This window comes from Austwickia sp. (assembly GCA_016699675.1).
In the GTDB taxonomy this organism is placed as follows: domain Bacteria; phylum Actinomycetota; class Actinomycetes; order Actinomycetales; family Dermatophilaceae; genus Austwickia.
The window spans coordinates 2704203-2761873 of sequence record CP064985.1 but is presented as its reverse complement, the minus strand read 5'-3'; the positions used below and the strand labels follow the sequence as shown (position 1 = coordinate 2761873).

Below are 57671 nucleotides of genomic sequence, written 5' to 3'. Positions count from 1 at the left end.
GGGCCGGGTGCTGCGCGACCTGCCCGCCGATCCGACCGCCTCGCTCGGCGAGCAGGTGGAGCCGGAGACGACGCCCGTGGCCTACGCGACGATCCGCGGGGATGCCAGCGACGCCGCGACGGCCGCCGACTCCAGCGGCGCTCGGGACTGGACCACCTCGATGCCGGGTGGGCGTCGCGCGAGCGCGGGCTATGCCCCCGCCTGAGCGGGTTCCTCGGCAGCCTTAAGCCGGGCCCCGCCGCACGCCGGATACGCCCCGGCCTCGGCTCCCGCCCCGGACCTTTCGCCGTACGCCTTAGGCCGGGGTGTCGAACAGGCTCGTGACCGAGCCGTCCTCGAAGACCTCGTGGATCGCCTGGCTGATCAGCGGGGCGATGGAGAGCACCTGCAGCTTGGCGAAGTGCTTCTCGGGGTCGATGGGCAGGGTGTTCGTGACGATGACCTCGCGGATGCAGGAGTCCCGCAGCCGCTCCGTGGCCGGGTCGGAGAAGATCGCGTGGGTCGCGGCCACCACCACCTCACGCGCGCCGGAGGCCATCAAAGCGTCGGCGGCCTGCGTGATCGTGCCGCCGGAGTCGATCATGTCGTCGACCAGGATGCAGGTGCGCCCACTGACGTCGCCGACGACCCGGTTGGCGACGGACTGGTTGGGCCGGGTGATGTCGCGGGTCTTGTGGATGAACGCCAGCGGCGCACCGCCGAGCCGCTTGCTCCACTGCTCGGCCACCTTGATGCGGCCCGCGTCCGGGGAGACGACCGCGAGCTGCTCGTCGCCGTACCGGTCCGCCACGTAGTCCGACAGGATCGGCAGCGCCTGGAGGTGGTCCACGGGGCCGTCAAAGAATCCCTGGATCTGGGCCGTGTGCAGATCGACGCAGATCAGCCGGTCGGCGCCCGCCGCCTTGAACAGGTCCGCCATCAGCCGGGCCGAAATCGGCTCGCGGCCGCGGTGCTTCTTGTCCTGCCGTGCGTAGCCGTAGAACGGCAGGACCACCGTGATCCGCTTGGCCGACGCGCGCTTGGCGGCGTCGACCATGATGAGGTGCTCCATGATCCACTCGTTGATCGGCGCCGTGTGGCTCTGGATGAGGAACGCGTCGCTGCCGCGGATGGACTCCTCGAAGCGGACGTAGATCTCGGAGTTGGCGAATTCGTACGCCGTGGTCGGCACCGGGTGGATGCCCAGGCACGTGGCCACCTCGTCGGCGAGCGCCGGATGCGCACGCCCCGAGAGGATCATCAGGCTCTTCTCGGTGGTGCGCTTGAGGCTGGTCACTTCGCGTTCTCCTCCCCGGCCCCGGCTGTCCCGGCCCCGGTCTCGGCATCCCCGGTTTGGGCGGCCGCCGCGGTCGGCGTACCGGCTCTGCGGCGTGCCACCCACCCGTCGACGTTGCGTTGTCGCTGGCGCGCGACCGCGATCTGACCCGGCTCGACGGGATCGGTGACGACGGAGCCGGCGGCGACGTAGGCGCCGTCGGCCACGCTGACCGGCGCCACCAGCACGCTCTGGCTGCCCACGAAGGAGTGCCGCCCGATCTGCGTCAGGTGCTTGGCGACCCCGTCGTAGTTGGCGAAGATCGTGCCAGCGCCGATGTTGGCGCCCGCGCCGATCTCGGCGTCTCCGCAGTAGGTCAGGTGCGGCAGCTTCGCGCCCTCGCCGATGTGGGCGTTCTTCGTCTCCACGAAGCCGCCGATCTTGCCCTTGGCGTCGAGCACAGTGCCGGGGCGCAGGTAGCTGTACGGGCCAACGGTGGCGCCCGTCCCGATCACCGCGTGGTGGGCCTCCGCCCGGCGGACCTCCGCGCCGTCGCCGACCTCGCACGACTCCAGCGTGCAGTCCGGGCCGATCCGGGCCTCGGCGCCGATGGTCGTGGCGCCCAGCAGTTGGCAGTTGGGCTGGATGAGGGTGTCGCGCCCGATCGTGACGTCGGTGTCGATCCAGGTGGTGTTCGGGTCGACGACGGTGACCCCGGCGCGCATGTGCCCCTCGACGACGCGGCGGTTGAGTTCGGCGCCCAGCCGGGCCAGTTGGACCCGGTCGTTGACGCCCTCGGTCTGCCACAAGTCGTCGATCAGATGCGCGCGCAGCCCGAGGCCGCGGGCGCGGGCGATGCCGAGGACGTCGGTGAGGTACTTCTCGCCCTGCGCGTTGTCGGTGCCCACCTGAGCGAGCGCGTCGCGCAGCAGGGCGCCGTCGAACGCGTAGATCCCCGAGTTGATCTCGGTGATCTCGCGCTGCTGCGGCGTCGCGTCCTTCTGCTCGACGATCCCGGCCACGGCGCCGTCGGCGTCGCGCAGGATCCGGCCGTAACCCGTGGGGTCGGGGACGTGCGCGGTGATGACGGTGGCCGCGCAGGCGTGGGCCTCGTGCTCGGCGACCATCGCGGCGAGGGTCGCCGAGGCGAGGAGGGGCACGTCGCCGTACGTCACCAGCACCGTCCCTGACAGCGCGGTCGGCAGGGCGTCGAGCCCGCACTCGGCGGCCCGGCCGGTGCCCTTGACCTCGTCCTGATCGGCGATGACCGCGTCCGGGGCGACCTGCGCGACGTGCGCCGCGACCCGGTCCCGCTCGTGGCGAACGACGACCGCCAGGTGCTCGGGGTTCAGCCCGCGGGCGGCCTCGATGGCGTGGCCGAGCAACGACCGACCGCCGATCGCGTGCAGGACTTTGGGGATCGCCGACTTCATCCGGGTACCCTCGCCCGCGGCGAGGATGATGACGGCTGCGGGACGGGTCACGAGGCGCTCCGGAGGTCGGCGACGGGGGCGGCGGATGGCTTCGGACGAATGCGCTGGGCGCTGTCGAGGAAGCGGGCCGGGCGACGCTGCCGCGACCGGCCGGGCTTGCCGGCACCGGAGGATATGTTACCGCCGCCGCACGACGGCCAGTCCCCGGCGGCCATGCGGGCGACCTCACCTTGTCGGGCGCTCACGAATCGCCGTGGGCCCGCGGTTGTGGCGGTTCCCCGGGTTGGAATCGAACCAACGTCGCTAATCCTGATTCAAAGTCAGGCGGGCCCTACCAGCAGACCAACCGGGGAAGGGCGCTGCGGCCGTGCGGCCGCCGCGCTCGGCTCTAGGGTAATCGGCCCTGGGCCGCGTTCGGGACGGCCCCGCCGTCAGGCCGGCCGTCCGCCGCCGTCAACCGATGGTCGCCAGCGCGTCAGTGGTCCGCTCGGCGGCGGCGCGAACGACGCAGAACACCCGGCGGAAGGGCAGCGGCACGCCGGCGGGGGTGCGCGGGTAGGTCGCGCGGAGCGCCTGCCGGTACGGCGTGAGGAAGGCCTCGCGCTCCCCTGCCTCGGTGAGGGTGTCGAGGACAGGCCGCAGGCCCGTGCCGGTCACCCAGTCCAGCACCGGGTCCTCTCGCTCGCCGTCGGGGTCGAGGAGGTGCAGGTACGTCGTCTCCCATGCCTCCACCTGGCGTCCGGGCGCCCAGAACGCCTCGACGTACGCCGCGGGATCGCGCACCGACTCGCGGCCGAGGAGCAGCGGGAGCAACGCGCTCGCCCGCCGGTGGGCTGCGGCGGTACGGCGCATGAGGGCGTGACTCGGGGCGTCGTGATTGCCGGGGACCTGCAGGGCGAACCACCCGCCCGGCGCCAAGGCCTCGATCCAGCGCCGGGCCACGGCCACATGGTCGGGCACCCATTGCAGGCTGGCCGCGGCGACGATGACGTCCGGGCCAGAGGGGCTGGATGTTGCGGGGATCGCCCGGTGGCGAGCGGCGTCGCGCACGGCCGCGCGGGCCACGGGGCGGCCAGGTCGGCCTCGACCCGGCTCACGCGGCCGGTCGGATCGCGGTCGGCGGCCCGGGCCAGCATGGCGGCGGAGGAGTCGATGCCGAGGATGCGCGCGTCCGGCCACCGCGCGGCCAGTTCCAACGTACGGGCGCCGTCCCCGCAGCCGAGGTCGACCACCAGGCGCGGCGCCTCGGCGGGGACGCGCGCGAGCAGGTCCGCGAAGGGCCGGGCGCGTTCGCTGGCGAGGCGGGCGTACTCCGCGGCATCCCAACTCGGCATGTGGTGACCCCTCTCGGTCGGCGGACGCGTTTATCTTGATATCGAGATACTCGGCATCGTGGGAGACGGGACGCCTCGATGTCAAGAGATCCGTGGTTACCCTTGAGGACATGGCGGCCCAGGCGACGAGCAGAGACACTCGGGACGAGGTCGACCTGATCGTCGCGGCCTGGCAGCACGAGGTGCCCGGACTCGATGTCGAGCCACTACGGGTCCTCTCCCGGCTGACTCGCCTCGCGCGCCACCTCGATCTTGCCCGCCGTACGGCGTTCGCCGAGCACGGCCTGGAGGTCTGGGAGTTCGACGTCATCTCAGCGCTGCGCCGCGCCGGGGCGCCGTACGAGCTCTCCCCCGGTGACCTCGTCAAGCAGACGCTCTCGACGAGCGGGACGATGACCAACCGCGTCGATCGACTGGCCCGCCGCGGACTGGTGGAGCGGCTCCCCGATCCCGACGACCGCCGCGGCGTGCGGGTGCGGCTGACCGCGACGGGCCGGCGCCTGTCGGAGGACGCCCTGAAGGCGCTGCTGGCGCGCGAACGCGGGCTGCTCGAGAATCTCGACGACTCCGAGCGGAGCCAGCTCGCGGACCTCCTCGCGCGGCTCATGATCCGCTTCGAGAACTGACCAGGGCCGATCCACCGGCTGTCCCGGGCGGCGCGGGGGCGAGTCACGGCTCGGCGATCTCCGCCGCCTCCAGCCAGGCCAGCTCCAGCTCCTCGCGCTCGTCGACGATCGCCCGTAGTTGGTCGTTGAGCGCCAGCACCGCCGCGTGATCGGTCGCCTTCGCCACCATCTGCGCGTGCAGCTTCTCCTCCGCCGCGGCCAGCTTGGTCAGCTGCCGGTCGATCCGGTTCAGCTCCTTGCGCGCCTCCCGGGTCTGGGCCGGGGTGTACGTCGCGACGCCGGCAGCACCCGACGTACCGCCGCCGGGCCCGCCGCCCGACGTACCGGCACCGCCCCCTCCGCCGGCACCACCAGCCGCGCCGGCGCCGCTGCGCGCGGCATCGGCGAGGGTGATCGCGCGCAACTCCAGGTACTGATCGACGCCCCCCGGCAGGTCCCGGACCCGCCCGTCCCCGAGCAGCGCGACCTGGCGGTCGCACATGCGCTCCAGGAGGTACCGGTCGTGGCTCACCACGAGCAGCGTCCCCGCCCACCCGTCGAGCACGTCCTCCATCGAGGTCAGCGTCTCGATGTCGAGGTCGTTGGTGGGCTCGTCGAGCACGAGCACGTTGGGCTCGGTCATCATCAGCCGCACGAACTGCAGCCGGCGCCGCTCGCCGCCCGACAGCTCGCCGACCCGTGCTTGCTGCCGCAAGCCCGTGAACCCGAGCCGCTGGGCCAGCTGGCTCGCGCTGATCTCGCCCTTGCCGAGCGCGACGTGGCTGCGGATCTCGGTGATGGCGTCGATGACCCGCGTGTCGGCCAGGCGGTCCAGTTCGGCGACCTCCTGGGAGAGGTACGCCGTGGCGACGGTCGTGCCCACCTTGCGCTTGCCCGCAGCAAGCGGCACCTCGCCCAGGAAGGCGCGCAGCAGCGTCGACTTCCCCGCCCCGTTGACGCCAACGATGCCGACCCGATCGCCGGGCGCCAGCCGCCAGGTCACCCGGTCCAGGATGGTCCGCGCCCCGAGCCGGACCGTCGCGTCCAGCAGGTCGATGACGTCCTTACCGAGGCGGCGAGTGGCGAAGCTCGTGAGGGCGACCTCGTCGCGCGGCGGCGGCTCGTCCGCGATCAACGCGCTGGCGGCCTCGATGCGGAACTTCGGCTTGCTGGTTCGGGCGGGAGCGCCGCGGCGCAGCCACGCCAGCTCCTTGCGCAGCAGGTTGTCCCGGCGTTCGGCCGTGACCGCCGCGATGCGGGCGCGCTCGGCCTTGGACAGCACATACGCAGCGTAGCCCCCGTCGTAGGACTCGACCCGTCCGTCGAGCACCTCCCATGTCAGCGTCGCCACCGCGTCGAGGAACCACCGGTCGTGCGTGACGACGACCAGCGCGGCGTCGGGTCGGGTGCGGGTGGTGGTGAGGTACGCCGCGAGCCAGGCCACGCCCTCGACGTCGAGGTGGTTGGTCGGCTCGTCCAGCAGCAGCACGTCGGGGTCGGCGACCAGCAGCGCGGCGAGCGCGACCCGGCGCCGCTCGCCGCCCGACATCGGCCCGACCAGCGCATCAAGCCCAGTCGCACCCCCCAGCCCGGACCCGTCGACGCCACCCAGCAGCCCCTCCAGCACGGCGCGGATCCGCTGGTCGGCAGCCCACTCGTGTTCGGCGCGGTTGCCCAGGACGGCCTGGCGCACCGTCGCCTCGGGGTCCAGCTCGTCGACCTGGCCGAGCATGCCCAGCGTCAGCCCGCTCGTACGCGCGATCCGGCCGGTGTCGATGTCCTGCCGCCCGGCGAGTACCCGGAGCAGGGTGGACTTGCCGCCGCCGTTGCGGCCCACGACCCCGATCCGATCCCCGGTGAGCACGCCCAGAGACACCTCGTCGAGCAGATGGGTCGTGCCGAGGGACAAGTCCGCCTTCTCGACGGAGATGAGGTTGGCCATGGGTCCTTCGCTTCGATGGTGGCGGGGCAAGCGGTGGTCCGGGGAACGAACGCCTAGAACACGCCCATGGAGTCGAGCACGCGCGTCGCGATGTCGAGGATGACCCGGACCTTGGGGACGTCATCGCGCACGTCCTGGGGCACGACCTCCGGCGTGTCGATCTCCGGGTACTCGACCTCGTGGCGACGCCGACGCATCCGGTCGAAGGGGCGCAATTGGGCACCAAGCGGTGGGTCCAGCTGCGCCATCACCGCGTGATACACCGCCAGGTGCCCGCCCCTCGTCGTGGGGCGTAGGCCCTGATTCGCCAGCGTCGCCCAGAGCGCTTTGCGACTCGCGTCGTACAGCATGCCGTAGGACCCCTCAGGATCCAGCTCGCAGGTGAGCTCCGCTGCTTCGAGGTGGCGACGGGCTTGGCCCAGCAGCCGCTCCGCGTGTTCGCGACTCGCAGCGACGCGCCCAAGCTCACCATCGGCGAGCATTCGCTCGATGTCGGCGCGCCCCTGGGCCCACCTCATGTCGATTCCTTCGGGTGTGGCGCTGGGGCGTCGCCGAGCGTGAGTTCCACCAGTGGCCGTTCCCGCACGGTGCGGAGAAAGGGGTCCTCGCCGGCCGACCAGACCTCGGGGCGAACACGGCGCACGTTCACCTCGCGACGCAAGACGCGTTCCGCCTGCGCTGCCGCATGATCGAGCTCGTCCACGTCCGCTTCCCCTACGACCAGGACGTCGACGTCGACAGGGACCGGGCCTGGTTCGCCGTGGTAGCGCGCCGCCCAGGACCCGTAGATGAAGGCCCGGCGAATTCCACCCACGCCGACGAGCAGTTTCGTGACGACCGGAAGTGGCCCGTAGGTCACGGCGAGGAGATCCGTGAGCGGTCGGACGATCGGCGTGTCAGGGGCGGCCCGGACTAGCCGCAAGGTCCCGAGCTTGCGGTCGAGGAGGTAGCCGTTCCGGACTAAACGGTCCACCTCCTGCTGGACGGCCTTGGTGGAGGCATCGACGAGGCGGGCGAGATCGGTGATGCTGTACTCGTCGTCGGGATGCAAGTACGTCTGCGCGAGGATTTCCCCCTGCACTCGCGAGCGCAGGATGGGCAGCAGCGGAGGGGGGGAAGATCGCATAACTCTTCCATTATTCAAGAAGTCTTAGGTGAAGACAACACCACGGCGAGACTCACGACACCGGGTAGATCACGACGGCGGCGGGCCGTCGACCCCGTTGCGAGTGCCCGGCCCGCCGGGCGGCACTCGGCGTCACGGGCCGCCGCTGATGACGTACACCCGGTAGGAGTCCTCCCCGATCTGCCGGAAGACCACCATCGCGCAGGGCACATGAAGCTCGCGCCGCCGCTGCTCAGGGGTGACCGCGGCCAGGAGTCGGCCGCCGACCAGGGGCGGTGCCGTGCCGACCTGCTGCAACGGGTAAGGAGCGTCCCTGGGTAGCGCGGTCTGGCTCGACATCGCGCGGACGGCGTCGAACGTGAGCGGATCGCCGGTGCCCCGGTGGTACGTCCGGTCGCAGTCCTCGAAGCGGTCCGGTTCGGACCACCACACGCCGTACGCCGTGCGATAGGCAACCGAAACCCCGGCGACCAGCAGCACCACCAGGATCGCGATGAAGAACGCCACCCGACGCTTGCGCATGTCCCAGCCGATCAGCGGCCGCGGGGGGTCGTCACGAAGTGGGCGCCGTGCACCGGCCCGGTGGCGCGCTTCACGTCCCCGGCCACGCCGGATGCCGTCAGCGCCACGGCCAGGTCCAGTTGGCCCTCGGGGCCGTCCACGAGGAAGGCGACGGTCGGGCCAGAGCCCGAGACGATGCCGCCCTTCGCGCCGTACTCCAGCCCCGCCGCCAGCACGTCCCGCAGCCGCGGCTGAAGCGAAAAGGCGGCCTCCTGCAGGTCGTTGTGCAGCGCCGCCCCCAGCGCGTCGACGTCACCGGACCGCAGCGCCTGCATCATGGCGGGGGTCGGCTGCGGGGCCGCCACGTCGGTGTCACCGCGCTCCGCGCGAAGGCGGTCCAGCTCGGCGAACACCCGCGGCGTCGACAGTCCCTCGTCACTGGGGACGAGCACCCAGTGATACTTCCCGCGGCCCAGCACCGGCGCCACCTGCTCACCCCGCCCCGATCCGATCGCCGTCCCGCCGACCAGCGCGAAGTTCACGTCGCTGCCCAGCTCGCTGGCGAGGAACTCGATCGTGTCGCGGTCCCCGTTCATCCCGAAGAAGGTGTCCATGGCCAGCAGCGCGGCCGCGGCGTCCGCGGAGCCACCGGCCATCCCCCCTGCCACCGGGATCTCCTTGTCGATGTGGAAGTGGCAGTGCGGCTCGTCCTCATCCACCCCCACCTGCTCGGCGTAGATCCGCGCCGCGCGCAGCACGAGATTGCCCTGATCGACCGGCACGAGATCCGCGTAGGGCCCCTCGACGGTCACCGCCCAGTCGGGGCTGGGCGTCACCGTGAGCTCGTCGTACAGGCTCACCGCGTGGAAGATCGTGGCGAGGTCGTGATAGCCGTCGGCGCGCAGCGGGCCCACCACCAGCTCGAGGTTGATCTTGGCCGGGACCCGCACGGTCAGCGAGGCGGGGGGTGCACCGGTCATGTCCCACACCCTACGACGCCGTACGCCGGGCCTCCGCGATGCGGGCGAACTCCCGGACCCCGAGCTGTTCGCCGCGCGCCTTCGGGTCGATCCCCGCCGCCACCAGCGCTTGCTCGGCGTTCGCGGCGCCGCCCGCCCACCCGGCCAGCGCCGCGCGCAGGGTCTTGCGGCGTTGCGCGAAGGCGGCGTCGACACACGCGAACACATCGGCGCGCCCGACCCCCGGGCCGAGGACCGGAGGTTCTTTGCGCAGGAGCTCGACCAGCCCCGAATCCACGTTGGGGACCGGCCAGAACACGGAGCGCGGCACGGTGCCCGCGAGCCGGACGTCGGCGTACCAGGCCGCCTTCACGCTCGGCACCCCGTACGCCTTGCTGCCCGGCGCCGCCGCCAGCCGCTCGGCGACCTCCAGCTGGACCATCACCAGCGCGCGCTCGATCGTCGGGAAGCGTTCCAGGAACGTGAGCAGCACGGGCACCGAGACGTTGTACGGGAGGTTGGCCACCAGCGCGGTGGGTCGCGTCGGTCCCGCCGGCCGCGGCACCGCGGACCCCGGCCCCGCGGGCCGCGGCGGGAGCTCGGCGACCCGCAGGGCGTCCGCGGCCAGCACCGTCAGCCGGTCCGCCCGCGCCGGCATCAGCTCGGCGACCGTCTGCGGGAGCCGGGCCGCGAGCAGCGGGTCGATCTCGATCGCGGTGACGTGCCCGGCGATCTCCAGCAGGGCCAGCGTCAGCGAGCCCAGCCCGGGGCCGATCTCGACGACATCGTCGTCGGGGCCGACCCCGGCCAGCCGCACGATCCGGCGGACGGTGTTGGCGTCGACGACGAAGTTCTGCCCCCAGGTCTTCGTCGGCCGTACGCCGAGGTCGGCGGCGACCTGACGCACCCGCGCGGCGCCCAGCAACTCGCCGGCGGGCGTCGGACCGCGGTCGCCACCGTTGTCCGGCGGCATCCCGGGGTCGGCGTACGACATGGGCCTCAGCCTAGGCCGCTCGACGCCGGCCCCGCGCAGGCCCGCGCTATCCCGCCGGCGATGGCCGGGTCGCTCAGCCGGTCAGGAGGTGCGGATCTCGTCGACGGGGACCGGGCGGCCCTCGTGGTACGACGTGGTGGCGGCCATCGCGACGTACAGCGCCTCCAGGGCGTCCGCCGCGGTGCACGGGCTCGGCGTGCCGTCGCAGACGGCATCGACGAAGGCCCCCAGCTCGGCGGCGTAGCAGGGCTGGAAGCGTTCCAGGAAGTTCACCCAGACCGGGCCGGGCAGGTCGCGGTGCCCCGGCTCCGCCGAGCGCAGCGCCGCGCGGTCCTCCAGGCCGACGACGGCGCCGCCCTGCGTGCCGGCGATCTCCATGCGTACGTCGTGACCGGCGCCGTTGTAGCGCGAGGTCTGCGCCGTGCCTAGGACGCCGTCCTCCATCTGCAGCACGAGAACCGCGTCCGAGGCGTCGCGGCTGGCCGCGAAGACGGGGTCGCCCTTGGCCGTGCCGAGCGCGTACACGGTCTCGATCCGCTTGCCGGTCAGCCAGCGCAGGCTGTCGAAGTCGTGGATGAGGCAGTCGCGGAAGATCCCGCCGGACGTGGGGATGAAGCTCGGGTCGGGGGTGTCCATGTCGCAGGTGACCATGTGGACGCGGCGGAGCTCGCCGAGGTCGCCGGCGGTCAGGCGGCGCTTGGCCTCTCGGTAGCCGGCGTCGAACCGGCGGTGGAAACCGATGTGGTTGAGATTGCCGGCGGCCGCCAGCGCGTCGATGGCCCGGCGGGCGCTCGCGATGTCCATGGCCACGGGCTTCTCGCAGAAGACGGGCATCTTGGCCTCGGCGGCGCGGACGAGCAGGTCCGCGTGGGTGTCCGTGCCGGTGGCGATGACCAGGGCGTCCACCCGAGCGGTGTCGAAGACGTCGTCGACGCTGCCGTGCGAGACCCCCAGCTCGGCGGCGACCTGTTCGGCCCGGCCGGGCGCGACGTCGGCGAGGACGACTTCGCCGACCCGCGGCAGATTTTTCAGCGCCGTGGCGTGACCCACGCCGATCCGTCCAATCCCGAGAAGCCCCACGCGCGCCGTTGTCGTCATGAGGCTAAGTCGATCGCTTGTGCATATGTCCTGTCAAGAGAAACATCCGCGGTGTCGAGAGGCTCGTCGGCGTTTGCCCGGGTTCCCTCCGGGCGTTATCCACAACGCGACCGTTCACGACCTGCACGTTTGCTGCCATGGCACCCTTTGCGCAGGTCACGAACGGTCGTCTCGCAGCAGCGCACCCTTAATTATCCACAAGCCGACCGTTCACGACCTGCACGTTTGGTGCCATGGCACCCTTTGCGCAGGTCACGAACGGTCATCCAGCTCCTTGCGAGCGGACGGGTAAGCACTCGTCGCGGGGCGTTCGGCGGGGAAGGGTCAGCGCCAGGGGCCGTAGAGGCGCTCGGCGTTGTCGGACAGCGCGCGGCACAGCGTGGGCACGTCCACCGCCAGCACCCCCGCCATCGCCCGCACCGTGAACGGGATCAGCGCCGGCGCGTTGGTGCGGCCTCGGTGCGGGGTCGGCGCGAGATACGGCGCGTCGGTCTCCACCAGCACTCGGTCCAGCGGCACCACGGAGAGCGCGTCTCGCAGGTCGCGGGCGCTCTTGAAGGTGATCGGCCCGGCGAAGCTCAAGTAGTACCCGCGCGCCACACATTCCCGCGCCATCGCGATGTCGCCCGAATAGCAGTGCAGCACGGTCACGTCGGGCGCGCCCTCGGCCGCCAGAATCGCCAGCACGTCGTCGTGGGCCTCGCGGTCGTGGATCTGCAGCGGCTTGCCCAGCCGCTTGGCGATGGCGATGTGCTCGCGGAAGGCGTCGGCCTGCACCCCGCGCCCGGGCGGCTCGGTGCGGTAGTAGTCCAGCCCGGTCTCCCCCACCACCCGCACGCGGGGGTGCGCGGCGATTCGCTCGATCTCGGCCAGCGCGTCGGCCAGCTCCCCGGCCGCCGCGAGCGCGGGAATCTCGTTGGGGTGCAAGGCGACTCCGGCGAGCATTCCCGGGTACGTCGTCGCCAGCTCGGGCGCCTGCCGCGCCGCCGGCAGGTCGCAGCCGATGTGCACCACCCGATCCACCCCGACGGCGGCCGCCGCGCGCAGCACGGCGGTGATGTCCGTCTCGGGCTCACCGTGCCGGGCCATGTCGAGGTGACAGTGGTTGTCGACGACGGGCAGGGGCAGCGGGTCGGGCGGCTGCGCGCCGCCGTCGGCGCGGGTGCCTGGGGCGACGGAGGGGTACGACGGGTGCCGCGGGCCGCCGACGCCGCCGGCGTCGCGCCCACCCGACGTACGGCCGCTGGCTCCCCCTGCCGAACCGGCTCCCGCGCCGCTCACTCGGGCGCACCCTCCCCGCGCAGCCGGTCGACCTCCTCCTCGACCACGCTCGGGTCGAGCTTGGTGAAGATCGGGGACGGCTTGGCGATCGGAGTGCCGGGCACCACCGGGGCACTCCCCCAGGCCGGGAAGCCGGAGTAGTCGCCGGTGATCACCGGGTACCGGTGCAGCTCCCCGTCCGCCAGCCCCTCGACCTCGTCCGGGTAGTCCTCGACTTCTTCGAGGCGCGGCATCGGCGTGAGCGTCCCGTCGCCGCCGAGGACTCGGTGCACGGCGTTGGAGGAGTGCGGCAGGAACGGGCTCAGCATGAGGTTGAGGTCGCTGACGCATTGCGCCAGCACGTGCAGGATCGTGCCCAGCCGCGCCCGCTGGTCCGCGCCCTTGAGTTTGAAGGGCTCGGTCCGGGAGACGTACGCGTTGACCTCGCCGACCAGCCGCATCGCCTCGGCGAGCGCCGCGCGCTGCCGGTGGTGCTCGATGGCGTCGCCGACCGTCGCGAACCCCCCGCGAACTGCAGCAAGCACCTCCTCGTCGCCGGGCTCCAGCGGCCCGCACGCCGGGATCTCGCCGAAGTTCTTGGCGATCATGCTGGCGGTGCGGTTGACCAGGTTGCCCCAGCCGGCGACCAGCTCGGAGTTGGTGCGTTGCACGAACTCGGCCCAGGTGAAGTCGGAGTCGGAGGTCTCCGGACCGGCCGCGGAGATGAAGTAGCGCAGCGCGTCCGGCTGGTAGCGGGACAGCATGTCGCGCACGTAGATCACCACGCCGCGGGAGCTGGAGAACTGCCTGCCCTCCATCGTCATGAACTCGCTGGCGACGACCTCGGTGGGCAGGGTCAGCTCGCCGTACTCCCCCGGTTCCCCGCCGCGATTCCCCCGCCCCATGTAGCCGAGCAGCTCCGCGGGCCAGATCTGGGAGTGGAAGGTGATGTTGTCCTTGCCCTGGAAGTAGTAGCTGACCGCCTCCGGGTTGTTCCACCACTCGCGCCAGCGATCCGCATCCCCCTGGCGGCGGGCCCATTCGATCGCTGCCGACAGGTAGCCGATCACCGCGTCGAACCACACGTAGAGCCGCTTGTGCTGGTTGTCCCGCCAGCCGTCGAGCGGGATCGGGATGCCCCAGTCGATGTCGCGGGTCATCGCGCGCGGCTTCATGTCCTTGAGCAGGCCCTTGCTGAACCGGATCACGTTGGTCCGCCACAGCCCGGTCTCCTCGCGCGCGTCGAGGAACTCGGTGAGCGCCTCGGCGAGCGCCGGCAGGTCGAGGAAGAAGTGCCGGGACTCCACGAACTGCGGCGTCTCCCCGTTGACCTTGGACCGCGGGTCGATGAGGTCGGTCGGGTCGAGCTGGTTGCCGCAGGTGTCGCACTGGTCGCCACGGGCGTCGGTGGCACCGCAGATCGGGCAGGTGCCCTCGATGTAGCGGTCGGGGAGGGTACGCCCCGTCGACGGGCTGATCGCCCCGAACGTCGTCTGCTCGATCATGTAGCCGTTGCGGTAGACCCCGCGGAACAGCTCCTGCACCACCGCGTAGTGGTTGCGGGTCGTGGTGCGCGTGAACAGGTCGTAGGACAGGCCGAGGTTGACCAGGTCCTCCACGATGATTCGGTTGTTGGTGTCCGCCAGCTCGCGGGGGGTGACGCCGGCCTGGTCGGCGGCGACCAGGATCGGGGTGCCGTGCTCGTCGGTGCCGCTCACCATCAGGACGTCGTGCCCGGCCATGCGCATGTAGCGGCTGAACACGTCGGAGGGCACGCCGAAACCGGCGACGTGCCCGATGTGGCGGGGGCCGTTGGCATACGGCCACGCGACAGCGGAGAGCACCTTCGTCATGCGGCCGAGTCTAGTGGCGCGGTGAGCGGCGCCTTTGCGGGGTTTTTCGCCGTACGTCGGGAGGGGCGGGCAACCTTTCGCCCCGCCGTGGCGTGGAATGAGTGTGCGGGCTGGGACCCCCGGCCCCCGCGGGGAAGGACCGCCACCATGCGCGCGGATCAGCGGGAGAGCTTCGAGGAGTTCGTGATCTCCTCGGGTCCGCGGTTGTTGCGCACGGCCTGGTATCTCGCCGGCGACCCCAGCCGCGCCGAGGACCTCGTGCAGGAGACGCTGACCAGGCTGTACGTCGTGTGGCCACGGCTGACGCGCAACGACGAAGACCCGGGCGGCTACGCCCATCGCGTCCTGGTCAACCTGCACACCGACGAGTGGCGGCGTCGCCGCCGCGAACAGGTCTCCGCCGACCCCCCGGACCGGCCGGCCCGGCCCAGCGACCCCGACCACGTGGACATCGTCCGCGCCCTGGCCGGACTCGGGGCCCGCGAGCGCCAGGTCGTCGTCCTGCGCCACCTCGCCGACCTGCCCGAACGCACCGTCGCCGACCTTCTCGGCATCTCCGTCGGGGCCGTGAAGTCCTCCGGTTTCGACGGCCTTCGCAAGCTGCGCCTCGCCCTGGGAGACGACCATGTCACCGCATGAGTACGACGAGCGCCGCTACGGCGCCGACGATCAGGTCATCACCCGCGTCCTGGAGGCCGGGGCCCCGCCCATGCGGTACGACCTGGCGGGGATCGAGGCCGCGGGACGGACGCGGGTGCAGCGCCGCCGCACGGCGTACGGCGTGCTCGGCACGGCCACGGTCGCCGCCCTCGCCGCCGCGACCCTCACGGTGGGGCCGCTGCGCTCCGCCCCGCCGAATCTGACCCCCGCCACGGGCGCCAGCTCAACAGCGTCGGTGACGCCGACACCCCCACACGACCCCGACCCCGACGAGCCGCTCGCGACCCCTGACCCGGGGGTGCCCCGGGCGCTGCAGATCCCGGAGCAAAGCGTGGTGAGCCCAGACGGCCGAGCGTGCGGCCGCCTCCCCGAAAACCTCCGAGCCCCGCTGAGCAAGGCCGGTGACCAGGCCGGCCTGAAACTGACCGGCCGGTGGGCCGACGGCTTCAGTCCTGTTGGGGCGGCGACCTCGACGCAGGGCGTGGTGGAGGTCAGGCTCGATGACCACGGGGAGGAACGCCGCCTCCGCCTGGTGGACCTGACGACCGGCGCTGTTGGCCCCGTCGTGGCCGAAGCTCGCGTGCAACAGTCGGTCTGGGGACGGTGGGACGGGCGTCTCGCCGTCTATGCCCGGGGGGTCATGGTGGGGGTCGAGGTGTTCCTCTGGGACTCGACCACCGGACGCGTGACGCTGATCGGTGCCCACGACGATCAGGGTTGGGGGCCGGCCGCGTTCGCGAGCGCCCCGGCGGTCGGCAGCAACGTCGCCATCTGGCAGGAGGGCCACGACGGTCCACGGGGGCTGGGCACGTTCGACGGTCGATACCGCCTGGTGCGCTACCACCTCGATTCCGGCCGGCTCGACATCCTCGCGGAGAGCAAGCTCATGCCGGTGGGGATCCTTGGGACCGACCTCTGGGCCGTCGATGGTGACCGGCTCCTACGGGTCGCCGACCTCGGCTCCGGGACGCCGACCGTGGTCGCCACGGGGATCCGGGTCCCGACACAGGTCTCCTCAGACGGCCGGTCCGTCGCCTGGGTCGACGGCGACCGCCTGATGGTCGTCGATGCCCCGGGCAGGGCCCCGCGACAGGTGCGGCGGCTGACCGACGCACGAGATGCCTACCCCACCGTGGGCGGCGGACTGATCTCCGTGGCGCAGAGCTACGCATCGGTCGGGCTGGTCAGTGTGGTGATCGATGCCGAGACGGGCGCTGCTACTCGGCTGCGCTATCCCGCCCAGTCCTGGCTGGGCAGGCTCGTCGTCCCCGCATCCGCCGAGAAGTTCCCGTCGGCGATCAACGTCGCCGACGCCGAGGCGGTGCGGGCGGCGCTAGCCGCAGCCTGTCGGTGAACCGGGCCATCGCCCCGCGATGGGGGCGGCCTGCGCTGAAGCTCGCAGCGCTGCTCATGACGCGCGCTGCAGGGTCAGGGCGGTCGCGCGCACGCCGTACGCCGTGGCCAGGTGCGCCATCGGTTCGTCGAACTCGGCGCGCCGCGGGCGGCGGGTTCGCGCGAACCACGTCGCCTCCAGGCCGCGCCGCGCGCCGGTGCCGGTCAGCCGCCAGTACCCGGTGATCCGCCCGTCCACCAGCAGCGGCGCCTGGATGAGCCCGTTCTTCGCGGACCAGAGCACCGCGTGGTGGCCGGGATCGATGAACCGGGTGCGGGCGGGCGGGTCGTACCCGCACAACGGCGCGTCGAACTCCGGCAGCAGCCGCACCCCGGTCAGGGTCCGCGCGGGCGCGGGACTTTCGGCCACGTCGTGGTAGAGCCGTCCGTCCGGGCCCGGCGTCGCGGTCAGCTCGCCCGCCAGCCTGGCCAGCGCCGCGTCGACCGGCCGCAGCCCGACGCCGGACCACCATGCGATGTCCTGGCGGCTCGCGGGTCCGTGCGCGCTCAGGTGGCGCCGGACCGCCGCGTCCAGCACCGCCGCGGGGTCGGCGGCCAGCCGGGATCGCTCGCCCGCATCCCCCAGGAGCACACTCGCGGTCCGGTAGCCCGGCGCCCCCTGCCCCTCCCAGCCGCCGGACAGCGGCCGCCGCACGAGGCCGCCATGGCCGAGCGCGAAGAACCGCCCCGCCGCGTTCGCGAGCGCCGGCTGCGCCCCCGGGTCGTGGGCGGCCAACCACACCGCCAGGTGATCGACCAGTTCGGCCACCGTGCGCCAGCCGGGCGCGGCGTACGCCTCGATGCCCTCCCACACCTCCTCCAGGCTGGTCTCCACCAGGCGCAACGTCCGGGCCCATAGCGGCCGATTGCCGAGGCGGGTCACCGCGTCGAGCAGGGGGTGGTCCGCGGCCACGCAGGCGTGCACGGTCCCGCGGAGGGTGCTGCCGCGCACGAGCGCGGACGCCTCGTACGCCGCGTCGATCGTCGCCTTCGCGACGCCGGGCAGCCGCGCGGCGAGCCCGACACGGCGACCGTGCCGTCTGCGCCTGCACCGGCCCCACCCGCTGCCCCGCCTCGACGACGGCCTCGACATCGCGGCCCGCCACCTCGGGGAACTGCCGACCCAGGGCGAGCGCGGCGAGGTCCTCCCACGAGTACGCCATGCCCCGAACCGTACCGTCGGCCGTCGGGAGCGCGATCCCGCCGAGGCCAGCCCGACGCCGTACTGCGTCAGCGCAGGTGGGCCGGGAGCTCCTCGCCAGGATCGAGCTTCTCGCGCTCGGCGATCGTGCCGTCGCGTCCGATCAGGGTCACCGCGTCGGCCGTGCCCCGCGGGCCGCCGCCGCGAACCTGCGCCTCCGGCACGACCACGCAGTTGCGCAGCCGCACCCCCGAGCCGATCGCCACCCCGTCGAGGATCACGCAGTCCTCCACCTCGGCGCCGGCCTCCACGACCACCCGCGGGCCGAGCAGCGACCGAGTGACCCGACCCGCCACCCGGGCCCCCGCGCTGACCATCGAGGAGTCCACCACCGCGCCGGGTTCGATGCGCGCAGGCAGGAGTTGCGGTTGGGCGGTCCAGATCGGCCACGTCGGATCGTCGAGCCGGACGCCCGCACCGTGCAGCAGCTGCAGGTTGCCCGCCCAATAGGACTGCAGCGTCCCGAGATCCAGCCAGTACCCGTCCATCCGGTGCTCGACCACGCGGTGGTTGGCCACGAAGTAGGGCACCAGGTCCTCGCCGTAATCCCCCAGCTCCCCCTGGCCAGCAAGCGCCCGCAGCCCGGCCACGAGGTCGTCGGCGTCGTAGCAGAACACCTCGCACGCCACGGTCTGCGTCGCCGCCTCGTCCGGCTTGTAGTCGAACGCGGTCACGACCCCTTCGGCATCCGTGTGCACGACGCCGTACCGCGTCACGTCCCGATCGATCCGCGTCGTCACGATCGTCAGGTCGGCGTCGGTGCGGGCGTGCGTGGCGAGCACGTCCCGGAAGTCCAGCGTGTAGACGTGGTCCGCCGACAGCACCAACACGACGTCGGCGCAGCTCATCTCGATCTCGTGGGCGTGCCGATAGATCGAGTCCGTGTTGCCGGACGCGAAGCCCTCCCCCTCGCGGCCCTGGTACGGCGCGAGGATCCGCAGACCCCCGTGCGAGCGGTCCAGGTCCCAGGGCCGCCCGTTGGCCAGGTGCCGGTTGAGCGACCCGGGCAGGTACTGCTGCACGATCCCCACGTCGCTGATGTGGCTGTGCGCCAGGTTGGACAGGGAGATGTCGATCAGCCGGTAGGTCCCGCCGAAGGGCAGCGCCGGCTTCACCGCCCGCTCGGTCAGCGCCCCGAGCCGACTTCCCTTGCCGCCGGCCAGAATCAACGCGAGGACCTTGGGCTCGTACATGCCTCGACCCTAGGGGCGCACGCGCCGTACGGCGGCCGCACGCACGCCGGGTCTTCCGGCTCCCCAGCGGCCTTCGGCGCGGCAACCGGGACTCGCCCCTGCCCGCTCTGCACCATGAGAGAGACCTGGGACGACAGGAGGGACCATGCGCGCGCGACGAACGGCCTGGGCAGCGCTGGTGGCCGCCGCGGCTCTTGCCGGGTGTACGACGACCGGCGTCGACGCCCCGGCACCTCCCGGCACGCCGCGTCTGGGAGCGGTCGCGGACCGACACCGGGTGGGCCCGCAGGGCGAGGACTGCGGCGAGCTGCCGGCAGGGGCCGTCCAGGCCTGGCGCACGCCCCCGCGCCTGTCAGGGACGGCTCCGTACCAGTTCGTGTTCGGTACGCCGAGCCCCTCCGGCCTGCTGGCCGCGTCGCTCGCCGCGCCTCCGGCGGCCACGCCGTACGCCCTCATCGACCCCGCCACCAGCGCCGTCGTACGGCGGATCGCGACCGTCCCCGCGTACGCCTCCGCATCCGCGGCCTGGGACGGGACCGCCCTGCTGTACGCCCACGTGATGTGGCCCGGGGGCAAGGGGACCGGGGAGGTGCACCTGTGGGATGCGGCGACCGGCACGGACCGGTTGATCGCCCACGGCGACGAGAACGGCGGCGTCGGCGGGACCGTCTTCCTGTCGCCGGGGTACGCCGTGTGGAGCCAGGGGGTGGGCGGGGTCGCCCAGCCCACGGGCGTGCTGCTGCGCCGGTGGGTCGCCTACGAGCGGGCGACGGGACGGACGTTCACGGCCGCGGAGGGGCCGTACGACGTCAGCGCCCTGGCCGGATCGCGGCTGTGGCTGGTGGGCAACGGCGGCCGCTCGGCCGCCCTGAGCGTCGTCCGGCTCGACGTCGCCGAGACCCGCACCGGCCAGGCCCCCGCCAAGGTCACCGACGGGCTGGCGCCCGGCGCCCAGGTCGCGGTGGCGGGCGGGGACCTGTGGTTCGTCCGCGACGGCCTGCTGTGGCGCCTGTCGCAGGACGATGGCGCCACCCCCCACCCGGTGGCGGGCGTCGAGCTGCCGGGCTTCTCCCGGGACCTGCATGGGGTCGGGGATCTCCTCGAGCTGCGCAGCGGCGGGGAACGGGCCGACGAGGCACGCAGCTACGTCGGCAGCGCCCGGACCGGCGTGTTCGCCCGCATCGACCCCGAGCCACCAGCTCGCGCGAGCACGCCGCCGAGCGCGGGTTCCGCCACCAAGCCGTCCGCTAGCCAGGCGAGCGACCTGACCATGAACCTGAGCCCCGAGGCGCGGTGGGCCATCCAGTCGCCGCGACCGCTGCTGGACGCCCTCACCTGTCCGAGCTGACGCGCTCCGGGGCCGCCCGACCAGCTCGGGCGTCAGGTGGTCGTGTAGCGGGCGTGCACCTCGGCCTCGATCACCACGTCCTCGGGCGCCAGGTCGATGCCCTGCTCGTCCCCGGCGACCTTCCCCGAAAAGCCCACCGGCCCGCCGCGCATCGCCGCCGCCTGGACGTGCGCACCGACCGGCCCGGACGAGGTGACATTCGACAGCAGTCCCGGGTCGGCGATCTCCAGCGGCGTGACGCCCTGGGCCCCGGCCGCCTTGGCGATGGCCGTCGCCCGCGTCTTCGCGTCCTCGACGGCCTGGGTGAGCACCTGAGCGCGCAGGTAGGTCTGCGAGACCTCGGTCAGCGCCCACTCGACGTACTGCAGGGTGACCCCCGCCGCCCCGCCCACCTGCGCCGCGAACTGGCTGAGCGCCTCGAAGTCGCGGAACTTCACCTTGAGGCGCGACTCGGCCAAGTGCCGCTGCGGGAGCACGGCGCCCTTGTCGGAGTACGGGCGGTAGGCGCGCGTCTGCACCGGCAGCACCGCGTGCCAGGTGATCGGCGAGACGCCCGCCCCCTCCAGGGCGCTGATCTGCGCCTGGAGCTTGCCGACGAGCGTCGTCGTCCGGGTCAGCGCGTCGCTCTTGTCGCCCGATTCGAAGCCCGCGAGCAGGTGCAGCGTGGCCCGCTCCGGCTTGACGCTGGCCCGCGCGTGCCCGACGACGGTGATGTCCATGGCCCCAGTGTTCCCGACGGACGTCGCGGGTCGGGCGTGCGAAACGCCCGGGGCAACGCCGCCGGCCCGCCCCGAACGGATCGGGACGGGCCGGTGGGTGGCTTCGAGACGGTACGTCGGGTGCCGCAGGAACCTTGCGGTCAGACGCGCCGCCCAGCTGTGCGCGCTAGTGCCGCACGCTGGTGCGCAGGTCGTTGTTGAGCATGGAGATGACGTCCATCGGGATCTCCTTGGGGCACGCGTCGGCGCACGCGCCGACGTTGGTGCACCCGCCGAAGCCCTCGGCGTCGTGCCGGCCGACCATGGCCTTGACGCGGGTCCACCGCTCCGGCTGACCCTGCGGCAGGAGGCCGAGGTGGGTGACCTTGGCGCCCATGAACAGCATGGCCGCGGCGTTCGGGCAGGCCGCGACGCACGCACCACACCCGATACAGGCCGCGGACTCGAACGCCTTGTCGGCCTTCTTCTTCTCGACCGGCACCGAGTGCGCCTCGGGGGCGGAACCGGTGTTCGCCGAGATGAAGCCGCCGGCGCCGATGATGCGGTCGAACGCGCTGCGGTTGACGACCAGGTCCTTGATGACCGGGAACGCCGTCGCCCGCCACGGCTCGACCGTGATCTCGTCGCCGTCCTTGAAGTTGCGCATGTGCAGCTGGCAGGTCGTGACCCCGCGCTTGCCGTGCGGGCGGCCGTTGATGACCACGCCACACATGCCGCAGATGCCTTCACGACAGTCGCTGTCGAACGCGACCGGCTCCTCGCCGCGGGCGTTGAGGTCCTCGTTGAGCATGTCGAGCATCTCGAGGAACGACTCGTCCGGCGACACATTGTCGACCTGGTAGGTGTGCAGGGAGCCCTGCGTGTTCGGTCCGGCCTGCCGCCAGATCTTGAGCGTGATTCTCATCGGGGCCCCCACAACGGATTGGACTGACGACGGACGGGAGAGCTTTGTGGGGCGATCACTTGTAGCTCCGCTGCTTCAACTCGATGAACTCGTACACCAGGGGCTCCTTGTGCAGGACCGGCGCCTCGTTCTCGCCGCCCCATTCCCACGCCGCGACGTAGCAGAACTCGTCGTCGTGCCGCAGGGCCTCGCCGTCTTCGGTCTGGCTCTCCGCGCGGAAGTGGCCACCGCAGGACTCGCGGCGGTGCAGCGCGTCGATGCACATGAGCTCGCCGAGCTCGAGGAAGTCGGCCACCCGGCCGGCCTTCTCCAGGGACTGGTTGAGCTCCTCGGCCTTGCCGAGGACCCGCACGTTGGACCAGAAGTCCTTGCGCAGTTCGCGGATCTTGTTGATCGCGATCTTCAGGCCCGGCTCGGTGCGCTCCATGCCGCAGTACTCCCACATGATCTGCCCCAGCTCCTTGTGGTAGCTGTCGGCCGACCGGGTGCCGCCGGTGCCCAGGAAGTGGTTGATCCGCGCCTTGACGTTCTCCTGCGCCTCGACCACCGCAGGGTGGTTGGCGTCGACCCGCGGGTACGGGCCGCTGGCGAGGTAGTCGCGGATCGTGTTGGGCAGGACGAAGTAGCCGTCCGAGAGGCCCTGCATCAGCGCCGAGGCGCCGAGGCGGTTGGCCCCGTGGTCGGAGAAGTTCGCCTCACCGGTCACGAACAGGCCCGGAATCGAGGACTCCAGGTCGTAGTCGACCCACAGGCCGCCCATCGTGTAGTGCACGGCGGGGTAGATGCGCATCGGCGTCTGGTACGGGTCCTCGCCGGTGATCTCGGCGTACATGTCGAAGAGGTTGCCGTACTTCGCCTCGACCGCCGCCTTGCCCATCCGCTGGATGGCCTCGACGAAGTCGAGGTAGACGCCGCGGCGCACGCGCCGCTCGTTGCCGTCCACGTCGCGCTCGAGGATCTCCGGGCCCACGCCGCGGCCCTCGTCGCACATGTTCTTCGCCTGCCGGGACGCGATGTCGCGCGGGACCAGGTTGCCGAAGCTGGGGTAGATCCGCTCCAGGTAGTAGTCCCGGTCCTCCTCGGCGATCTGCCGCGGGTCCTTGTCGCAGTCCTCGGCGCGCTTGGGCACCCAGATGCGCCCGTCGTTGCGCAGCGACTCCGACATCAGCGTCAGCTTCGACTGCTGGTCGCCGTGCACCGGGATGCAGGTCGGGTGGATCTGCGTGTAGCAGGGGTTGCCGAAGTAGGCGCCCTTGCGGTGCGCCCGCCACGTCGCCGTGGTGTTGCAGCCCATCGCGTTGGTCGACAGGAAGAAGACGTTGCCGTAGCCGCCGGATGCGAGCACGACCGCGTCGGCCAGGTGCGTCTGGATCTCACCGGTGCTCATGTCGCGGGCGATGATGCCGCGGGCGCGACCATCGACGAGGATCAGCTCGACCATCTCGTGCCGGGCGAACATCTGCACGGTCCCGGCCGGGTTGTCCGGGCCCTGCACCTGCCGCTCGAGGGCCTGGTAGGCCCCGATCAGCAGCTGCTGGCCCGTCTGGCCGCGGGCGTAGAAGGTGCGGGAGACCTGCACGCCGCCGAAGGAGCGGTTGTCGAGCAGGCCGCCGTACTCGCGGGCGAACGGGACGCCCTGCGCGACGCACTGGTCGATGATGTTGGGGCTGATCTCCGCGAGGCGGTAGACGTTGTTCTCGCGGGCGCGGTAGTCGCCGCCCTTGACGGTGTCGTAGAACAACCGGTAGACGGAGTCGCCGTCCTCCTTGTAGTTCTTCGCCGCGTTGATGCCACCCTGCGCCGCGATCGAGTGGGCCCGCCGCGGGCTGTCCTGGTAGCAGAACGCCTTGACGTTGTACCCCGCCTCGCCGAGCGTGGCGCTGGCGGCGCCGCCGGCGAGGCCGGTGCCCACGACGATGACGGTCAGCTTGCGGCGGTTCGCGGGGTTGACGAGCTTCGCCTCGAACCGACGCTTCGTCCACCGCTGCTCGATGGGCCCGCCCGGGGCCTTGGTGTCCTGGATCGGCGCGCCCTCGCGGTACAGGCCGTTGATGAGTTCAGTCATGAGTCGAATCAGCCCTTACTTGACGACGCCGAGCAGGATCAGGAACGGCGGCAGGAGGAAGCCGAGCGCGACGATGGTCGCGATGGCCAGGCCGCAGGCCTTGGCGGTGGCGCGCGACTTGGCCGTGTTCGTCCAGCCCAGGGTCTGGAAGGCGCTCCACGTGCCGTGGTGCAGGTGCAGCGCCAGCGCGACCATGGCCAGCAGGTAGATCAGGAAGACCCACCAGATCTGGAAGCTCGCGATGAGCAGCGCGCCCGGACTCTCCATGCCCTCGCGCACGAAGTCGCCACCGCGACGCCCGTCCCCGGTGAACTTCACGACGGTGAACTGCGCCAGGTGGAACAGGATGAACATCAGCAGCGCGATGCCGCCCCAGCGCATCGCCTGGCTGGAGAAGGTGCGCTGCACGGTGGACTTCACCGAATACTTCGCCCGCCGCGCCCCGCTGGCGCGGCCCCACAGCGTGAGCGCCGACCAGATGTGCAGCGCGACCGCGGCGATGAGCGAAAGGCGGAACAGCCACAGGAAGCCGGTGTACGGCAGGATCGGCTCCAGCATCGTCCGCAGGTGGTGCGCGTACTCGTCGTACGAATGCACCCCGCCGAAGATCGGCAGAATCTTGAGGTTCCCCCACATGTGGAACAGCACGAAGAAGACGAAATACAGGCCGGAGATCGCCATCACGATCTTGAGCGCGATGGACGAGTGGGTCGGACTCGGCCGGGTGGGTGTCAGAGTCGAAGTAGCCACGTGCGCAGTCTGCCCTGTCCTAGTGGGGGATTGAGGTTTGGATGACCACCGTGATCGAAAAGGCACCGATCTCACATCGGTCTCGGCCCTCGGTCTCGGCAGCCCGCCGATGGCCAGCCTATGGGCCGCACGGCCCTGACCACGGCTTCCGGCCCGCGCGGTCGCGGACTCGTGCCGAAGGTCCCGGGGTCGACGACCCGGACTATCAGCGGGACGCGCTGATCCGGCAGGTCCGGCCGGTCGCTCTCGACCGCGGGCCCGCGCCCGGGGCACCGGTCGACGTCCGCGTCCGCCGGGGCCGGATCGCGGAGATCGGCAGCGGGTTGCCGACACGCGGCGAGCCGGTCTACGACGGCGGCGGCCGCTGGATCATGCCCGGCCTGTGGGACCAGCACGTGCATCTGACCCAGTGGGTGCTGGGGGCCCTGCGCCTCGACACCTCCGGCGCCCGCGACGCCGAGCACGCCTGCGCCCTGGTGGCCCGCGCGGTCGCCGGGCTGCCGCCGGGGACGACCCTGCAGGGCTGGGGGCACCGCAGCGCCGCCTGGCCGCGGCCGGCGACGGTCGCCGCGCTGGACGAGGTGAGCGACGGCCATCCCGTCGTGCTGATCAGCGGCGATGCCCACCACGCGTGGCTCAACTCGGCGGCCCTGGCGCTGCTCGACCTGCCGCCTCGCGGCCGTGCCGGGCAGGGCGGCCCGGAGGTCGTCGCGGAGGCGGAGTGGTTCGCGGTCTTCGGTCGCCTCGCCGAGCTGCCGGGGGTCGCGGAGGCGGTGCAGGAACGGTACGCCGAGGTCGCGGCGGCCGCGAGCGCCCGGGGCGTGGTGGGCGCCGTGGACATGGAGTTCGCGAACGGCCCGGCCCAGTGGCCGGCCCGGTTCCGTGGCGAGGCCGGCCCGGCCGTCGACGTCCTGCGGATCCGCGCCGCGGTCTACCCGGCGGACCTGGACGGCGCGCTGGGCGCGGGGCTGCGGACCGGGGAGCCGCTCGCGGGCTGTGGCGGCCTGGTGACGATGGGGCCGCTGAAGATCATCTCCGACGGCTCGCTCAACACCCGCACGGCGTACTGCTGCGAACCCTTCGCCGACGCCGAGCCGGGCGACCCGCCGTACGGCGTGCAGAACCTCCCGCCGCGCGAGCTGGCCGAACTCATGGGCCGCGCCCGCCGCGGCGGCCTCGACGTCGCGGTGCACGCCATCGGGGACCGGGCGGTCGCGGACGCGCTCGACGCGTTCGCGACGACGGGCGCCGGCGGCACGATCGAGCACGCCCAGCTCATGCGGTGGGCCGACATCGGGCGGATGGCCGGGCTCGGCCTCACCGCGTCGGTCCAGCCCGCGCACCTGTGGGACGACCGGGACGTCACGGGGCGCTGCTGGCCGGACCGCACCGACCGGTGCTTCCCGTTCCGCGCCCTCGCGGACGCCGGAGTGCCGCTGGCCCTGGGGTCGGACGCTCCCGTCGCCCCACTGGACACGTGGCTGGCGATCGCCGCCGCCGTGCACCGGTCGGGCGACGACCGCCCCGCCTGGCACCCCGAGCTGGCGCTGCGCACGCGGGAGGCGCTGGCGGCGAGCACGGACGGCGTACGGCTCGCCCCCGGCCACCCCGGCGACCTGATCCTGCTGGCCGCGGACCCGCTCGCCGTGCCGGAGGATTCCGCCGAGGCGAGCGCGGCCCTGCGGGCCACGGAGGTGGTGGCGACGTTCGTGGCCGGGCGCTGCGTCTACGCCGGCTGACTCCTTAGGCGAGCACCTTCTCCAGCGGCGTGCAGGCCATGTCGAACGCCTCGGCGACGCCCGGGCAGGTGACCTCGCCGGCGTAGGTGTTGAGCCCCAGCGCCAGCGCGTGGTCGTCCTGGCAGGCCTTCTTCCAGCCGAGGTCGGCGAGCCGTACGGCGTAGGGCAGCGTCGCATTGGTCAGGGCCCAGGTTGAGGTGTTCGGCACGGCGCCGGGCATGTTCGCGACGCAGTAGAACGTGGAGCCGTGGACGGTGAATGTGGGGTCGGCGTGCGTGGTCGGCCGGCTGTCCTCAAAGCAGCCGCCCTGGTCGATCGCGATGTCCACCAGCACCGACCCCGGCTTCATCTGCGCCACGAGTTCGTTGGTCACCAGCCGGGGCGCCTTCGCCCCCGGGATCAGGACCGCGCCGATGACCATGTCCGCGGCCATGACCTCGCGGCGGATGGCCAGGGTGGAGGACGCCAGGCCGTGCACGCGGTTGTTGTAGCGCCAGAAGCTCAGCCGCAGCTTGTCCAGGTCCGTGTCGAGGATCGTGACGTCCGCGCCCATGCCCAAGGCGATGTTGGCGGCGTTCTGCCCGGCGACCCCGCCGCCCAGGACGACGACCTTGGCGTTGGCGACGCCGCCGACCCCGCCCATGAGGACGCCGCGGCCACCCTGCGGCTTCATCAGCGCGTGCGCCCCGACCTGCGGCGCGAGGCAACCGGCGACCTCGGACATGGGGTAGAGGAGCGGGAGCAGGCCGCTGGGCAGCTGGACGGTCTCGTACGCGATCGCCGTGGTCCCCCGCTTGCAGAGTTCCTCGGTCTGCGGGCGGTCGGCGGCGAGGTGCAGGTAGGTGAATAGCACGAGGTCGTCGCGAAGCCGGTGGTACTCCTGCTCGATCGGCTCCTTGACCTTCATGACCATCTCGGCCTCGCCCCAGACCTCATCCGCGGTCGGCAGGATCGTGGCGCCCTCGGCGACGAACTCCTCGTCCGTGATGGACGACCCGAGGCCGGCGCCCTTCTCGACCACCACGGAGTGCCCGTGGGCCACCAGCTCGTGCACGCCGACCGGGGTGATGCCGACCCGGAACTCGTTGTTCTTGACTTCCTTCGGGACACCGATCTTCACTGCGACCTCCTGCACGCTGCTGGGTGAGCCGGTCATCCTGGGCCGGTCTGCGGCCGGCGGGCCGCTACGTGTCCAGCCTAGGAATCCGGGCCCCAGGCCGTCCGCCGAATTCCGTTATTGCGGCGCTCTGCACCGGGGGGTGGTCACCTCGCACAGTGCCGGGTTCCGGGCCAGCTTCAGGGCCAGGTTCAGGGCCGGGTTTGCGCGTGGTCCTCGGGCCCGGCCGTGGCTGCGGCGTACAGCTCCTTGCTGGCGATCCCCGTGCGGGCCGCGACGGCCTTGCACGCGTCCTTGAGCCGCTCCCCAGCGGCGACCCGCTCGCGGACCTCGCGCAGGGCGGCCTCGGGGTCGCCCGGCCCGGCCGGCGCACCGGCGACCACGACGGTGATCTCCCCGCGCACCTGCTCCCCGGCCCACGCGACGAGGTCGGCGAGAGGGCCGCGGCGGACCTCCTCGTAAGTCTTCGTCAGCTCGCGGCACACCGCGGCGGCCCGATCGCCGCCGAACGTGTCGGCCATCGCCTGCAGCGTCGCGGCCAGCCGGTGCGGCGCCTCGAAGAACACCATCGTGCGCGGCTCGGCCGCGAGCGCTGCGAAGGTGCGTGCCCGCTCCCCCGGCTTGCGCGGCGGAAATCCCTCGAAGCAGAACCGCGCGACCGGCAGCCCGGACACCGCGAGTGCGGCGAGGACGGCGCTGGGGCCGGGCAGGCAGGTGACCGGTACGTCGTGCGCCAGCGCGGCCGTCACCAACCGGTAGCCGGGGTCCGACACGCTGGGCATCCCCGCATCGGTGACGACCAGCACGGACGCGCCGGCGCACAGGGCGGCCACCAGCTCCGGCGTCCGGGACGCCTCGTTGTGCTCGTGGTAGGACAGGACGCGGCCGGCGGGTCGGACGCCGAGGTCCGCGGCGAGGCGCTGCAGCCGGCGGGTGTCCTCGGCGGCCACGATCGCGGCCTCGGCGAGCGCGCGCGCGAGGCGCGGCGAGGCGTCCAGCGGGTTGCCGATCGGGGTGGCCGCCAGGAGCAACCCCCCGGCGGCGCTGGCGTTGTCGCTCACCCCGCGATCCTGCCAGGTGCGAGGGCTTGTCGGCGGCGCGGCTTACCATGGCGAACATGACGGCGCTCCCGGCCCGGCCCCCCCTGCAGCGCGCCGGCCTCCCGGTGCCCACGGAGCCGGCCACGCCGTCGCACGACCGTCTCGAGCGGTGCCGGGACGCCCTGCTAGGGCTGCGGCCGACCGATCGGCTGTTCGGCTGGCTCGGCCCGCTGTTCGCCGCGGTGGTCGGCGGCTTCCTGCGGTTCTGGCAGCTGGGCGACATCCGCTCGCTGATCTTCGACGAGACCTACTACGTCAAGCAGGGCTATTCGATGCTCCTGTACGGCGTGGAGATGCGCGACAACCAGGTCAACAAGGAGAACGTCCTCTGGAACGCGGGGACCTTCGACCCGGGCAAGATCTTCACCGGCGAGGCGGACTTCGTCGTCCACCCGCCGGTCGGCAAGTGGGTCATCGCGGCCGGTCAGCACCTCTTCGGCATCGACAACCCGACGGGGTGGCGGTTCAGCGTCGCGCTGCTCGGAACGCTGTCGATCCTCATGATCGGCCGGGCCGCGCGCCGCATGTTCGCCTCCAGCTACCTCGGCACCTGTGCGGCCCTGCTGCTGGCGTTCGACGGGCACCACTTCACGCACTCGCGCACCGGGCTGCTCGACCTCATCGTCATGTTCTTCGCGCTCGGCGGGTTCTGCGCGCTGCTGATCGACCGCGACCAGGCGCGAGAACGCCTCGCCCGCAAGGTCGCCACCGGAGCCCCGCTGGACGGGCTGGGGCCGTGGATCGGCCCGCGACCATGGCGCTGGGTCGCGGCGGCCAGCCTGGGGCTGTGCATCGGCACGAAGTGGTCGGGGCTGTGGTTCCTCGCGGTGTTCGGGCTGATGACGGTCGCGTGGGACCTGGGCGCACGACGTACCGTCCGGACCCGCCACTGGGTCTTGGGCACGCTGGTCAAGGACGCCGTACCCGCCGGGCTGTCCATGGTGGGGGTCGCGCTGGTCGTCTACCTGGCGAGCTGGACCGGCTGGTTCCGCAGCACCAACGGCTGGGGGCGCACGTGGGCGGAGACCAACCCGCCGTCCGGGTTCGTCGCCGAACACCTGCCGGGGGCCCTGCGCTCGCTGATCGAGTACGAGCGGCAGGTGTGGCAGTTCAACGTCGGGCTCTCCTCGTGGCACTCCTACCAGGCCAACCCGTGGTCGTGGATCGTGATGGGCCGACCGACGAGCTTCTATTACGAGGGCCCGAAGTTCGGCGAGCAGGGCTGCGCCGTGGAGCAGTGCAGCAAGGCCATCACCAACATCGGCACGATCTCGATCTGGTGGGCGGCCGCGGCCGCGATCCCCGTCCTGATCTTCTGCTGGCTGCTGGGCCGGGACTGGCGGGCCGGGGCCGTCCTGGCCGGCCTCTTCGCCGGCTGGTTCCCCTGGTTCCTGTTCCAGGAGCGCACCATCTACACGTTCTACGCCGTGGCGTTCGTGCCCTGGGTGGTGCTCGCGGTCACGTACGTGCTCGGGCTGATCCTCGGGCCCCGCGGCGCGCCCGCGTCGCGGCGGCGCCGCGGCATCTGGATCACCGGCGGGTACGTCGTGTTCACGATGGCGCTGTTCGTCTTCTGGTGGCCCATCCTGACCGCCCAGGTGATCCCCTACCAGCAGTGGCAGTGGCACATGTGGTTCCCGTCCTGGGTCTAACCCTGGGCGGGTCCTTGGCGGGTTGCCGGTGCGCCGCTCAGGCGCGGTTGCGGTGCCGCCAGGCGCTCACCGCGAGCGTCACCAGCGCCAGGACCACCACGACGACCAGCGCGATCATCTGCCACTGACGGTGGTCGCCGTCGAAGAACACCCACAGCCCCACCGCTGCGAGCAGGATCAGGACCGTGACCGCGGGGAACAGGATGCCCGCGACCCCGCCCGCGCGGCCGTCGTCCCCGTCGTCTTCGGAGGGCAGCACCGCCGTGCGTTGGGACGCGCCGGGCCAGGACTCCGATCGGGCGGCCGCACCGGGCCAGGACTCGCCTGTTTCCCGCCGCGGGGCAGCCCCGGGCCAACTCGGCACTTCCGGTGCCACGGAGCGTTGCCCGCCCGCGCCTGGCCAGGAATCTGGCGGCGGCGGAGTGTCGGGGGAACTCGTCGCCACGCGTGGATTCTGCCACGTGGGCGGCCATTTGCCACGGGACGCGAGTCGAAATCCGCGGCCCAGCGTGTCGCGGGCCCATCAGCAATGTGGAGCTGAGGGGACTCGATCCCCTACTGCTCGCTTCGCTCTCAGCGGGGGCCCACCTAACCCGGAGATTTCATGGTTAGTGTGGCCGGTAAACGCTGAAAGGTGCTCTTGACCTGGGAGAATATCGATTGCTGAGGTCGATATTGCCGGGTCGAAGGGAGCACCTTTCAGGTGAAGCACACTACCCGGATCTACCCCAGAATCAAGGTCGACGCGGCCACCGTTCCGGCGGTTGCCCAGGCCGGTGGGGCGCTGCTGGCCCAGACTGCGACAGTGTCGGGGCTGGCCGCGACGTTGAGCGCTGCGCTGACGCCGTGGCGTAAGCCGTTGGCGCGGCACGATCCGGCCAAGGTGCTACTCGACCTGGCGATCACGCTGGCCCTGGGTGGGGACGCCTGCCGCGACGTGACGTTGTTACGAGTCGAGCCCGCCCTGTACGGGCCGGTCGCTTCCGATGCGACGATTAGCCGGACGATCGCGTCCCTGACCTCGCAGGTCACCGCCGTGGAGAAGGCCGTGGCGCGGCCCGAACCGCGGCCCGCGCCCACGTGTGGCAGCGGGCCGGAACCCATGCCCCGAACCACGCAGCCTCAGCAACCGATCCGCTGGTCATCGACCTTGACGCGACGCTGATCACGGCCCACTCCGAGAAGGAGAACGCCGCCGCCACGTTCAAACATGGCTACGGCTTCCACCCGCTGTGCGCCTTCCTCGACCACGGCAAGACGGGCACCGGCGAACCGCTCGGCATGCTGCTGCGAGCGGGGAACGCTGGGTCGAACACGGCCGCTGACCACATCGCCGTGACCAAGACGGCGCTGGCGGCGGTGCCCGGGATCAACCCCTCCCGGCCCGGCAAGAAAGTCTTGATCCGCACCGACGGCGCCGGTGGCACCCGGGAGTTCCTGACCTTCCTGGACCGGCGCGGCCTGTCGTACTCCATCGGGTACACCCCTGCCCACCAGCACGCCCCAGCTGTACGCGCTGATCCCCGAGACCGCCTGGCAGGTCGCCCTCGACGCCGACGGCGACGTCCGGGACGGCGCGGCCGTCGTCGAGCTCACCGACCTCCTCGCGGCTAAGGGTCTCCTCACGGGGTACCCGGCCGGGATGCGGGCCATCGTCCGACGCGAACGACCCCACCCCGGCGCCCAACTCCGCTTCACCGACGTCGAGGGGTACCGGCTGACCGCTTTCGTCACCAACACGACCCGTGGGCAACTGGCCGACCTGGAACTACGCCACCGGCGCCGGGCCCGCTGCGAAGACCGGATCCGCATCGCCAAAGACACCGGCCTGACCAACCTGCCCCTGCAGGGCTTCGCCCAGAACCGAATCTGGCTCCTGATCGTGCAACTCGCGAACGACCTGATCGCGTGGATGGGCATGCTGGCCTTCACCAGCACCGATGCCCGCCGCTGGGAACCCAAGACGCTACGGCTGCGGCTCTTCACCATCGCAGCCACCCTGGCCCACACCGGTAGGCAACGCCTGCTCCACGTCAAGGTCACGGCGCCCTGGGCGGGACTCTTCACCACCGGATGGGACCGCCTCGCGATCCTGGCCCCGCCCTGAGCAACGCCACCACCCCGCCCCGACAACCCGCAACACAGCCCTCGTCCGTGGAAGACGACGCCCACCGGAAGCGCCGCCCCGGGACATTGTCATACCCACCGGCCAGAATCAGCCCCACCGAGGCGTCAACGACGGCCCGGCCCCCACCAGCAAGCCCCCATGCAACATCCGGGCTAAAGGGTTCGAGCCCGGTCCCCGATATTGCTGAAGCGGCCAGACCCTTCGGGCCCGGCCGCTTCAGCAAAGTGGAAGCAATGGAGCACTACGGGAACAGGCGACCACGGGTTGAGAGGCTGGTTTCCGCGTGGAATCAAGGCATCCGTGAGGATCCCGAGACGGAGGACAGGGCCGACGACCCGTTGATCGGCGCGTCGGCAGAACCAATGAAACGATCTCGAACACGCCTCACGGACGAGGAAGTGGACGCTATGCGAACAGCCCGCGCCGGCGGTGTCAGCGTGAAGACGCTGGCACGCCGGTACGGAGTTCACCGAGGCACGGTGTGGGCGAAGACGCGGATACCTCAAGATGCCTAGCACTCAGCGCGACCGGCGAGGAGGCACGCCGCTGGTCCGAGTTGGCGAGTGCATCGGAGTGACGGCCGACTCGCTGTGGCGCTACCTGCTCCAGCGAGGTGTTACGAAACGGGACTCACACAGGCGGGAGAGGCAGCTGTGGTTGGTTGCTCCCACGCCCTCATGGCAGCACGGCTGGATTGGTGCTCGTGGCCGCGCACATGCGCTCGAAATGCTCACCATCGACCGCTCGCAGGAACTCCATACAACGCCGGATCTGCCCGTAGACAGCTCGGGCGTCGAGCACGTCGACACTCTCGCTGCCCTCGCCGTGGGAGAACCGGTTACAGAAGTCGTAGACGTCCCGGTATGGCTCTCCGTCTTGGGCCTGGACAAGCACCTCCAGCGCCTGGAGGAAGTCAGTCCTATGCGGAGCCTTGTAGCTGGCGAAGACCTCCAGCACTCGGCGGGCAGCGTTTGGCAGTAGGAAGAGGCGCTCGTGGTCTTCGGAGTCGGCGATTCCAGTCATGATCATCGAGAAAAGGTAGGCGTACTCCGAGGTGTTGTTTAGTAGCAGCCTCGGTAGCTTGCCCACCTTCGAACGGCGCTCGCCATCGACAACAGCGGCGTACATCTCCAGGAATGCCACCTTGGGGAACCGGGCTTCGTCCGCGTTGCCATCGTTGATCTGCTTCATCGACTTACCCCAGGCGTTCCTGTGTGACTTGATGAACAGTCGTAGGAGGCTGAAGTCGTGCGTCAGAACGACGTACTGCCCGAAGCCCTTGAGCGTGTCCACAAGCCACTGATGGGTCGCGAACAGCGCCTCTCGGTCGAGCGAGCTGGAGGGATCGTCAATGACCACGATCCGCTGTAGTGGGTCACCGCCGGGGACCTGTTCGTCCTCAAGCTTTCGCAAGAAGTACAACAGCGACAGAGTCGTTCGCTCGCCATCGCTGAGATCGGTTCCAGGCTTGTCACCTCGCCGACACGCATACGACTTTCCGTCCTCAGTGACCGCCACACTCAGGTGGTCCTTGCCGTAGACGCGAGCCAGGTCGCGGGTCAGTGTATCCGCCATGTCCTTGGTCGTGAACTGCGCCTGACGGACCTCGTCCAGCCGATGCTCAGCCAGCTCGGCTCCCTTGTTGCTCGCAGTGCTCTTGGCCCCCAGCTCCTTGGCCTTTTCCTCTAGACCGCGGTATGTCTCACTCTGCGAACCAACCAGGTGATCCAGGACGGTCTGCTTGCGCCAGGTCGTCACCTCGCTATAACGGCGGACCTGATCGTTGTGCTCGGCGACCGCTCGCCCGAGAACTGTGGTGGACGGCGCGCTGACCAGCACCGACCAGTCCGGGGCTTCGGGAGTCGCGCTAGGGTCATCGACCTTTGCGCCGAGAGCCACCTCTACCGTCTCCAGTGTGGCGACCCGCTCATCTACCTCTGCCTTCGCCTTGTCTAGGGCCTGGCTGTAAGCAGGCTGGAGGTCGCTTACCAGCCTGCCGGTGACCGGCAGATTCGAGTGCCAGGCCGAGAGCATCTCCTTCTCGCGTGTGACAGCACCGAGCAGGTCCTTGGCCTTGCCCCGGATCTGGAGCCAGCTCTCATCGAAGTGACGCGCCAGTTGGGTCCGCCGCTCACCCGTTACCGCCCCAGCGCAGAAGAGGCAGTGACCGAGTTCTTCATGCAATTCGAGTCCCTGCTCAACCCAAGTCTGAGCCGTTGGGTTGCCCTCCAACGCCGTAATGGCGACCCGGGTCGGCGTCTCCGTGAGGAGGCTCGCCAGGGCCTCCAGCCGGGCGGCAACCCCTACAGGTGGCGCGAGAACATCGGCAATGGGAGCGGGCGCGCCCTCGCCCAACCGCTTCAGGGCCTCAGCATGTGCGTTGCTGTCGGGGAACTCGCCTTTGTAACCACGAAGGTCGTCCTGGACCTTGGTGACCGAGAAGCGGCTCTTCGTGAAGTAGTTGTAGTCGAACTCCTTGAGCTCGGAGACGATCCGGTCCTGAACTTCGCGGGCGAGCTTGTCGACCTTGCCGGCCGCAATCTTCCGCTGCTTCTCCGCTTCACCAGCCTCGCCACGCAGCGTTTCGATCTCGTTAACGAGCCGAGCCTCTTCCTCCTTGGCATCGATCGCCTCACGCCCCAGCGTCACGATGGCCGAGGCGCTGGCGCCATCCAGGAACGCCGACAGGTTGGCGTCCACCCACTTGCGCGTGAACACGGCCATCGATGGCGATGGGCTCGCCCCGCCCGCGTTGACGGTGGTCCGCTGCTTGTCGTCGCGTTCCCAAACCACAGCGGCCGATGACGTCCCCTCAGCTAGCCCGAGCAGGAGTTCCGACAAGGTCGATTTGCCGCTGCCGTTGTGTCCGTAGATCACCGTCCGGCAGCCGAGAGGACGGTCATCGGGCCAGAAGCCCTGGTCAAGCGACCGCCAGGGAGCCTTGAGATCGAGTCGGCGAAGCACAACTACACCATAGTTGTCACTACCGACATTGACATTTCCACATCTGACTGCGTGAGGCGGGGCACTTCAGCTACTCGGTCGATGCGGCTTCCAGCGCAGCAGCAACCGCTTCGAACTCGGCGAGGGCAGCGGTGAGTTCTTCAACGATCTCGCGGGCGATGACGTCGGGTGCGGGCAGCGAGTCGAGCTCGTCGAGGGAGTCATCGCGCAACCAGGCGATGTCGAGGTTGACCTTGTCACGAGCAATCAGCTCGTCGTACTCAAACGACTTCCAGCGTTCTGATTCCGTGCGCGCGTCGCGCGATGAGCCTGCCAGGTACGACTCGACGAACTCGTTCAGGTGGGCTCTGCGCAGCGGGTTCTGCTTGAGAGTGAAGTGCTGGTTCGTGCGCAGGTCGTAGACCCAAAGCTTCCGAGTCCAGGAAGTCTCACTCGCGGGCTTCTTGTCGAAGAACAGCACGTTCGCTTTGACGCCTTGGGCGTAGAAGATGCCAGTCGGCAGTCGCAGAATGGTGTGCAGGTCGAAGTCATTGAGAAGCTTGCGTCGCAGCACTTCGCCCGCCCCGCCTTCGAAGAGCACGTTGTCGGGGAGTACGACGGCCGCGCGCCCGTTGATGTCGAGGATCGTCATGATGTGCTGCAGGAAGTTGAGCTGCTTGTTCGAGGTAGTGGTGACGAAGTCGGCCCGCTCGATCTCCGTGTCTTCCTTCGACTCGCGGCCATCGGCACCGACCATCGTCATCGACGACTTCCGTCCGAACGGCGGATTTGAGAGCACCACACTGTAGCGCTCTCCGGGGTCGTCGATGAGCGCGTCACGTACGTCAATCAGCGAGTCACCGTCGGGCGTGCCGATGCCGTGCAGCAGAAGGTTCATCGCGGCGAGTCGTGCGGTACCGTCCACGAGTTCTGTGCCGTGAACAAAGTCGTCGCGCAAGCGATTACGTTGGGTCGGCGTCAGTCGCTCGGCGTGGCTCGATGCATAGTCATGGGCGACGAGGAGGAACCCTCCAGTGCCGCACGCGGGGTCAATCACCGAGTCGTCGGCTGATGGCTGGATCACGTCGACGATTGCCTGGATCAGATCGCGCGGGGTGAAATACTGACCGGCACCTGAGCCCCTGTCAGAGGCTCCCTTCGCGAGAAGCTGCTCGTAGGCGTCGCCCTTGAGATCGGTTCCGGAGGCCGACCACTGCTCCTTGTCGATCAGGTCAACGATGAGGCGCTTGAGTTTCGCCGGGTCTTGGATGCGGTTCTGTGCCTTACGGAAGATGACTCCGAGAGTTCCGGGCTGCCCAGCAAGCCCGACCAGGATGCGCGTGTACTCGAACTCCAAGGCCACTCCCTCGGCGTCGAGTAGTCGCTGCCAGGAGTACTGCTGCGGCACGATCTGCTGCGGCTTGAGCGTCCTCGTCGCGCGCTCGTGCGCCATCTTGAGGAACAGCAAGTAGGTGAGCTGCTCGATGTAGTCGAGCACCCCCACACCGTCATCACGGAGCAGGTTGCGGAACGAGTCGAGCTTGTCGACCAGGCGACGGGAATCAGTCATTGCGGCCTCCTCGACCAGAATGGATCGTCACTCCAAAATTCTGGAAAGCCCATCTCCTCGACACGACGACCATGAATCTGAGTGAACGATGTTTCGACAAGGTCGCGGACCTTGCCGCGCCACGTCGTGCCCGGCGAAGCTGCTTCGAGTAGAAGGCCCATCACAGACAGAGCGCCGTAGAGTCGCTCGCTCTGTCCCTCGGGGAGCGAGGCAAGTTCTGGAATCGTCCGCATCGCCGCAGTTCCTACCGGAGCGAAGGATCGGTTCCAGAGTCGCGCATGATGAGCACTCGTGTTGCGTACGATTGCTAGCTGCTCGAACCATCGAACGAGGGGATGGTTCTTTTTGGCCCGGTCGGCGTGACTCCTGCTCAATCCGCCAAGATCGATCTGCACACCGAGTTGTTCCGCAATCTCCCATTGCACTCTCGCAGTCGCAGGCAATCCCTCATAGAGGCGGGATACGTCCGCGAAGTCGAGCACCTCCGACAGTACCCAGATCGGCAACTGCCCACCGTAGTGCTCATAGTGATGTCGCACGGCATCGTTGCGGCGGCGCGAACGGGCGATGCGCCTCTGTACGGTGGTCAACCAGGCTGCGTGATCGAACGTGGGGCGAAAGTGCGCTCGGTCGAGGTAGGCCAAAGCGCCATACTCACCGATGGTCTCGTTGAGCCGCGTGCGTAGCATCACCTCAACCCGCTCTACGCCGTCATGGACGAGCGTGCGGAGCTTCCGGTCAAACTCATACAGGGCAACCACATCAGCAAAGGACGTACCGGCCTCGAACGAGTCGCCGCGCTGGCTACCTTTCAGGACGCGGTATGGATACCAGTAGCCGCTCAGCCGGTAGTAGCCGACGCTCCCAAGCCACTGCGCTGCGAACACGCGGTCGAGCCCCATGCCGCGCTGCTCCAGCTTGGCAAGGTGCTCATCGAGTGAGCCGTACGGCTTGACGGGGCGCGTCACCCGAGCCACCCCTGAAAAGAGATCCAGCCCACACCAGAAGACTGGGCGGGCTGAACTGTTGACTCAAGTGTAACCCCACCCGTGGCGATGAACCAAGCACTCCGAGGTTCAGTCATCCTCGACCCCGCGGCTCTCCCACGCACCGAACGAGCCCTCGGGGCTCACCCACTCGACGCGCCCGTTGCACGAGCGGCCGAGCGCGACCGCACCCGCCGTCGAGGGCGAGCCGAAGACGATGTCGCGCGTCGTGTGTCGGCGGCCACGAGAAACTGCCCGGAGACGGCCACGAAGCTGCCCGCTGGCGGACGTGAGAACTGCCCACTGACGGTCATGGGATCTGCCCGACACGACGTCGTCTGCCTCGCCGACCTGCGCGGTTGAGGCCCCTTCCTCGGGTGCGATGAGCGGTGCTGATGCGCCCTATCGCTCCCGAGGAAGGGATGAGTTGAAGTCTGCCGAGGAGATCATGGAAATGTTGGATGCCTACGACCTAACAGGTTCGTTGCGCGATGCCGGCGAGCTGGCTGGCTGCTCCCACCACACGGTGAAGCGGTACGTGGATCGCCGTGCTGGCGGCGGGGAGTTGCCGGCGGCGGCGGTGCGGCCGATGTTGATCGATGAGTATCTGCCCAAGGTCGAGGAGTGGGTCGAGCGGTCGGTCGGGAAGGTCCGTGCCGATGTGGCGCACGAGAAGCTGCTCGCCCTGGGCTACGGAGGGTCGGAGCGCACCACCCGCCGTGCGGTCGCGAAGGTCAAGAAGTCCTACCGGGCCGGACACGTGCGGGTGCACCGTCCCTGGGTGACTGAGCCGGGGATGTGGTTGCAGTACGACTACGGCGATGGCCCCGTCGTCGACGGCGTCAAGACCGTGCTGTTCGTCGCCTGGCTGGCTTGGTCGCGGTTCCGGGTCGTGTTGCCGATCCGCGACAAGACGATGCCCTCGGTGTTCGCTGCCCTGGACGTGACGTTCCGGCGGCTGGGTGGGGTGCCGACCTATGTGTTGACCGACAACGAGAAGACCGTCACGGTCGAGCACATCGCCGGAATTCCGGTGCGGAATCCGCAGCTGGTGGCGTTCGCCGAGCACTACTCGATGGTCGTGCACACCTGCGTCCCGGCCGATCCGGCGTCCAAGGGCGGCACCGAGTCGTCGGTGAAGATCAGCAAGGCCGACCTGGTCCCCAAGGACACCAACCTGCGCGAGGGGTACGCCTCGTTCGCCGAGCTCGAGGCGGCGTGCGTGGAGTTCTGCGAGAAGGTCAACACCCGAGCGCACCGGGTCACTCGTCGGCCACCGATCGAGATGCTCGCCGAGGAACGGGTCCGGCTGCACCCGGTCCCGATGACCCCGCACACGGTCGCGTTCGGCACCACGCGGGTGGTGCCGGGCAACACACCGATGGTGATGTTCGAGTCCGGCCAGTACTCGGTCCCGCATGCCCTGCTGGGTGCGACGGTGTGGGTCCGTGCCCATGGTGTCGGCGAGGACGAGTGGGTCGTCATCGTCCACGTCGGCCAGGACGGTCCCCTCGAAGTCGCCCGCCACCGCCGGGCCACACCCGGCACCCCGAAGATCGATGACGAGCACTTCCCAGCCCAGCCGTCCGGGCCACTGGACCGCCAGCCCCGTGCGAAGAACCCGGCCGAGTCCGACTTCCTCGACCTGGGCGAGGGCGCGAGGTTGTGGCTGATCGAGGCCGCCGCCGCAGGCACACCACGGATGCGCGTCAAGATGGCCGAAGCCCTCAGCTTGGCCAAGCTGTTCGACCCCGTCGAGGTCGACTGGGCACTGGGCCACGCCGCCGTGCACGGCCGGTTCGCCGAAGCAGACCTGTCCTCGATCCTGGACCACCACGCCCGAGCACCGAAAGCCGGTGAGCACCGGGCCAGCGAGGACTCCTCGCTGACCCAGGGCACCAGCGCATGGGCACGGCTCGGTGAACAGGTCGGCCAGCACGACGGCCGCGACGGGAACGAGGTGGCCCGATGACGACGAGAAGCACGGCGTCAGCACCGCCGCTGCCAGCCGAACTGGAGGAGCTGTTGCGCCGGTTGCGGCTGCCGCACATCCGTCGTCACGCACCCGAGGTCGTCGCAACCGCGAAAGCCCAACGCTGGGAGCCCGCCGAGGTGTTGAAGGCGCTGTTCGCCGAGGAGGTCGCCGGCCGGGAGCGTTCCGCACTTGTCACCCGGCGAGCGTCGGCGGGCTTCCCCACCGGGAAGACCTTCGACGCGTGGCAGCCCGAGGCATCCTCGATCCCAGTCCCGACCCAGCAGGCGCTCCGCACCCTGGAATGGGTCCACCGCCGCGAGAACCTCGTGGTCTGCGGCCCGTCGGGCACCGGGAAGACGTTCCTGCTGGAGGCCCTTGGCCAGCAAGCCGTCGAGGCCGGGTTGAAGGTCGCCTGGTTCACCCTGGAAGACCTCGGCGTCCTACTCCGAAGGCACCGTGCGGACGACACTGTCACCAAGGCCATCGCCCGGGTCCTGCGCGCCGACCTGGTCATCGTCGATGACATCGGCCTGCTGCCGGTCGCCGCGGACGCCGCCGAGGGGCTCTACAGACTCGTCGACGCCGCCTATGAGAAGCGGTCAGTCGCGATCAGCTCGAACCTCCACCCCTCTGGGTTCGACGAGCTGATGCCCAAGACGCTGGCCACCGCCACGGTGGACCGACTGCTCCACCACGCCCACGTCTGCCAGACCAGCGGCGACAGCGTCCGGCTCACCCAAGCACTCGCCGGTCAAGGGGTGAGCCCGTTGAACTGACCACCCTGGTCGGTGGTGGCCACAACCCCCTTGGGTAGATCCCGTGGCCACCACCGGGCAGATCTCGTGACCGTCAGCGGGCAGCTTTCATGTCCGCCACTGGGCAGTTCCGACTGTCCCTTGACAGTCGTGCGAGCAGTGCCACCCTCAACGACGATGGAGCCATCGGCGACCAAGCCTTCGTGCTGGGCGCGGTAGCTCGCGTATGCCTTCTGGGTGCTGCGCGCGTGACCCACGCCGTGCCACGTCGGGACGACGACAGACCCGCTGAGCATGATGAACTCACCATCGATCTGCTGAGCGCGAGCGTCAACGGTCCGGTTCTTGTTCGTCAGGGTGAACACCGGCGACTCTGAGGGGGGCGAGGCGACGGTTTGCGACCTCGAGGCGCGCACCCGGATGACGTTGACGCCGAGCACAGGAAGCACGATCTGCAGCTCGCCCAGGAAATACTCCATGTCCGACACATCGGCCTCGGGCAGCCGAGGCCTGGGCGGTGCCGTGCCATTCTCCAGCGTGACGCGACCGGCCTGCTGTGCCAGCTCGATCAAGCGCGACTCCAGGTAGCGCACGTGTGACTTCGTGAGGTTCGTGTCCTTCGAGGTGATGAGCACCGCCTGGCTCCAGAATGACTTCTCCTTGGCGTGAGCACGGAGCCGCATCGCTACGACATCGGCCTCGCCGACGTAGCAACGGGTGTCACCAACGGCGTCCTCGTCCTCACCCAGCAGCAGGTAGGCACCGGTGCGCTCGGCCTCCTCGCGACGCAGTAGCTCCGCAAGGTCAGATCGGCGCGCGGACAGCACACTGCACGTCCAGTTCGTGATCTCCGCCGTCGTCAAACCACCAGGAGTGCCATCCACGAGGAAGAGCTTGACCTGCTTGCCATTCATGTCTCGATCCTCCCCTCGACCACTGACATCGCAGACGAGGAGCCCGTGAGACGACCCGAGAACGCCGTCGCGAAGAGGGATCGGCGGAGGGCGGCGGAGCGTCCGAGCGCGATGGAGGCACCACGTACCGCATGCTCCGCTGCCTCGACCAGCTCTCGATGCTGCCCCACAAACTGCTGCTGGCGCGGCCGGGGTGGAACTGGCAGTGGAAACGCCTTCAGCTTCTGCCCGTTCACATTTGCCTGCCCAACTTGCTGACTCACGCATGAGGCTACGTAAGCGCGACCCTGCGGGCTATTGATGACGATGTTCGCCCAGTGCGGATCGACACTCGGGCGGAGGCGAACGCGGATCAGGTACGATGCGAAGGACGCTCGCGCGTCCTCCTCAACAACCGCCGACTTACCCACGAGTTCGGCACTGTTCGTGCGGTTGAAGAGCAAATCGCCTCTCTGTAGCAAAAGCTTCGGAAGGTCCGAGTGCTCCTGTGCCAGGTACTTGAGGTTGTTCCAGTCGATCCGCGCATCTCGGATGTTCCCCATGCGTAGAACGGGAATGTCATCGCTGCCGGGTTGGTCATGGCACTTGGCCGACGTGCCGTACTGAACCAACTCCGCGTGAGCGCCGATGCTCTCAAGTGGGCTTTCGGAAAGTGCCTCACGAACCGCTTGTCCGCTCGACGAGGCGACGAGTGTTCTGCTTCGAAGAGTGGCATCCCGTATCGAAGAATCGGCGGCGTCGAGGCGGGAGAGGTGGTCTTCGAGGATCGCGACGATCCGGCGCTGCTCCTCCAGCGGTGGCACCGGCATCGAGACCGAGCGCACCTCACGATCAAGTACGGCGGGGTAGCTCACACCCTTCTGGTACGGAAGCACCTGGTCGAACATCTCTTGCGAGATCGTGAAGTAGTACAAGAATTTGGGCTCAAGCCGAGGCCCAGGTCGCAGCACTGAGAAACCGGTAGAAGCAAACTCTCCGCCGAGCCATCCGTCGACGTACGCAATCTTCTCCAAGTAAGGGCGAACCGTCGAGAAAACAGTGTCCCCAGCAGCCACGATTTGGCGGCATCTGCTCGGTGCACCGACGGAGTCAATCTCCGGAACGTCACCGAGGCGATGGAATGTCCCATCGATGCCTCCGATATCGATGTATCTGATACGCGCTCTACCAGTCGATACCGGGTCGCGCTTCACCACTTTGAGGCAGACGTCACCGAGCGTCGCCCTCTCCCACGTCACGCGGCGAGCTCCCGGTTGAGTTCTTCGATGAGTCCGCCGGCGTTGTCTCCGAGGTCACGGAGGGCACCGTCGATGCCGCCGCGCTCGTCGAAGGGCGCGGTGTCGAGGTCATCGGCGTCGATGCCCGCCGAGGACGCGATAATCCGCATCATTCGGTCGAGCCACCACCGCTGAGTCTCGGTGAACCTGGCTCCTGCCTGCTCTTGGCGGAGGAGCCAGTTCGCGTAGCGCTCCTCAACCTGCTCGGCATAGGGCACGAGTGCGTCGTCCACTCCGGCCTCAAGCCGCAGCAGGGAGATCAGGTCGGTTGCCGCGTGCCGGTTGCGGGTCTCAGCATGGCCTTCGTAATCGACGCCAATGGAGAGGTAGGAGTTCCAGATGATGTCGACGGTCCAGTTGTGCGGAGGGCGTGCGATCCGGTCGGCGAGTTCCTGGATCTGGTCGAAGCGGATGCCTCGCCCCTTTGCCTCGAACATCAACTCGATCGCGCTGATCTCGCTGCGGTGCTCGGCGAGGTACTCCCGCCACGACTCGATCGTGTGCTTCGCCTTGTCGGGGTCCACGACACCGTACGCTTCGAGCACCTCGTCGCGGCTCACCTCGTCGATCACCTGATCCTTCGCGCGGCGCAACTCGATGATCCTCGTCCGAAGCTCGGGGTTGGCAGCCAGAGGTTCGACAGCCGTGTCGAGGAGGTCTTGCATCACGTCGGCTGCAGCGCGATCGGTTTCTGCGGCAATGGCGGTGGCCTGGGTCTCGGGATCGACCGCATCTACGAGTGCCCGCACGATGTCATGCATCGACACTTGTGCATCATGCAGCCCCGCGACTTCGTCTAGTTCGGTGCGCTCGGCGGGAGTGAGCTGTCGATCAAGCGCCGCCAGTCGGCTGGCCAGGGTGGCGACCTCGTCTTCGGTGAGGGTGAGCGCCGCTGCTTTGTCGAGCAGCTTCTTCAGGCTGATCGACTTCTCGCGGTTCAGGGGCGGTTCGACGAAGTCGTGCTCGGTCACGCCGATGGCATCTACGATCACGAACCTCGTCTTCGCATCGGCGTCGTCGGTCACCGCCTTGAGGTCGGCCGGTGCGATCGTTCGGGCACCGCGGCCCTTCATCTGCTCGTAGTACTGACCGCTGCGCACGTCGCGCATGAACATGACGCATTCCAGCGGCTTGACGTCGGTGCCGGTGGCGATCATGTCGACGGTCACCGCGATGCGCATTGAAGGACTGGTGCGGAACGCCTTTAGATGCCCCTTCGGGTCCTTCGCAGAGTAGGTGATCTTCGCGGCGAAGTCGTTCCCCTTGCCGAACACTTCGCGCACGGTCTGGACGATCTCCTCGGCGTGATTGTCGTCCTTGGCGAAGATCAGTGTCTTCGGCACGGTGTGGCGTCTCGGGAAGATCTCGGTGAACAGCCGGTCACGAAAGGTCTCCAGCACGAGGCGGATCTGATGTTTCGACGTCACCGCCCGGTCCAGCTGGCCGGGTGTGTAGTCGAGATCGGTGTCGAGCCGGACAAGCTTCTGCTCGCGGGTGCTGCGATCGACTGTCGGGACGTAGGTGCCGGCCTCGATGGTGGAACCGTTCGCGGTGATCTCGGTCTTGATGCGGAAGATGTCGAAGTCGACGTTCACGCCGTCGGCGACGGACTGCGGGTAGGTGTACTCCGAGACCAGGTTCTGCTGGAAGAATCCGAAGGTCTGCTTGCCCGGGGTGGCGGTGAGCCCGACAATGTGCGCATCGAAGTATTCGAGCACCCCGCGCCAGACGCCGTAGATCGAACGGTGCGCTTCATCGACAATCACGAGGTCGAATGTCTCTGGCGGGAGCTCGGGGTTGTAGCTGACCGTTACGGGTTCGTCGGGACGAAACTCGTCGAGGCCCTGGTCATCCCCTTCGGGCACGTCTTCGTTCTTGATCGCCTTGAACACACGCTGGATGGTCGAGATCGCGAGCTTCGTGGAATCCGGCATCCCGCCCCTGGCGAGCTTCGTGACGTTGTACAGCTCGGTGAAGCGGCGGCCATCGTCGGGCGTGCGGTAGTTCTGGAACTCGCCCATCGTCTGATCCGCGAGGTTGTTGCGATCAACGAGGAAGAGGATGCGCTTGAAACCACCCCACTTGAGCAGCCGATACGCCTCCGTGACGGCAGTGTAAGTCTTGCCCGCGCCGGTAGCCATCTGCACCAGTGAACGCCCGAAGCGCTGCTCGGCGAGGCTCTGCTCAAGGCCCTTGATCGCGTCGACTTGTGCCGGGCGCAGCGGCGCGGGGTCCAGGGCAGGCAAGGTGCGCACCTTGCCCCGCCAGGTCGGAGCCTGATCGGGATTCTCCGTCGCGGCACGGACAGTCGCGGCAAGGGTCTCGGGCCTGGGAAGCGCGAAGATGCGACGGGCACGGGGTGCTGGGTCAAACCCGTTCGCGAAATGGGTCTCGGTGCCCGACGCCTCGAAGACGAAGGGCAGGCGTCTCTCAGGGTCGAGTGTCTTGCGCCGCACCTCCTCCGGGAGCCCGGTGGCGTACATCGCGGATTGCCACTCGACGCCAGAGAGCGGCGTACCCATCGGCTTCGCTTCGATCACACCGACGACCGCCTTGTCGACATACAGCAGATAGTCGACGCGCCCATGGCCAGGCTTCATGATGACCTCACGGACGGCGATGCCCCGCTGCGGCACGAAGAGGTTGAGCGCGTTGCGATCCTGCACCGCCCACCCCGACGCAACCAGCTGGCGGTCGATCAGCACCCGCGCGCGCCTGCTCCGCCGCCAGGCGCTCATCATCACTCTCAGCCATCACACAGATTCTATCTGGGCCACCGGCCCCGATGCTGGAGAGCCAGATATACGGTCTCCGCAGCACCTGCCAATCACGCCTCACGCGTCTTGCAGATCAAGGTCCATACTAGTCTGTACGTAATTGGTGACCTGCCAGTTGGGCCGCGAGGCGAGAAGTGGGTGAGATGGTGGAGATGCGGCGTGGGCCGGGTCGTCCGGCGTATGACTCGAAGCAGAAGCTCGTCGCGGCGGCGTGCGCGCTACTGGCAGAACGAGGGTTCGAGGCGACGAGCCCGCAGATGTTCCAGCAACGCTCCGGGGTGGGTCACGGGAGCATGTATCACCACTTCCCCGGCAAGGGGAAGGAGGGACTTGCGCTGGACGCGATCAGTCACATGCGAGCGAGCACGATCGCGTTCCTCGACGGGAGCCCCACGCCCGATGGCTCCGAGGTTGACGAAGTACGGGCCAGCATCGTGGCAGCGCTGGATCGACTGTTCGCTCGCAAGGAAGGACAAGCCCTAGTCAGGCTCCTCGCCGACGCGGTCGCCGGGGCTCTCCCGTCGCTGGCAACCGCGACCCAGGACTGGTGTGACGACATCCGTGCCGTGATCGTCGTGCGACTGCGCGCTGACGAGCCAGGCGCCGACCTCGACATCGCGGACGCGGCAGCACAATTCCTCGCGCCGGAGTTCGACGCTCTCGCGGAAGAGCTGTTCGCAGCGGCTGTTGGGCGGGGCCTGCTCCATCTGCCAAAATTCGCCCTGCCCGAGGCGGCCGAAGAGCAGTAGTCTGGCCTCATCACAATTCCATACGAACTAGTCCGGTTCTTGATCTGCAAGAGGCGTGTCGTCTGGATCAGGGTCGCGGTGGAGGGCAGTAATTCGCTCGGATGCTCGCGTTTTGGGAAGTGCTGCGCACCTACCTGACATGAGGACTGAGGACCGGTGTCTACGCCTTCGGGCGACGAGGCGAGACCAGCCCGATCGGGGCAAGCTGATCGAGTGGGTGCTGAGCATCGCCGACGCCCGGCACCGTGCCTGGGTGAACGGCGAGCCGGACCCCTATGGGCTCCCGCCGCCCGAGGGCATCCGAGCAAAACAGCCGGGTCGTCTCGACGGTGGCGCGAAGTCTGCACCACCGTCACCCAGCAGCCGAGAAGATCAGCAAAGCCATCTCCGATGAGGAGCACACCATGGGAACCACCACCCTCGACACCAAGGCTTCCGAGCGGGCCGCCGACGCACCCGTGCTGCTCGCGGTGTCCTATCTGCGGGTGTCGACGCGTGAGCAGGCCGAGCGCGGCGGCACCGAGGAAGGGTTCTCGATCCCCGCCCAGCGCGAGGCGAACGCGCGGAAGGCCGACGAACTGGGCGCGCGGATCGTGCGCGAGTTCATCGACGCCGGAGAGTCCGCACGCTCGGCGGATCGTGACGGGTTGCAGGACATGCTGGCGTTCATCGCGGCGAGCCGGGTGCAGTTCTGTCTCGTGCATAAGCTCGACCGGCTCGCCCGCAACCGGGCCGACGACGTGAAGATTCACGAAGCCCTCATCAGCGCCGGGGCCACTCTCGTCTCGGCAACGGAGTCCATCGATCAGACGCCTTCGGGGATGCTCGTCCACGGCATCATGTCCTCCATCGCGGAGTTCTACAGCCGCAACCTCGCCACCGAAGTCACGAAGGGGCTGACGCAGAAGGTTGCGCAAGGCGGCACCCCCGGACGCGCACCCATCGGCTACCTCAACGTCCGACGCACCGACGAGCAAGGCCGCGAGGTACGCACGGTCGAGGTCGATCCCGAACGTGCACCGCTGATCGCGTGGGCGTTCGAGCGATACGCGCGGGGAGAGACCTCTGTGACGACGCTGCTGCGTGACCTCACCGCACGCGGACTAGTTTCCGTGCCGACGCCGAAGCGCCCGGCAAAGCCGCTGGGGAAGAACACCCTCTACCGCGTGTTGACGAACCCCTACTACGCCGGAGTCATCCGCTACAAGGGCGTGCTCCATCCTGGCGTGCACGAGCCCATCGTGGAGCCCACCCTCTTCGATCAGGTGCAATCGCTGCTGAAGGCGCGCAACGCCCACGCAACCCGGCACGTCCAACACACGCACCACCTGAAAGGGCTGCTGCACTGCGGCACCTGCGGGTCGCGGATGCTGCTGGACTTCGCGACCAACCCGAGAGGCACGACCTACGCCTACTTCGTCTGCTCCGGCAGAGCTGCGAAGCGCACCACCTGCACTCGCCGTGCGGTGCCCGTGCAGGTCGCGGAGCGGCTGGTCGCGGACTCCTACGCCACTATCACGATCAGCGAAGACGACTACCAGCACCTCGCCACCGAGGTCGACGCCGCGTTCGACAAGCGCGGCGCTGGCCGAGATCAGGAGTTCGCTGACCTTCCCGCGAACCGGGCGCGCCTGGAAGCTGAGAGCGACAAGCTCCTCGCCGCGCACTTCGCCGACGCCATCGACCTGCCCACGCTCAAGCGGCACCAAGACCGCATCCGAGCTGGGCTCGCAGACATCGAGCACCGCCTACGGGAACATGACGAGCACCACACCGGCGGGCGGGCGTTACTACACGACTCACTGCGGCTCCTCACCGACGTCCACCACGCCTACGCCCACTCCGACGACGGAAGCAGGAGGCTCGCGAACCAAGCGTTCTACACCCGGTTGGAGATCACCGAGGACGAGCAGCTACACCCGCGCCTCGCCGAACCGTTCGCGACCATCGTCCGCGAGGCGACCGGAGGCAAGGAAGCCGAACGGGAACACTCCACATCTTCCGATGTCGCGTGTTCCCGTAAGACACTTTGGGTGGAGCTGAGGGGACTCGAACCCCTGACCCCCTCGTTGCGAACGAGGTGCGCTACCAGCTGCGCTACAGCCCCTTGATGCGAGACCCCACGATAGCACCCGGCTCGCGGGCCCCAGAAATCCACCGCGACACCCGCTCCGAACAGCACAAACGCGCTCGGACACGACGTGGGGGCCGCTCCACCAGCGGCCCCACGACGTACCTCGACGCGCCACGCATGTGGCGCTCCTGTGCTACCCGACCGCGTCCCGCCGCCAGAGCGCCGCCTCGTACTCGTCGTCCACCTCGATCGGGACGGGAGCCGGGGGCGTCGCAAGCGCAGGCGGCAACGGGTGCTCGGCGCGGGCCTTCAAGGTGTACGTCGGGGGCGGCACGGGCACGGGGCTCCACGAGCCGTCGGCCGCGATGGGGTCGGCCGACTCGGCCGGGGTGCGAGCGCCTCGCTCGGCCGCCTCGGCGTGGACGGCGGCCTCGACCCGGGACCGGCTCCGCGAGCCCGCCGCAGGGGCGCCCGCCTCGGACCGCTCCAGCGCCGCCAGGTCGAAGAACTCGTAGCTGGCCTGGCGCGACGCGCTCGGCTGCGGGGCGTGCTCCTGCGCGACGGGCAACGGGCCGGCCTCGGGGCGCGCCTCCGCCGCGCGGCGGGCCAGCTCCGCGGCCTCCGCCTCGGCCAACCGGCGGGCCTGCGCCGCCGCGCGTTCGGTGTCGCTGCGCTCGGCGGTCGCCCGCCGCTCCCGCGCCGCGACCACCGTCATCCGGTCGACGCGCAGCCAAGCCAGGAGCCCGAACACCCCGGCCGCGCACAGCGCGGGCAGGAGCCACCCGATCCGTCCGGCGGCCGCGAGCAGGAACGACACCAGCCCGGCCAGCGCGAACGTGAGCAGGGCATAGGCCCGCAGGCGCCGCGGGTTGAGTCGATCCAGCACCCCGGTGAACCCGCCCCATGCCGCGAAGACGCGGTTGCTGTGCACGCTGCCGAGGAAGTCCCGCGCCACCTGCACGCGGCGCTCCACCGAAGAGACCGGCGCGGCCGCAGACCGGTACACCTCCTCGAGGCGGCCGGCCTCGTCCAGGGCCCCCGCCGCGAGGATCGAGCTGCGGGTGTTGCCCGAGGAGGGGGTCTCCTCCGGCTCGGCCGCGCTCTTGACCATCCGGCGTTGCAGCACGCGCATGTGCGCCGAGAAGCGGTCCACGGACCGCGCCGTCGACACCTGCTCGCGGCGGCGCGCCACGTACAGCGACAGATAGGTCGCCCAGATGAGGAGGACGACGACGAAGATCAGGCTGCCCACGGGCATCACGCTAAGGTCTCGGCGGGTCGCGCTACGGCAGGCGTACCGGTGTGTCGGCGAATCGAGTTACACCAGTGTGATTTCCGGGCCGACCAGCGCGTTGTTCGCCGGGACCGCGCCGCGCAGGGAGGGCGCCGGGAGCGTGCCGGTGCACGCCGGGAGCCCCCGGGCGGCCTCACCGGGCGCGCGCGTCCTGGGAGTTCCAGCGATGCACCAACGACTCCCCGGCGAGGTCCTCGACCGTGAGGGCGAACGAGCGGTGGTCCCGCCACGCGCCGTCGACGTACAGCACGCGCTGGCGCATCCCTTCGTCCCGGAACCCGAGCTTGCCCAGCACTTTCAGGCTGGCGAGGTTCTCGTGCTGGACGTACGCCGCCACCCGGTGCAACCCCAACGCGATGAAGGCGTGATCCACCAAGGCGGCCAGCGCGGTGGGCCCGATCCCCTGACCAGCGGCGTCGCGGGATACCCAGTAGCCGGCCTGCCCGCTGCGGGAGGACCCCCACACGATCTGCGTCAGGTGCATCTGGCCCACGATCGCCCCGTCGGTCTCGATGGCGAACGGCTGCGCGCGCCCCGCCCGGCCCTCGCGGTCGTAGTGCCGCACGAGCTGGCCGAACCGAAGCCGCCCGTCCGCCTGCGGGCTGGTCGCCTCCCACGGCCGCAGCCAGTCGACGTTGGCCGCGCGCAGTCCCTCCCACTCGGCGCGGTCCCGGCCGCGCAGCGCCCGCAACACGACGTCGGGCCGACCGGCCGGGCGGCGGACCCGCACCAGGCTGGGCCACAGGTCGGTCACGCCGACTCCGCGCCGGCGAGGCCGACGAGTGTGGCGACCCTGGGGAGGCTGGGACGGCTCATCGGTGATCCCCTCCGCGGATCTGGTCCAGCGCGTGGCCCAGCACGGGTTCCAGGGCGCGCAGCCCGTCGCGGACGCCGCCGGTGGAGCCCGGCAGGTTGACGACGAGCGTACGCCGAGCGACGCCGGCCAACCCTCGGGACAGCACGGCGCTCGCCACGCCACCGTCCAGCCCCACCCGACGGACCGCCTCGGCCAGTCCGGGAATCTGCCGATCGAGGAGCGGCTCGGTCACCTCCGGCGTACGGTCCGTCGGCGTCAGCCCCGTCCCCCCGCTGGTCAGCACCAGGTCGACCCCGGCGTCGATGGCCTCGCGCAGGGCGCTGGCCACGGGTTCGCCGTCGGGGACGACCACGGGGTCGGGGCAGTCCATGCCCCAGGCCCGGAGCTGCTCGACGGCGACGGGTCCGCTGCGATCGGCGTACACGCCCGCGGCGGCCCGGTTCGACGCGACGATCACGCGAGCGGTCCGCCCGGCCGGCGCGGCGGGGCCCGTTCCAGGCGCCGTCACGATTCGGCCCAATCCCCGGATCGGCCGCCCGCCTTGGCGACGACCCGAATATCCGTGATCCGGGCGTGCTTGTCGACGGCCTTGACCATGTCGACCAGCGCGAGCGCGGCCACGGCCACGCAGGTCAAGGCCTCCATCTCGATGCCGGTCCGATCGGCGGTGCGACACGTCGCCCCGATGTCCACCCCGTCGTCCGCCACGCTCAGGTCCACCGTGACGCCGTGGACGGCGATCGGGTGCGCCAACGGCACGAGGTCGGGGCACTTCTTCGCCGCCTGCAGGCCCGCAATCCGGGCCACCGCGAGCGCGTCGCCCTTGGGCACGGTCCCCTCGCGCAGCGCCGCGATCGCGACCGGCGACAGCAGCACCCGACCCGCGGCGCTCGCCGTCCGCGCCGTCACGGCCTTGGCCGACACGTCCACCATGTGCGCGGTCCCGTCGGCCCGGACGTGGGTCAGCCCGCCGGGCGTGGCCGACCTCGCATCGGGCCCCGTCACGACCCCTCCGTCAGGTCGTCCCGCACGGCGTCCACCGGGCCCAGCGGCAGGCAGGTCAGGATGTCCCCCGCGGCGACGCGGGTCACGTCGGCGGGCACGACGGCCAGGCCGTTCGCGTCGGACAGGCCGCCGAGGACGTGGCTGCCCTGGGCGCCGGCGAGCCGGATGGTGTGCCGCGACGGCGTACGGGCGAGATGGACCCGCGCGTACTGCACCTTCCCGCCGGGACTCGTCCAGCCGTCGGTGACCACCGCGCGGACGCTGTTCTCCTCGCGCGCCGGACGCCCCGCCATGACCCGCAGGGCCGGGGCCACGAACGCCTCGAACGAGACCAGGGCGCTGACCGGGTTGCCGGGCAGCGTGAACACCGGGACGTTCTTCGCGCCGAGGACGCCGAACCCCTGCGGCTTGCCCGGCTGCATCGCGACCTGGTCGAAGGCGACCGTCCCGAGCCGCGACAATCCCTCCTTGACCACGTCGAAGGCCCCCATCGAGACCCCACCGGTCGTGACGATGGCGTCCGCCCGCAGGAGCTGGTGGCGCAGGGTCTCCAGGAGCCCGTCGACGTCGTCCCGCACCCCCGCGACCCGGTACGGCACGGCCCCCAGCTCCCGCAGCGCCGCCACGAGCATGAGCGAGTTGCTGTCCACGACCTGGCCGTGACCCGGCACGCGCCCCGGCTCGACGAGTTCGTCGCCGGTGCTGACGACCACGACCCGCGGCGCCGGGATCACGTCGACGGCCCCGTGTCCCGCCGCCGCCACCACCGCGATCTGGCGGGGGCCCAGCCGGGTGCCGCTGCGCACGACGACATCGCCTTCGCGCACGTCCTCGGCGCGGCGGCGGATGTGCCGGCCCGGCTGCGCGGGCGCGCTGATCGCCACGACGTCGGCGCCGCCGTCGGTGTCCTCGACCGGGACGATGCCGTCCGCGCCGGCGGGCACCGGGGCGCCGGTCATGATGCGGTACGCCCGGCCCGGCGGCAGCGTGATCTCGCGCAGCTCACCGGCCGCGATGTCGCCGACCACGTCCAGCTCGACGGGCGTGGCGGGGCCGGCGGCGGCGACGTCGCACGCCCGTACGGCGTACCCGTCCATCGCCGAGTTGTCGAAACCCGGCAGGTCGACGCGGGCGACGACGTCCTCCGCGAGCACGGCGCCCTGCGCGTCGAGCAGGCCCATCCGGGACGCGGGAAGCCGCGTCACGGTGGCGAGAATACGTTCCAGGTGTTGTTCGACGCTGATCACGCCGGCACCTCCGAGGTGAAGCGGGCTGCTGCGGGGGGACGTTCGGGGAGCCGCACGGGACGGGATATGCATGCACCCTAACCGCGCGGGCACACTGGACCGATGAGCAGCCCCCGCGCGCCCGGCGACTTCTCGGGGGATTGCGAGGATTCCGGGTGGGAGCCGCCAGCGGGCAACCGCACCACCAGCGGGAACGACGCCGACGGAGGGGACGGGGGCGGCGCGGGGCGCGCCGGAGCGGCGGGGGTCGCGGAGGCGAAACGTACGGCGCGCGCCGGCGTGCGCACGCGGCGTCGGGACCGCGCGGCCCTGGCCGCCGACGATCCCCGACGCCGCCGGGAGGCCGAGGCGATTGCGACGGCGATCCTCGCGCGGCTGCCCCAGACCCGGCCCCCGACCCGCCGCCCGGCACGCACGAATCCCGACCCGGCGCCCGGATCGGCGGGGCTGACAGTCGCGTCGTACGTCGCGCTGCCCACCGAGCCGCCGACCACCGCGCTGCACGAGCACCTCCTGGCGCGCGGGATCCGCGTCATCGTGCCGGTGCTGCTGCCGGACAAAGACCTGGACTGGGTCGCGCTCGGCGGCGACGAGCGCCCCCTGGGGCAGGCGGCTATCGCCGCGGCGGGGCTGGTCGTTGTGCCGGCGCTGCTCGTCGACCGCACCGGGCGGCGGCTCGGCCAGGGCGGCGGCAGCTATGACCGCGCGATGGCGCGCCTTGGTGAGTCGACCGAGCGCGCCGACGGGGCCGATTGGGCCGACGACGCGCCGATGGTCCCCGTCGTTGCCGTCACCCCCGTCGTCCCCGTCGTCGCCGTCGTCGACGACGACGGGCTGGTCGATCACGTGCCCCACGAGCCGCACGACGCCGCCGTGACCGCCGTGGTGCGGCCCGCCCACGGCTGGACGGACCTCCCCCTGGCGAGGCCGATCTGCGAAAATCGATCCGCCCGTGCGGAGCCCCCGGCGAGCGCGAGCCGCCCCGCAGCGAACTGGAGTCCCTGACCGTGTGGGACCTCGGGGTGTGGCTGTTGTGGTCGTCCATCGTCCTCGTGGTCGCCGTCGCCGCCGTTCGCCTGGCCACGCGGACCGGGCTGCCGTCGCTGCTCAGCTACCTGCTGATCGGCGTCGCGATCGGCGAGGAGGGCCTGGGGTTTCAGTTCAGCTCGATGTCGCTGACCCGCGTGCTGGGCTATCTCGCGCTCGCGCTGATCCTCGCCGAGGGCGGCCTCACCACCAACTGGGCCGACATCAAGCCGTCCGCGCTGCCGGCCGCGCTGCTGGCCACCGTGGGGGTCGCGGTCTCCATCGGCATCGTGGCCGTGGCCGCGCACCTGCTGTTCCACCAGCCGTGGTCCGTCGCCCTCCTCCTCGGGGCCATCCTGGCCTCGACCGACGCCGCGGCCGTGTTCTCGGTGCTGCGCTCCGTCCCCCTCCCGCATCGCCTCACCGGCATCCTGGAGGCCGAGTCCGGTTTCAACGACGCCCCCGTCGTCCTCATCGTGGTCGCCCTCGCCGACCACCTGGCGGAGGCCGCCGGCACGGCGTACTCCCTCGGCGAGATCGCCGCGCTCCTCGGCAGCATCGCCCTGGAGCTGCTCGGGGGCGCCCTCATCGGGTTGGCGGTGGGCTGGGTCGGGGGACGCGCGATGCGCATCCTCGTCTCGGGGCACGCGGGGCTGTTCCCGATCGGGGTGCTCGCGTGGGTGATGCTCTCGTACGGCGTCGCCTCCGTCCTGCACACCTCGGGGTTCATCGCCGTCTACCTGGCCGGATTGGTTATCGGCAATCAGCGGCTCCCGCACCGCACCGCAAGTCGCGGCTTCGCCCAGGCGATGGGCTGGCTGGCCCAGATCGGCCTGTTCGTCATGCTGGGTCTGCTGGTCAGCCCGAGCAAGCTGCTTCCCCAGCTGCTCCCCGCGGTTGGGCTGGGGCTCGTCCTGCTGCTGATCGCCCGGCCCGCGTCGGTGGTGGCCTCATGCGCCTGGTTCTCGTACTCCTGGCGCGACCAGCTGTTCCTGTCGTGGGCGGGGCTGCGCGGCGCCGTACCGATCGTGCTCGCCACCGTGCCCTTCATCGAGGGCGTCCAGGGCGTCGATTGGCTGCTGAACCTGGTCTTCGTGCTGGTCGTGGTCTTCACGGTGGTGCAAGGCCCAACCCTGCCCTGGGTGGCGGCGCGGCTGGGGGTGACCGATCCCGAACGTGCCGTGGCCCTCGAGGTGGAGACGGTCGCCCTGGAGGGCATCGGCGCCGAGTTGCTGGAGGTCCGCATCGGCCAGCACTCCAGGCTGCACGGCATCGAGCTCTTCGAGCTGCGCCTGCCGCAGGGCTCCCACGTGAGCCTGATCGTGCGGGAGCGTCGGGCGTTCGTCCCCACCCCGACGACCCCGTTGCGGCGGGGCGACCAGCTGCTGATCGTGGCGACGCCGGGGACCCGCCAGGACGCGGAGCGGCAGCTGCACAAGATCGACGAGGGCGGCCGCCTGGCCGGATGGGGGCCGGCGAAGGGCAAGTGGGGGCCCCCGCGCCGGCCCGGACCGCCGACCGGGCACGGCCGACACGTCTGACCGGTCGTTCGCGGCCACCGGCCTCGCGGGACCGGCATAAGTCGACCAGCCCCGGACGTTAAGATCGTGACGAGCCCTTTCGTTTCGCTGGAGATGACGCATGCCCACGTACGCCTACGCCTGCACCGACTGCGACCACCACTTCGAGGTGCGGCAGTCGTTCACCGAGGACGCCCTGACCGACTGCCCCCAGTGCGACGGGCGCCTGCGCAAGCTCTTCAACGCGGTCGGCGTCGTGTTCAAGGGGTCGGGCTTCTACCGGACCGATTCCCGCAGCTCCAGCTCGTCCACCATCGGGTCGGGGAAGTCGTCGAACTCCTCCTCCGGCGACTCGAGCGGTGGATCGTCATCCAGCGCCACCGGCTCAGCCGGGTCCGATACGTCCTCCGGCGGGGGCGCCGCGTCCGGCGGCTCCTCCTCTGGTTCGGCCACGACGTCAGGGTCGGCCGCGGCGTCGGCCTGACCCGGCCCGCCCGGGCGACGCCCGCCTGTCCCGGTCCGCCCGGGCGACTCCCGGCCGATCGCGCCCTCCCGGCGACACCGGTCGACTGAACCGGTTCGAGCGACGCCCATCCACACCCCCACCCGCCGGATCGACTGTCCCCAGGCTTTGGCCCCGAGCCGACGGGCCGCGGCGGCACCCGCCGTAAGCTCCCCGAATGTCCCCCCGCTCCCCCGTCCCACGCCGCGATCGCCGGCTGCCGACCCTCCGTCGGGCAGCCCGGGGGCCGCGCGCCCGCGCGTGGCGCCGCGTCGTCCTGCGGCGCGTCGCGTCGGGCCTGTGCGCGTCGGCCGTCTGTTGGTTGGTCCTCGGACCGTACGCCGAGCGGGGCGGCCCACCCACCGCCCCCGGCCTGGTCAGCACGGCCGATCTGCCCGTCGGGCACGTGCTGCGCGCCGACGACCTGACGACCACGCGGCTCCCGCTCGCCGCCCTCCCCGGCTCCGCCCTGGCGGCGCCGGACCAGGCCGTGGGGAGACCCCTGGCCGCCGCCGTCGGCCGCGGGGAGCTCCTGACGACCAGCCGGGTGCGCACCGGCGGTCCCCTGCTGCCCGCGGGCAGCCGCGCCGTGCACGTCCCTCTTCTCGACGCGCCGGCCGCCGCGCGGTGCGCCGCCGGGGACCACATCGATCTCGTGGCGGTCGCCGACGGCGAGGTCGTGGTGGCGGACGCCGTGGTCATCGAGGTCGATCGCGCGGATACCGGGGCGTTCGGCGCCGCGCCGGCGGCCCGCGGCCTCACGGTGGCGGTCCCCGCCCACCGCGTCGGCCCGCTGACTACCGCCGCGCTCGGACCCCGGGGTGGCCTGCACGCGGCGGTCCGGTCCTCCTGAGGGGAGAAATAGGACAATTGCGACCGCAACTGGCGCCCTTAACACGACGAAAGTGGCAGTGAAGAGCTGAAAGTCGCGTCGATTTGGAGGTCCCGAGCAGTGGCTCGCTAGGGTGGTCCGCGGTCGTTCCGCCCAGCACAGCGAGGTGTCGGATCTCGCGGGCGATCGCCACCTATTTCCCCACCGAGGATTGTTCATGCTCAAGGGTTTCAAGGAGTTCATTCTCCGCGGCAACGTCATCGACCTGGCCATCGCGGTCGTCATCGGCGCTGCCTTCCAGAAGGTCGTCGACACGATGGTCACGGCCATCGTGACTCCGCTGGTCAACGCGGCCGGCGGCGCCAACTCCCAGGGCCTCGGCTTCTTCGTGAAGTCCGGCCAGGAGAACACCTTCGTCAACTTCTCGGCGATCATCAACGCGCTGATCGTGTTCCTGCTGACGGCCGCCGTCGTGTACTTCATCTTCGTCGTCCCGATGAACAAGCTGGCCGAGCGCCGCAAGCTGGGCAAGGAGCCGGAGCCGCTGTCCGACGAGGCCGCGCTGCTGGCCGAGATCCGCGACGAACTGCGCGCCCAGCGCCGCTGAGCCGCGCAGGTCGACGCCGCAGGTTGAGCGTCACCTCACCCGTAGAGCACCCCGAGAGGCCCCGATGCGCGCAGCGCGTCGGGGCCTCTCGGGTTTTTCGTACCCCGCCAGCGTCGAGGAGCGTCAGCCCCAGTGCGGCGGCCGTTGCTCGCGCAGCCACCGGTCGCGCTCGTCGTCGCCGGCGGGTCCGGCCGGAGTTCCCGGTGCGGTGGGCAGCGCGGGGCGCGCGTCGCGGTCGTCGTACGTCGGGTCCAGGCGCGGCACCACGCCCCCGGCATCCCGGGTGACCACGCGGCGCCGGCCCACCCGACGTACCGGCGGGCGCGCGCCCTCCGCCGGCTGATCCGGCACGGTCAGCCCCCGGCCCGGGCGGCGTCGACGATGCGGGCGACATCCCGCGCGGGGTCGCGGAACACATCGGTGCTCCACACCCGCACGGTCCGCCAGCCCAGCCGGTCGAGCTGCTCGGGCCC

General features: G+C 70.3%; 46 protein-coding genes, 2 tRNA genes and 6 pseudogenes (2 of these 54 cut by a window edge). 17 read left to right on the top strand and 37 right to left on the bottom strand.

What is annotated here, in order from left to right:
• Positions 1-205: the final stretch of a hypothetical protein gene (locus IPK37_12625; protein QQR99820.1), read on the top strand. The gene continues 1559 nt to the left of window position 1, outside the view; 205 of the gene's 1764 nt are visible here — the last part of the coding sequence; its start codon lies off the left edge, out of view; its stop codon occupies positions 203-205.
• A gap of 90 nt (positions 206-295) precedes the next feature.
• On the opposite strand, the gene IPK37_12620 is transcribed toward IPK37_12625, so the two are convergent.
• The 4 genes and pseudogenes from IPK37_12620 to IPK37_12605 form a co-directional block, all read right to left on the bottom strand.
• Positions 296-1276, bottom strand: coding sequence for a ribose-phosphate diphosphokinase (locus IPK37_12620; GenBank protein QQR99819.1), 981 nt, complete (start codon positions 1274-1276; stop codon positions 296-298).
• A complete protein-coding gene (gene glmU, locus IPK37_12615) occupies positions 1273-2739 on the bottom strand; it encodes a bifunctional UDP-N-acetylglucosamine diphosphorylase/glucosamine-1-phosphate N-acetyltransferase GlmU (GenBank protein QQR99818.1) in 1467 nt (488 codons plus the stop codon). Before glmU ends, IPK37_12620 begins: the two co-directional genes overlap by 4 nt.
• Positions 2740-2962: 223 nt before the next feature.
• Positions 2963-3041: transfer RNA gene (locus IPK37_12610), tRNA-Gln, on the bottom strand.
• A gap of 100 nt (positions 3042-3141) precedes the next feature.
• Positions 3142-4022, bottom strand: a pseudogene (locus IPK37_12605) (methyltransferase domain-containing protein).
• Between the two features lie 110 nt (positions 4023-4132).
• Between IPK37_12605 and IPK37_12600 the strand changes: the two are divergent.
• Positions 4133-4648: a MarR family transcriptional regulator gene (locus tag IPK37_12600; GenBank protein ID QQR99817.1), complete on the top strand. Its 516-nt coding sequence runs from the start codon at positions 4133-4135 to the stop codon at positions 4646-4648.
• A gap of 43 nt (positions 4649-4691) precedes the next feature.
• On the opposite strand, the gene IPK37_12595 is transcribed toward IPK37_12600, so the two are convergent.
• From IPK37_12595 to IPK37_12555, 9 genes are all read right to left on the bottom strand, one after another.
• A complete protein-coding gene (locus IPK37_12595) occupies positions 4692-6569 on the bottom strand; it encodes an ABC-F family ATP-binding cassette domain-containing protein (GenBank protein ID QQR99816.1) in 1878 nt (625 codons plus the stop codon).
• Positions 6570-6622: 53 nt separating this feature from the next.
• Positions 6623-7087, bottom strand: a complete 465-nt coding sequence (locus IPK37_12590; GenBank protein ID QQR99815.1) for a hypothetical protein — start codon at positions 7085-7087, stop codon at positions 6623-6625.
• Positions 7084-7695 carry a winged helix-turn-helix transcriptional regulator gene (locus tag IPK37_12585; GenBank protein ID QQR99814.1) on the bottom strand — a complete coding sequence of 204 codons (612 nt, stop codon included), beginning with the start codon at positions 7693-7695 and terminating at the stop codon, positions 7084-7086. The genes IPK37_12590 and IPK37_12585 overlap by 4 nt, the downstream gene beginning before the upstream one ends.
• A gap of 132 nt (positions 7696-7827) precedes the next feature.
• Positions 7828-8217 carry a hypothetical protein gene (locus tag IPK37_12580; protein ID QQR99813.1) on the bottom strand — a complete coding sequence of 130 codons (390 nt, stop codon included), beginning with the start codon at positions 8215-8217 and terminating at the stop codon, positions 7828-7830.
• An 11-nt stretch (positions 8218-8228) separates the two neighbouring features.
• Complete coding sequence (locus IPK37_12575; GenBank protein ID QQR99812.1) at positions 8229-9176, bottom strand: 4-(cytidine 5'-diphospho)-2-C-methyl-D-erythritol kinase; 948 nt, start codon at positions 9174-9176, stop codon at positions 8229-8231.
• A gap of 10 nt (positions 9177-9186) precedes the next feature.
• Entirely contained in the window at positions 9187-10149 is a 963-nt protein-coding gene (gene rsmA / locus IPK37_12570) for a 16S rRNA (adenine(1518)-N(6)/adenine(1519)-N(6))-dimethyltransferase RsmA (GenBank protein QQR99811.1), read from the bottom strand.
• Between the two features lie 81 nt (positions 10150-10230).
• Positions 10231-11247 carry a Gfo/Idh/MocA family oxidoreductase gene (locus tag IPK37_12565; GenBank protein ID QQR99810.1) on the bottom strand — a complete coding sequence of 339 codons (1017 nt, stop codon included), beginning with the start codon at positions 11245-11247 and terminating at the stop codon, positions 10231-10233.
• Between the two features lie 324 nt (positions 11248-11571).
• A complete protein-coding gene (locus tag IPK37_12560; protein ID QQR99809.1) occupies positions 11572-12528 on the bottom strand; it encodes a TatD family hydrolase in 957 nt (318 codons plus the stop codon).
• Positions 12525-14360 (bottom strand): methionine--tRNA ligase, encoded by a 1836-nt coding sequence (locus tag IPK37_12555; protein ID QQR99808.1) that lies wholly within the window; start codon positions 14358-14360, stop codon positions 12525-12527. Before IPK37_12555 ends, IPK37_12560 begins: the two co-directional genes overlap by 4 nt.
• A gap of 147 nt (positions 14361-14507) precedes the next feature.
• Between IPK37_12555 and IPK37_12550 the strand changes: the two genes are divergently transcribed.
• Together IPK37_12550 and IPK37_12545 are read left to right on the top strand one after the other, a co-directional pair.
• On the top strand, positions 14508-14999 hold the full coding sequence (locus IPK37_12550) for a SigE family RNA polymerase sigma factor (protein QQR99807.1): 492 nt from the start codon (positions 14508-14510) through the stop codon (positions 14997-14999).
• The gene (locus IPK37_12545; protein QQR99806.1) at positions 14986-16374 is read left to right on the top strand and encodes a hypothetical protein; all 1389 of its coding nucleotides are present in this window, start codon (positions 14986-14988) and stop codon (positions 16372-16374) included. Before IPK37_12550 ends, IPK37_12545 begins: the two co-directional genes overlap by 14 nt.
• Before the next feature lie 54 nt (positions 16375-16428).
• Here the strand turns inward: IPK37_12545 and IPK37_12540 are convergent, their stop codons facing one another.
• Positions 16429-17505 (bottom strand): winged helix DNA-binding domain-containing protein, encoded by a 1077-nt coding sequence (locus IPK37_12540; GenBank protein QQR99805.1) that lies wholly within the window; start codon positions 17503-17505, stop codon positions 16429-16431.
• Between the two features lie 137 nt (positions 17506-17642).
• Positions 17643-18806: an NTP transferase domain-containing protein gene (locus IPK37_12535; GenBank protein QQR99804.1), complete on the bottom strand. Its 1164-nt coding sequence runs from the start codon at positions 18804-18806 to the stop codon at positions 17643-17645.
• 145 nt (positions 18807-18951) lie between these two features.
• On the opposite strand from IPK37_12535, the gene IPK37_12530 reads away from it, so the two are divergent.
• A complete protein-coding gene (locus IPK37_12530; protein QQR99803.1) occupies positions 18952-20154 on the top strand; it encodes a hypothetical protein in 1203 nt (400 codons plus the stop codon).
• A 32-nt stretch (positions 20155-20186) separates the two neighbouring features.
• Here IPK37_12530 and IPK37_12525 read toward each other — a convergent pair whose 3' ends face one another.
• The 4 genes from IPK37_12525 to IPK37_12510 form a co-directional block, all read right to left on the bottom strand.
• A complete protein-coding gene (locus IPK37_12525) occupies positions 20187-20873 on the bottom strand; it encodes an SIMPL domain-containing protein (protein QQR99802.1) in 687 nt (228 codons plus the stop codon).
• Positions 20874-21039: 166 nt separating this feature from the next.
• Positions 21040-21777, bottom strand: coding sequence for a succinate dehydrogenase/fumarate reductase iron-sulfur subunit (locus IPK37_12520; GenBank protein QQR99801.1), 738 nt, complete (start codon positions 21775-21777; stop codon positions 21040-21042).
• A 55-nt stretch (positions 21778-21832) separates the two neighbouring features.
• Positions 21833-23842: a fumarate reductase/succinate dehydrogenase flavoprotein subunit gene (locus IPK37_12515; protein QQR99800.1), complete on the bottom strand. Its 2010-nt coding sequence runs from the start codon at positions 23840-23842 to the stop codon at positions 21833-21835.
• 15 nt (positions 23843-23857) lie between these two features.
• Complete coding sequence (locus tag IPK37_12510) at positions 23858-24592, bottom strand: succinate dehydrogenase cytochrome b subunit (protein QQR99799.1); 735 nt, start codon at positions 24590-24592, stop codon at positions 23858-23860.
• Between the two features lie 41 nt (positions 24593-24633).
• On the opposite strand from IPK37_12510, the gene IPK37_12505 reads away from it, so the two are divergent.
• Positions 24634-26331 carry an amidohydrolase family protein gene (locus IPK37_12505; GenBank protein QQR99798.1) on the top strand — a complete coding sequence of 566 codons (1698 nt, stop codon included), beginning with the start codon at positions 24634-24636 and terminating at the stop codon, positions 26329-26331.
• Between the two features lie 4 nt (positions 26332-26335).
• Here IPK37_12505 and ald read toward each other — a convergent pair whose 3' ends face one another.
• Positions 26336-27451, bottom strand: a complete 1116-nt coding sequence (gene ald / locus IPK37_12500; GenBank protein QQR99797.1) for an alanine dehydrogenase — start codon at positions 27449-27451, stop codon at positions 26336-26338.
• A 188-nt stretch (positions 27452-27639) separates the two neighbouring features.
• Positions 27640-28509, bottom strand: a complete 870-nt coding sequence (rsmI, locus tag IPK37_12495; protein QQR99796.1) for a 16S rRNA (cytidine(1402)-2'-O)-methyltransferase — start codon at positions 28507-28509, stop codon at positions 27640-27642.
• A 56-nt stretch (positions 28510-28565) separates the two neighbouring features.
• Here rsmI and IPK37_12490 point away from each other — a divergent pair, with 56 nt between their 5' ends.
• Positions 28566-30200, top strand: a complete 1635-nt coding sequence (locus IPK37_12490) for a phospholipid carrier-dependent glycosyltransferase (GenBank protein QQR99795.1) — start codon at positions 28566-28568, stop codon at positions 30198-30200.
• A gap of 37 nt (positions 30201-30237) precedes the next feature.
• Here IPK37_12490 and IPK37_12485 read toward each other — a convergent pair whose 3' ends face one another.
• A complete protein-coding gene (locus IPK37_12485; protein QQR99794.1) occupies positions 30238-30459 on the bottom strand; it encodes a hypothetical protein in 222 nt (73 codons plus the stop codon).
• A 444-nt stretch (positions 30460-30903) separates the two neighbouring features.
• On the opposite strand from IPK37_12485, the pseudogene IPK37_12480 reads away from it, so the two are divergent.
• Positions 30904-32307 (top strand): annotated as a pseudogene (locus IPK37_12480) (IS1380 family transposase).
• 696 nt (positions 32308-33003) lie between these two features.
• Here the strand turns inward: IPK37_12480 and IPK37_12475 are convergent.
• The 4 genes and pseudogenes from IPK37_12475 to IPK37_12460 form a co-directional block, all read right to left on the bottom strand.
• A complete protein-coding gene (locus tag IPK37_12475; protein QQR99793.1) occupies positions 33004-35292 on the bottom strand; it encodes an AAA family ATPase in 2289 nt (762 codons plus the stop codon).
• A gap of 70 nt (positions 35293-35362) precedes the next feature.
• Entirely contained in the window at positions 35363-36841 is a 1479-nt protein-coding gene (locus IPK37_12470) for an SAM-dependent DNA methyltransferase (protein QQR99792.1), read from the bottom strand.
• On the bottom strand, positions 36838-37743 hold the full coding sequence (locus tag IPK37_12465; protein ID QQS02851.1) for an Abi family protein: 906 nt from the start codon (positions 37741-37743) through the stop codon (positions 36838-36840). Before IPK37_12465 ends, IPK37_12470 begins: the two co-directional genes overlap by 4 nt.
• Positions 37744-37917: 174 nt before the next feature.
• Positions 37918-38055: pseudogene (locus IPK37_12460) on the bottom strand (DUF4357 domain-containing protein).
• A 199-nt stretch (positions 38056-38254) separates the two neighbouring features.
• Between IPK37_12460 and IPK37_12455 the strand changes: the two are divergent.
• Together IPK37_12455 and IPK37_12450 are read left to right on the top strand one after the other, a co-directional pair.
• Positions 38255-39799, top strand: a complete 1545-nt coding sequence (locus IPK37_12455; GenBank protein QQS02850.1) for an IS21 family transposase — start codon at positions 38255-38257, stop codon at positions 39797-39799.
• Positions 39796-40578 carry an ATP-binding protein gene (locus IPK37_12450; GenBank protein QQR99791.1) on the top strand — a complete coding sequence of 261 codons (783 nt, stop codon included), beginning with the start codon at positions 39796-39798 and terminating at the stop codon, positions 40576-40578. Before IPK37_12455 ends, IPK37_12450 begins: the two co-directional genes overlap by 4 nt.
• A gap of 140 nt (positions 40579-40718) precedes the next feature.
• On the opposite strand, the pseudogene IPK37_12445 reads toward IPK37_12450, so the two are convergent.
• The 3 genes and pseudogenes from IPK37_12445 to IPK37_12435 form a co-directional block, all read right to left on the bottom strand.
• Positions 40719-41471: pseudogene (locus IPK37_12445) on the bottom strand (GIY-YIG nuclease family protein).
• Positions 41468-42709 carry a restriction endonuclease subunit S gene (locus IPK37_12440; GenBank protein ID QQR99790.1) on the bottom strand — a complete coding sequence of 414 codons (1242 nt, stop codon included), beginning with the start codon at positions 42707-42709 and terminating at the stop codon, positions 41468-41470. Before IPK37_12440 ends, IPK37_12445 begins: the two are co-directional and overlap by 4 nt.
• Positions 42706-45502: pseudogene (locus tag IPK37_12435) on the bottom strand (DEAD/DEAH box helicase family protein). Before IPK37_12435 ends, IPK37_12440 begins: the two are co-directional and overlap by 4 nt.
• 166 nt (positions 45503-45668) lie before the next feature.
• Here IPK37_12435 and IPK37_12430 point away from each other — a divergent pair.
• Both IPK37_12430 and IPK37_12425 read left to right on the top strand, forming a co-directional pair.
• Positions 45669-46274 (top strand): TetR/AcrR family transcriptional regulator, encoded by a 606-nt coding sequence (locus tag IPK37_12430; GenBank protein QQR99789.1) that lies wholly within the window; start codon positions 45669-45671, stop codon positions 46272-46274.
• 404 nt (positions 46275-46678) lie between these two features.
• Positions 46679-48346 (top strand): annotated as a pseudogene (locus tag IPK37_12425) (recombinase family protein).
• On the opposite strand, the gene IPK37_12420 reads toward IPK37_12425, so the two are convergent.
• From IPK37_12420 to IPK37_12395, 6 genes are all read right to left on the bottom strand, one after another.
• Positions 48309-48381: transfer RNA gene (locus IPK37_12420), tRNA-Ala, on the bottom strand. The pseudogene IPK37_12425 and the gene IPK37_12420 sit on opposite strands and share 38 nt — an antisense overlap.
• 160 nt (positions 48382-48541) lie before the next feature.
• Positions 48542-49600: a hypothetical protein gene (locus IPK37_12415; GenBank protein QQR99788.1), complete on the bottom strand. Its 1059-nt coding sequence runs from the start codon at positions 49598-49600 to the stop codon at positions 48542-48544.
• 175 nt (positions 49601-49775) lie between these two features.
• Positions 49776-50396 (bottom strand): GNAT family N-acetyltransferase, encoded by a 621-nt coding sequence (locus IPK37_12410; protein QQR99787.1) that lies wholly within the window; start codon positions 50394-50396, stop codon positions 49776-49778.
• A gap of 58 nt (positions 50397-50454) precedes the next feature.
• A complete protein-coding gene (locus IPK37_12405; protein QQR99786.1) occupies positions 50455-50916 on the bottom strand; it encodes a MogA/MoaB family molybdenum cofactor biosynthesis protein in 462 nt (153 codons plus the stop codon).
• A 47-nt stretch (positions 50917-50963) separates the two neighbouring features.
• Entirely contained in the window at positions 50964-51518 is a 555-nt protein-coding gene (gene moaC / locus IPK37_12400; GenBank protein QQS02849.1) for a cyclic pyranopterin monophosphate synthase MoaC, read from the bottom strand.
• Positions 51461-52711, bottom strand: a complete 1251-nt coding sequence (locus tag IPK37_12395) for a molybdopterin molybdotransferase MoeA (protein ID QQR99785.1) — start codon at positions 52709-52711, stop codon at positions 51461-51463. Before IPK37_12395 ends, moaC begins: the two co-directional genes overlap by 58 nt.
• Before the next feature lie 102 nt (positions 52712-52813).
• Here IPK37_12395 and IPK37_12390 point away from each other — a divergent pair, with 102 nt between their 5' ends.
• The 5 genes from IPK37_12390 to mscL all read left to right on the top strand — a co-directional run bounded on the left by IPK37_12390 (position 52814) and on the right by mscL (position 57198).
• Positions 52814-53716, top strand: coding sequence for a hypothetical protein (locus IPK37_12390; protein QQR99784.1), 903 nt, complete (start codon positions 52814-52816; stop codon positions 53714-53716).
• A complete protein-coding gene (locus IPK37_12385) occupies positions 53704-55278 on the top strand; it encodes a potassium/proton antiporter (GenBank protein ID QQS02848.1) in 1575 nt (524 codons plus the stop codon). Before IPK37_12390 ends, IPK37_12385 begins: the two co-directional genes overlap by 13 nt.
• A 100-nt stretch (positions 55279-55378) precedes the next feature.
• Complete coding sequence (locus tag IPK37_12380) at positions 55379-55741, top strand: FmdB family transcriptional regulator (GenBank protein QQR99783.1); 363 nt, start codon at positions 55379-55381, stop codon at positions 55739-55741.
• Between the two features lie 196 nt (positions 55742-55937).
• The gene (locus tag IPK37_12375; GenBank protein QQR99782.1) at positions 55938-56612 is read left to right on the top strand and encodes a hypothetical protein; all 675 of its coding nucleotides are present in this window, start codon (positions 55938-55940) and stop codon (positions 56610-56612) included.
• A 196-nt stretch (positions 56613-56808) separates the two neighbouring features.
• Complete coding sequence (gene mscL, locus IPK37_12370) at positions 56809-57198, top strand: large conductance mechanosensitive channel protein MscL (protein ID QQR99781.1); 390 nt, start codon at positions 56809-56811, stop codon at positions 57196-57198.
• Between the two features lie 123 nt (positions 57199-57321).
• Here the strand turns inward: mscL and IPK37_12365 are convergent, their stop codons facing one another.
• Positions 57322-57549: a hypothetical protein gene (locus IPK37_12365; protein QQR99780.1), complete on the bottom strand. Its 228-nt coding sequence runs from the start codon at positions 57547-57549 to the stop codon at positions 57322-57324.
• Between the two features lie 2 nt (positions 57550-57551).
• A protein-coding gene (locus tag IPK37_12360; GenBank protein ID QQR99779.1) for a hypothetical protein crosses the window boundary here: on the bottom strand, positions 57552-57671 show its end. The gene runs 4548 nt beyond the window's last position; only the last 120 of its 4668 coding nucleotides appear in the window; the start codon falls outside the window, past its right edge — the gene reads right to left on this strand; its stop codon occupies positions 57552-57554.

Bases quoted from the DNA above. Each gene is read 5' to 3' on its own strand.
- IPK37_12600 (QQR99817.1), top strand. From the start codon at position 4,133: ATGGCGGCCCAGGCGACGAGCAGAGACACTCGGGACGAGGTCGACCTG.
- IPK37_12595 (QQR99816.1), bottom strand. From the start codon at position 6,569: ATGGCCAACCTCATCTCCGTCGAGAAGGCGGACTTGTCCCTCGGCACG.
- IPK37_12590 (QQR99815.1), bottom strand. From the start codon at position 7,087: ATGAGGTGGGCCCAGGGGCGCGCCGACATCGAGCGAATGCTCGCCGAT.
- IPK37_12585 (QQR99814.1), bottom strand. From the start codon at position 7,695: ATGCGATCTTCCCCCCCTCCGCTGCTGCCCATCCTGCGCTCGCGAGTG.
- IPK37_12580 (QQR99813.1), bottom strand. From the start codon at position 8,217: ATGCGCAAGCGTCGGGTGGCGTTCTTCATCGCGATCCTGGTGGTGCTG.
- IPK37_12575 (QQR99812.1), bottom strand. From the start codon at position 9,176: ATGACCGGTGCACCCCCCGCCTCGCTGACCGTGCGGGTCCCGGCCAAG.
- rsmA (QQR99811.1), bottom strand. From the start codon at position 10,149: ATGTCGTACGCCGACCCCGGGATGCCGCCGGACAACGGTGGCGACCGC.
- IPK37_12565 (QQR99810.1), bottom strand. From the start codon at position 11,247: ATGACGACAACGGCGCGCGTGGGGCTTCTCGGGATTGGACGGATCGGC.
- IPK37_12555 (QQR99808.1), bottom strand. From the start codon at position 14,360: ATGACGAAGGTGCTCTCCGCTGTCGCGTGGCCGTATGCCAACGGCCCC.
- IPK37_12550 (QQR99807.1), top strand. From the start codon at position 14,508: ATGCGCGCGGATCAGCGGGAGAGCTTCGAGGAGTTCGTGATCTCCTCG.
- IPK37_12545 (QQR99806.1), top strand. From the start codon at position 14,986: ATGTCACCGCATGAGTACGACGAGCGCCGCTACGGCGCCGACGATCAG.
- IPK37_12540 (QQR99805.1), bottom strand. From the start codon at position 17,505: ATGTCGAGGCCGTCGTCGAGGCGGGGCAGCGGGTGGGGCCGGTGCAGG.
- IPK37_12535 (QQR99804.1), bottom strand. From the start codon at position 18,806: ATGTACGAGCCCAAGGTCCTCGCGTTGATTCTGGCCGGCGGCAAGGGA.
- IPK37_12530 (QQR99803.1), top strand. From the start codon at position 18,952: ATGCGCGCGCGACGAACGGCCTGGGCAGCGCTGGTGGCCGCCGCGGCT.
- IPK37_12525 (QQR99802.1), bottom strand. From the start codon at position 20,873: ATGGACATCACCGTCGTCGGGCACGCGCGGGCCAGCGTCAAGCCGGAG.
- IPK37_12520 (QQR99801.1), bottom strand. From the start codon at position 21,777: ATGAGAATCACGCTCAAGATCTGGCGGCAGGCCGGACCGAACACGCAG.
- IPK37_12515 (QQR99800.1), bottom strand. From the start codon at position 23,842: ATGACTGAACTCATCAACGGCCTGTACCGCGAGGGCGCGCCGATCCAG.
- IPK37_12505 (QQR99798.1), top strand. From the start codon at position 24,634: ATGACCACCGTGATCGAAAAGGCACCGATCTCACATCGGTCTCGGCCC.
- IPK37_12490 (QQR99795.1), top strand. From the start codon at position 28,566: ATGACGGCGCTCCCGGCCCGGCCCCCCCTGCAGCGCGCCGGCCTCCCG.
- IPK37_12470 (QQR99792.1), bottom strand. From the start codon at position 36,841: ATGACTGATTCCCGTCGCCTGGTCGACAAGCTCGACTCGTTCCGCAAC.
- IPK37_12465 (QQS02851.1), bottom strand. From the start codon at position 37,743: ATGGGGCTCGACCGCGTGTTCGCAGCGCAGTGGCTTGGGAGCGTCGGC.
- IPK37_12450 (QQR99791.1), top strand. From the start codon at position 39,796: ATGACGACGAGAAGCACGGCGTCAGCACCGCCGCTGCCAGCCGAACTG.
- IPK37_12430 (QQR99789.1), top strand. From the start codon at position 45,669: ATGGTGGAGATGCGGCGTGGGCCGGGTCGTCCGGCGTATGACTCGAAG.
- IPK37_12390 (QQR99784.1), top strand. From the start codon at position 52,814: ATGAGCAGCCCCCGCGCGCCCGGCGACTTCTCGGGGGATTGCGAGGAT.
- IPK37_12380 (QQR99783.1), top strand. From the start codon at position 55,379: ATGCCCACGTACGCCTACGCCTGCACCGACTGCGACCACCACTTCGAG.
- IPK37_12375 (QQR99782.1), top strand. From the start codon at position 55,938: ATGTCCCCCCGCTCCCCCGTCCCACGCCGCGATCGCCGGCTGCCGACC.
- mscL (QQR99781.1), top strand. From the start codon at position 56,809: ATGCTCAAGGGTTTCAAGGAGTTCATTCTCCGCGGCAACGTCATCGAC.